This window comes from Pedobacter sp. UYEF25 (genome assembly GCF_054061655.1).
In genome coordinates this window covers 57,672-115,342 of sequence record NZ_JBSSEL010000004.1, presented here as the reverse complement: position 1 = coordinate 115,342, position 57,671 = coordinate 57,672, and the positions used below count along the sequence as shown (strand labels likewise).

42 protein-coding genes (2 of these 42 cut by a window edge) are annotated in these 57,671 nt (G+C 37.8%); 7 read left to right on the top strand and 35 right to left on the bottom strand.

Going from position 1 to position 57,671, the window contains the following annotated elements; all coding sequences use genetic code 11:
- Together ACVWYG_RS05995 and ACVWYG_RS05990 are read right to left on the bottom strand one after the other, a co-directional pair.
- On the bottom strand, nt 1-590 hold the 5' portion of the coding sequence (locus tag ACVWYG_RS05995) for a M16 family metallopeptidase (RefSeq protein ID WP_457269258.1). It extends 682 nt beyond the left edge of the window; the window shows 590 of its 1,272 coding nt (coding positions 1-590); it begins with the start codon at nt 588-590; its stop codon lies off the left edge, out of view.
- An 11-nt stretch (nt 591-601) separates the two neighbouring features.
- Entirely contained in the window at nt 602-1,861 is a 1,260-nt protein-coding gene (locus ACVWYG_RS05990) for a M16 family metallopeptidase (RefSeq protein ID WP_457269257.1), read from the bottom strand.
- A gap of 353 nt (nt 1,862-2,214) precedes the next feature.
- Between ACVWYG_RS05990 and ACVWYG_RS05985 the strand changes: the two genes are divergently transcribed.
- Both ACVWYG_RS05985 and ACVWYG_RS05980 read left to right on the top strand, forming a co-directional pair.
- A complete protein-coding gene (locus ACVWYG_RS05985) occupies nt 2,215-3,303 on the top strand; it encodes an acyltransferase family protein (protein ID WP_457269256.1) in 1,089 nt (362 codons plus the stop codon).
- A gap of 75 nt (nt 3,304-3,378) precedes the next feature.
- The gene (locus ACVWYG_RS05980) at nt 3,379-4,503 is read left to right on the top strand and encodes a CofH family radical SAM protein (RefSeq protein WP_457269255.1); all 1,125 of its coding nucleotides are present in this window, start codon (nt 3,379-3,381) and stop codon (nt 4,501-4,503) included.
- A gap of 364 nt (nt 4,504-4,867) precedes the next feature.
- Here ACVWYG_RS05980 and ACVWYG_RS05975 read toward each other — a convergent pair whose 3' ends face one another.
- A complete protein-coding gene (locus tag ACVWYG_RS05975; RefSeq protein ID WP_457269254.1) occupies nt 4,868-7,420 on the bottom strand; it encodes an adenosylcobalamin-dependent ribonucleoside-diphosphate reductase in 2,553 nt (850 codons plus the stop codon).
- Nucleotides 7,421-8,377: 957 nt separating this feature from the next.
- Here ACVWYG_RS05975 and ACVWYG_RS05970 point away from each other — a divergent pair.
- Nucleotides 8,378-10,819 carry a glutaminyl-peptide cyclotransferase gene (locus ACVWYG_RS05970; protein WP_457269253.1) on the top strand — a complete coding sequence of 814 codons (2,442 nt, stop codon included), beginning with the start codon at nt 8,378-8,380 and terminating at the stop codon, nt 10,817-10,819.
- A gap of 55 nt (nt 10,820-10,874) precedes the next feature.
- Here the strand turns inward: ACVWYG_RS05970 and pstB are convergent, their stop codons facing one another.
- The 4 genes from pstB to pstS are packed head-to-tail and all read right to left on the bottom strand — an operon-like array spanning nt 10,875 to nt 14,521.
- The gene (gene pstB, locus ACVWYG_RS05965) at nt 10,875-11,633 is read right to left on the bottom strand and encodes a phosphate ABC transporter ATP-binding protein PstB (RefSeq protein WP_457269252.1); all 759 of its coding nucleotides are present in this window, start codon (nt 11,631-11,633) and stop codon (nt 10,875-10,877) included.
- Nucleotides 11,615-12,460, bottom strand: coding sequence for a phosphate ABC transporter permease PstA (gene pstA / locus ACVWYG_RS05960; RefSeq protein ID WP_457269251.1), 846 nt, complete (start codon nt 12,458-12,460; stop codon nt 11,615-11,617). The genes pstB and pstA overlap by 19 nt, the downstream gene beginning before the upstream one ends.
- Complete coding sequence (gene pstC / locus ACVWYG_RS05955) at nt 12,457-13,443, bottom strand: phosphate ABC transporter permease subunit PstC (protein WP_457269250.1); 987 nt, start codon at nt 13,441-13,443, stop codon at nt 12,457-12,459. The genes pstA and pstC overlap by 4 nt, the downstream gene beginning before the upstream one ends.
- Before the next feature lies 1 nt (nt 13,444).
- The gene (pstS, locus tag ACVWYG_RS05950; RefSeq protein ID WP_457269249.1) at nt 13,445-14,521 is read right to left on the bottom strand and encodes a phosphate ABC transporter substrate-binding protein PstS; all 1,077 of its coding nucleotides are present in this window, start codon (nt 14,519-14,521) and stop codon (nt 13,445-13,447) included.
- A 433-nt stretch (nt 14,522-14,954) separates the two neighbouring features.
- Between pstS and ACVWYG_RS05945 the strand changes: the two genes are divergently transcribed.
- Nucleotides 14,955-17,675 carry an alkaline phosphatase family protein gene (locus tag ACVWYG_RS05945; RefSeq protein WP_457269248.1) on the top strand — a complete coding sequence of 907 codons (2,721 nt, stop codon included), beginning with the start codon at nt 14,955-14,957 and terminating at the stop codon, nt 17,673-17,675.
- A gap of 389 nt (nt 17,676-18,064) precedes the next feature.
- Here ACVWYG_RS05945 and ACVWYG_RS05940 read toward each other — a convergent pair whose 3' ends face one another.
- From ACVWYG_RS05940 to ACVWYG_RS05905, 8 genes are all read right to left on the bottom strand, one after another.
- Nucleotides 18,065-18,808 (bottom strand): SDR family oxidoreductase, encoded by a 744-nt coding sequence (locus ACVWYG_RS05940; protein ID WP_457269247.1) that lies wholly within the window; start codon nt 18,806-18,808, stop codon nt 18,065-18,067.
- Nucleotides 18,809-18,888: 80 nt separating this feature from the next.
- Nucleotides 18,889-19,341 (bottom strand): MarR family winged helix-turn-helix transcriptional regulator, encoded by a 453-nt coding sequence (locus ACVWYG_RS05935; protein ID WP_457269246.1) that lies wholly within the window; start codon nt 19,339-19,341, stop codon nt 18,889-18,891.
- Nucleotides 19,342-19,788: 447 nt separating this feature from the next.
- Nucleotides 19,789-20,844, bottom strand: coding sequence for a phosphatidylinositol-specific phospholipase C1-like protein (locus ACVWYG_RS05930; protein WP_457269245.1), 1,056 nt, complete (start codon nt 20,842-20,844; stop codon nt 19,789-19,791).
- A gap of 45 nt (nt 20,845-20,889) precedes the next feature.
- Complete coding sequence (locus ACVWYG_RS05925; RefSeq protein WP_457269244.1) at nt 20,890-22,479, bottom strand: RagB/SusD family nutrient uptake outer membrane protein; 1,590 nt, start codon at nt 22,477-22,479, stop codon at nt 20,890-20,892.
- Between the two features lie 19 nt (nt 22,480-22,498).
- Nucleotides 22,499-25,498 (bottom strand): SusC/RagA family TonB-linked outer membrane protein, encoded by a 3,000-nt coding sequence (locus tag ACVWYG_RS05920; protein WP_457269243.1) that lies wholly within the window; start codon nt 25,496-25,498, stop codon nt 22,499-22,501.
- A gap of 669 nt (nt 25,499-26,167) precedes the next feature.
- On the bottom strand, nt 26,168-26,761 hold the full coding sequence (locus ACVWYG_RS05915; protein WP_457269242.1) for an acetate uptake transporter: 594 nt from the start codon (nt 26,759-26,761) through the stop codon (nt 26,168-26,170).
- A gap of 249 nt (nt 26,762-27,010) precedes the next feature.
- Nucleotides 27,011-29,404 carry a right-handed parallel beta-helix repeat-containing protein gene (locus ACVWYG_RS05910; protein ID WP_457269241.1) on the bottom strand — a complete coding sequence of 798 codons (2,394 nt, stop codon included), beginning with the start codon at nt 29,402-29,404 and terminating at the stop codon, nt 27,011-27,013.
- Nucleotides 29,405-29,642: 238 nt separating this feature from the next.
- Nucleotides 29,643-29,903: a hypothetical protein gene (locus ACVWYG_RS05905; protein ID WP_457269240.1), complete on the bottom strand. Its 261-nt coding sequence runs from the start codon at nt 29,901-29,903 to the stop codon at nt 29,643-29,645.
- 439 nt (nt 29,904-30,342) lie between these two features.
- Between ACVWYG_RS05905 and ACVWYG_RS05900 the strand changes: the two genes are divergently transcribed.
- On the top strand, nt 30,343-30,651 hold the full coding sequence (locus ACVWYG_RS05900) for a hypothetical protein (protein ID WP_457269239.1): 309 nt from the start codon (nt 30,343-30,345) through the stop codon (nt 30,649-30,651).
- A 125-nt stretch (nt 30,652-30,776) separates the two neighbouring features.
- On the opposite strand, the gene ACVWYG_RS05895 is transcribed toward ACVWYG_RS05900, so the two are convergent.
- Nucleotides 30,777-31,370 (bottom strand): methyltransferase domain-containing protein, encoded by a 594-nt coding sequence (locus tag ACVWYG_RS05895; RefSeq protein ID WP_457269238.1) that lies wholly within the window; start codon nt 31,368-31,370, stop codon nt 30,777-30,779.
- Nucleotides 31,371-31,431: 61 nt separating this feature from the next.
- Nucleotides 31,432-32,097: a methyltransferase domain-containing protein gene (locus ACVWYG_RS05890; RefSeq protein WP_457269237.1), complete on the bottom strand. Its 666-nt coding sequence runs from the start codon at nt 32,095-32,097 to the stop codon at nt 31,432-31,434.
- Between the two features lie 98 nt (nt 32,098-32,195).
- On the opposite strand from ACVWYG_RS05890, the gene ACVWYG_RS05885 reads away from it, so the two are divergent.
- Entirely contained in the window at nt 32,196-32,903 is a 708-nt protein-coding gene (locus ACVWYG_RS05885; protein WP_457269236.1) for a Crp/Fnr family transcriptional regulator, read from the top strand.
- 149 nt (nt 32,904-33,052) lie between these two features.
- Entirely contained in the window at nt 33,053-33,538 is a 486-nt protein-coding gene (locus tag ACVWYG_RS05880) for a helix-turn-helix domain-containing protein (RefSeq protein WP_457269235.1), read from the top strand.
- Nucleotides 33,539-33,689: 151 nt separating this feature from the next.
- On the opposite strand, the gene ACVWYG_RS05875 is transcribed toward ACVWYG_RS05880, so the two are convergent.
- The 18 genes from ACVWYG_RS05875 to ACVWYG_RS05790 all read right to left on the bottom strand — a co-directional run.
- A complete protein-coding gene (locus tag ACVWYG_RS05875) occupies nt 33,690-34,370 on the bottom strand; it encodes a haloacid dehalogenase type II (RefSeq protein ID WP_457269234.1) in 681 nt (226 codons plus the stop codon).
- Between the two features lie 141 nt (nt 34,371-34,511).
- Nucleotides 34,512-35,030 carry a DinB family protein gene (locus ACVWYG_RS05870; RefSeq protein WP_457269233.1) on the bottom strand — a complete coding sequence of 173 codons (519 nt, stop codon included), beginning with the start codon at nt 35,028-35,030 and terminating at the stop codon, nt 34,512-34,514.
- A gap of 30 nt (nt 35,031-35,060) precedes the next feature.
- Complete coding sequence (locus ACVWYG_RS05865) at nt 35,061-35,327, bottom strand: hypothetical protein (protein WP_457269232.1); 267 nt, start codon at nt 35,325-35,327, stop codon at nt 35,061-35,063.
- A 19-nt stretch (nt 35,328-35,346) separates the two neighbouring features.
- Nucleotides 35,347-36,138, bottom strand: a complete 792-nt coding sequence (locus tag ACVWYG_RS05860) for a sterol desaturase family protein (RefSeq protein WP_457269231.1) — start codon at nt 36,136-36,138, stop codon at nt 35,347-35,349.
- A gap of 318 nt (nt 36,139-36,456) precedes the next feature.
- Nucleotides 36,457-37,893 (bottom strand): dihydrolipoyl dehydrogenase family protein, encoded by a 1,437-nt coding sequence (locus ACVWYG_RS05855; protein ID WP_457269230.1) that lies wholly within the window; start codon nt 37,891-37,893, stop codon nt 36,457-36,459.
- A 31-nt stretch (nt 37,894-37,924) separates the two neighbouring features.
- Nucleotides 37,925-38,617: a TIGR04283 family arsenosugar biosynthesis glycosyltransferase gene (locus tag ACVWYG_RS05850; RefSeq protein ID WP_457269229.1), complete on the bottom strand. Its 693-nt coding sequence runs from the start codon at nt 38,615-38,617 to the stop codon at nt 37,925-37,927.
- 362 nt (nt 38,618-38,979) lie between these two features.
- On the bottom strand, nt 38,980-39,558 hold the full coding sequence (locus ACVWYG_RS05845) for a sigma-70 family RNA polymerase sigma factor (RefSeq protein WP_457269228.1): 579 nt from the start codon (nt 39,556-39,558) through the stop codon (nt 38,980-38,982).
- Between the two features lie 421 nt (nt 39,559-39,979).
- Nucleotides 39,980-41,449 carry an alpha-L-fucosidase gene (locus tag ACVWYG_RS05840; protein WP_457269227.1) on the bottom strand — a complete coding sequence of 490 codons (1,470 nt, stop codon included), beginning with the start codon at nt 41,447-41,449 and terminating at the stop codon, nt 39,980-39,982.
- Between the two features lie 121 nt (nt 41,450-41,570).
- Entirely contained in the window at nt 41,571-41,861 is a 291-nt protein-coding gene (locus ACVWYG_RS05835) for a twin-arginine translocation signal domain-containing protein (protein ID WP_457269226.1), read from the bottom strand.
- A 91-nt stretch (nt 41,862-41,952) separates the two neighbouring features.
- Nucleotides 41,953-44,373 carry a hypothetical protein gene (locus ACVWYG_RS05830; protein ID WP_457269225.1) on the bottom strand — a complete coding sequence of 807 codons (2,421 nt, stop codon included), beginning with the start codon at nt 44,371-44,373 and terminating at the stop codon, nt 41,953-41,955.
- Between the two features lie 205 nt (nt 44,374-44,578).
- The gene (locus ACVWYG_RS05825) at nt 44,579-45,850 is read right to left on the bottom strand and encodes a hypothetical protein (protein WP_457269224.1); all 1,272 of its coding nucleotides are present in this window, start codon (nt 45,848-45,850) and stop codon (nt 44,579-44,581) included.
- Nucleotides 45,851-46,289: 439 nt separating this feature from the next.
- Nucleotides 46,290-47,996 (bottom strand): alkaline phosphatase family protein, encoded by a 1,707-nt coding sequence (locus ACVWYG_RS05820; protein WP_457269223.1) that lies wholly within the window; start codon nt 47,994-47,996, stop codon nt 46,290-46,292.
- A 17-nt stretch (nt 47,997-48,013) separates the two neighbouring features.
- Nucleotides 48,014-49,981, bottom strand: a complete 1,968-nt coding sequence (locus tag ACVWYG_RS05815; protein ID WP_457269222.1) for a M60 family metallopeptidase — start codon at nt 49,979-49,981, stop codon at nt 48,014-48,016.
- Nucleotides 49,982-49,994: 13 nt separating this feature from the next.
- Nucleotides 49,995-51,743 (bottom strand): hypothetical protein, encoded by a 1,749-nt coding sequence (locus ACVWYG_RS05810; RefSeq protein ID WP_457269221.1) that lies wholly within the window; start codon nt 51,741-51,743, stop codon nt 49,995-49,997.
- Nucleotides 51,744-51,751: 8 nt separating this feature from the next.
- On the bottom strand, nt 51,752-53,443 hold the full coding sequence (locus tag ACVWYG_RS05805; protein ID WP_457269220.1) for a DUF5008 domain-containing protein: 1,692 nt from the start codon (nt 53,441-53,443) through the stop codon (nt 51,752-51,754).
- 25 nt (nt 53,444-53,468) lie between these two features.
- Nucleotides 53,469-54,215, bottom strand: coding sequence for a fasciclin domain-containing protein (locus tag ACVWYG_RS05800; protein WP_457269219.1), 747 nt, complete (start codon nt 54,213-54,215; stop codon nt 53,469-53,471).
- Between the two features lie 14 nt (nt 54,216-54,229).
- Nucleotides 54,230-55,747, bottom strand: coding sequence for a RagB/SusD family nutrient uptake outer membrane protein (locus tag ACVWYG_RS05795; protein ID WP_457269218.1), 1,518 nt, complete (start codon nt 55,745-55,747; stop codon nt 54,230-54,232).
- An 18-nt stretch (nt 55,748-55,765) separates the two neighbouring features.
- Nucleotides 55,766-57,671, bottom strand: the 3' portion of a protein-coding gene (locus tag ACVWYG_RS05790; RefSeq protein ID WP_457269217.1) for a SusC/RagA family TonB-linked outer membrane protein. Its footprint extends 1,322 nt past the window's final position; only the last 1,906 of its 3,228 coding nucleotides appear in the window; the start codon falls outside the window, past its right edge; it ends in the stop codon at nt 55,766-55,768.

Sequence of the window (57,671 nt, the reverse complement as noted above, 5' to 3'; positions counted from 1 at the left end):
TTTGGAGCGTATGCCGCTTTATGATAGGCTACTAAATCGGGCCGATTTAAACTTTTGTAGTGCTCTAATCTAATGTCAACGCCATAAGCTGTATCCCCAAACATGGCGTGTGCAAATTCTTTTCTAGCCAAAAAACTGTTTTTTTCTAGATTTACGAGCAACGTTTGTTTCTGGTTTCTCACATACGTATCTAGCTCGTTTTGAGGAAATTGTGCGTTTACTAATGTATCTTGCACAATTGGAAGCACAAGCGCCAAATATTTACGCAACGTGTATAAGGTTACTGAAGCCTGATCTTGGGTATAAGCAGTCTGTAAAAACGCCCCGTAAAAATCTGTACGTTCTGCTATTTGTCTTGCAGAAAACTGATGCGTTCCACTAGTAAGCAATGCGTTTACGCCAATGGCCTGTAAGGGTTTAGAAAAATCCCAGTTTACATTGTCAAAAATAAATTCTATCCTTACAAGATCTTGCTCTCCAGAAAATACAGTGTAGATGGGCACGCCATTGTCTAATGTTTTTAATGTTGGATGGATAAAGTTTATGTCTGCAACCTGTTTAAATTCCGGAGCTATTGTTCTGTTCAGCATTTTTTTGGGTATTAAACTGTTTGAGCAGCTTGTTTTTCTTCTTTAAAATAATGGAGCATTGATGACTTATCTTTGTCAAATATCTGATTTGCAACCCGCTTAATGTCTGCGGCGGTAATTTTCTGAATTTCCTCGCCTTCATTATTTAGTAAATTCGCATCGCCTAACAATTCATAGTAGGCTAAATTTGTAGCTTTATCAAGTAAACTCATTTCAGAGAAGACCAGCACAGATTCTGCGCGATTCTTAACTTTATTAAGCTCAATATCTGGTACTTCTACATCTTTCATTTTCTCCAACTCCTCCCAAATTGCCTTTTCAGCGTATTCCATGGGAATGCCGTCAGTAAGTTTACCTTCTACGATGAACAAACCAGGGTCGATACTTCCGGTATGGTACGCATTGATCTCGCTAAATAATTCTTGTTCCTTTAATAGGCTTAGATAAAGTCGAGCAGATTTTCCGCTAGACAAAATATCTGATAAAAGATCGTAGGCATGATAGTCTTTATCCATTCTGCCCGGAACTTTAAAAGCAATATAAATGGCATTTAGAGGGACTTCGGCAGTAACTGTTAGTTCTCTTGCTGCTGTTTGAACGGCTTCTTGCACCAAGTTTCGATTGTATTTTTCTCCTCTAGGAATCTGCCCGAACCATTTTTCTGCCAATCTCTTAACTTCATCAGCGGTTACATCCCCACCTACTACCAAAATGGCATTTTGTGGATTGTAATGCTTGCGAAAAAACGCCTTAACATCATCCATTTTCGCATCTGCGATGTGAGAAAGTTCTTTGCCGATCGTTGCCCAACTGTAAGCGTGAGTTTTATAGGCCAGAGGCCGCAGTTTTAGCCAAACATCGCCATAAGGCTGATTAAGGTAATTTTGCTTAAACTCCTCGCTCACTACGCTGATCTGCGTTTCAAGACTTTTTTCAGAAAACGCTAAACTAAGCATTCTATCGCTTTCCAGCCAAAAACCAGTTTCAATATTTATAGCAGGAAGGGTTAGGTAATAATTGGTGACGTCGTTGCTGGTATAGGCATTGTTTTCACCGCCAACACGCTGTAATGGCTCATCGTAACTTGGAATGTTACCAGATCCTCCAAACATCAGGTGCTCAAATAAATGCGCAAAACCTGTTTTATTTAGGTCTTCATCTCTTGCGCCAACGTCATAAATCACATTTAAAACTGCCATCGGCGTAGTGTGATCTTCGTGCACAAGCACCTTTAACCCATTGTCTAATGTAAAACGAATAAAATCTACCATAATTGGCAAATATAGTTTAATTGTGCCACTGCTTAATTATGTAATTGTTTGATTTATGTAAATGAAGCTTTAGATAAGAAACGATGACCGACTCATTTCCGAAAAGACGCTCGTACAGGAAAACTAGTGAGATTTAACTCTTTTTTAAAACGGATAAATCCCGCTTCAAAACTTAAAGCATTTCTTTAATTTTTAAACTATCTCGTCACAGCGGCAAATCTTAAAAATTTCGAAAGTGAGACTTTTTGCACCAGCACTTTATTTCAATAATCAAAAATCTTTACCAGGCTGTTTAACAATTTTGCTTTTAAAATCCATAACATTGCATCCCAAACCAGATAAACAGTATAGATATGCCCTCAGCTGCCGGGAATGCTACTTTATTCAAATCAAGACAACATTTTGAAATATTAGATGGATTAAGAGGCGTAGCAGCCTTGGCTATTGTCATCTTTCATTTCATGGAGGAGGTAATCATCGATTACAGCAAAAACTTTATCGGTCATGGATATCTGGCGGTAGATTTTTTCTTCTGTTTATCGGGATTTGTAGTGGCCTATGCTTACGAGCACAGAATTGAAGAGATCGGATTTTGGAACTTTTTAAAGCTAAGGTTGATTAGGTTGCACCCGCTTATAATTTTGGGTGCGGTATTGGGACTCCTGACATTTCTATTTGACCCTTTTGCCGACTATCAAAATTTGTATAGTGTGAAACAGATTGGTTTATATTTTTTGGCGTCGATTTTTCTAATACCTTTAAAAATAATTCCAGAACGGTTTTACAAATTATTTCCGCTAAACGCGCCCTCATGGTCACTGTTCTGGGAGTATCTGGCAAATATTGCCTTTGCTGTCTTTCTATATAGATGCAGTAAAAAAGTACTCCTTATGGCAACCATTATTGGCGCAATATTTCTGTGTTACGTTGCCTTTAAGGCCAAAACTTTGGGCGGTGGTTGGGGCGCTCTAAACTTCTGGGACGGCGGTGCTAGAATTTTATTTTCCTTCTCTATGGGGATGTTAATTTTCAAATCAAATTTGATTATTAAGAACAAAATTGGGTTTATTGTTCTTGCCATTTTGCTGTTTCTTACTTTCATATCGCCCTATAATGAGGCTTGGAATTACATCACCGAACCGCTCATTGTAATGGTTGTTTACCCACTATTGGTTGCCTTAGGAGCTGGCTGCGCCGTAAAAAACGGCCTAAAAAAATTGTGCAATTTTTCTGGAAATATCTCCTATCCGCTCTATACCACCCATTTCTCCATCATCTGGATTTTTGCTAACTTTTACAACTCGCACAAGCCAAATTTCCTGTACATTTCGTGGGTGATGGTTATCGGAACAATATTATGTGTGGTTTTTGCTTACTTAATCTTAAAAGTGTACGATATCCCGGTTAGAAAGTATTTAAAAGCTCTCATTAGAAAAAATTAACAGCAAGGCGAAAATTATTGCCCGCAATTTACAGACCCCAGACTTTTAACTTTATAGTTTTATTTATCTTTGTATATGCATACGGGAGATCTATTAAAAAGAGCGTCTAATTTCGAGTTTTTAAATCAGGAAGAAGGAGTTTACCTATACCATAACGCTTCTACCGCTTCGCTGATGGCTGTAGCAAATGAATTGCGAAAAATACAGGTACCGAGCGGAAAAGTAACCTGGCAGATAGACAGAAATGTAAATACCACAAATGTGTGTATCGCAAACTGTAAATTTTGCAACTTTTTTAGGCGCCCTGGGCATGAGGACAGCTACATTACAAATTTAGAGACTTATAAAGTCAAAATCCAAGAAACCTTTAGGTTGGGAGGAGACCAGCTGCTTTTACAAGGCGGGCATCATCCAGATTTGGGACTAGCGTTTTATTCAACGCTCTTTAAACAATTAAAAGAACTTTATCCTACTTTAAAGCTACATGCCCTCGGTCCGCCGGAGATTGCACATGTAGCCAAGCTAGAGGGAATAAGCCATACTGAAGTGTTAAGCGCCCTAAAAAACGCGGGTATGGATTCGTTGCCCGGTGCCGGTGCCGAAATCTTAAACGATAGAGTAAGAAGATTGATATCTAAAGGAAAATGTGGAGGAAGAGAGTGGCTAGATGTGATGCGTGCAGCGCATCAATTAGACATTACCACTTCTGCAACAATGATGTTTGGCCACGTAGAAACAATTGAGGAACGTTTTGAACATTTGGTATGGATTAGGGAAGTACAAAGCGAAAAACCAGCAGGTGCCAATGGTTTTTTAGCCTTTATTCCTTGGCCATTCCAAGATGATGGCACGCTTTTAAAAAGATTGAGAGGCATTAAAAATACGATAACCGCCGACGAATATGTGAGGATGATTGCGTTAAGTCGTATTATGCTGCCTAATGTAAAAAATATACAAGCAAGTTGGCTTACAGTTGGAAAGGCGACGGCACAGCTTTGTCTACATGCCGGCGCAAATGATTTCGGCTCCATAATGATTGAGGAAAATGTAGTTTCTGCCGCAGGTGCGCCACATCGCTTTACAGCAAATGGCATTCAAGATTCTATCAGAAATGCAGGTTTCGAACCCCAACTTCGCGGTCAGAAATACAATTATAGGGAGATGCCGGAGCATTTTGAAGAACAGGTAATTGACTACTAGTTTGACAAAAACTGCTCAAATTTGAACAAAAATGGGCGGGAAAGATCCTCTGAGATGGTAATCGCAACAGATAACCGGCTAAATATTTTAAAGCTCGCAGACTACAATGAGGCCATAGGAAGGGAAATTTACTCCTTCAGCCTAATCGAAGTCGCCTAACGCCGGATCCGAAAAATAAAAAATGAAAGGTGCATGACCCTCAGGAAAGTCGATGCCAAAACTGCAGTAGCTGATTGTTAAAAATATTAAAAATCTAAAGCCATCTCCGTTACGGGAGATGGCTTTATCTATTTCAAAGCTAGTGGGAAAGCCTTTATGTTAATCTTTAGTCTTTTAACCCTTAACTTTTAACCTTCAACTCTCTTTATCCACACTTCGAGCTGCCGCAGTCTTTACAAGTTAGGCAACCTTCTTGGTAAATGAGTGAGGTACTGTTGCAGTTTTCACAGCGTTGTTTCCCTGTCTCGGTTCCATCGGCAACATAACGTTTTAAAGCACGCGCTACACCGTTTTTCCATGTGTTGATGCTTTCTGTATCCAATTGCATGCTGCTAATTAAATCTACCGCTTTATCGATCGGCATACCGTGCCGTAGCGTACTAGAAATTAATTTTGCATAGTTCCAAAACTCTGGATTAAACTTGTGAGAAAGCCCTTCTATGGTTGTTTTATAACCCCGTTGATTTTTATATTGAAAATCATAGCGGGAAGTTCCGTCTTCGTTTCTGGCTTTGATAATAAACCCTTCATTTACCCAACGTGGAATCAATATTCCATCTTCATCGTCTGAGAAACCTGTGAAAATCTCATAAGGTTTTCCATCAATCAATCCAATAAAAGCAATCCACTTGTCTTTGCTGTTTTGAAAACGTACTACATCAGCCTCCAATAATTCAGGCCGCTTGGTTGGAAACGTGGTTAGCGTTGCTTTCCCGTCGTCTTTCTTTTCTTCGTTAGAGATTAACACACCCGAGCGAGACCCATCTCTGTAAACGGTTACCCCTTTACAACCAGCTTCCCAAGCTTCTAAGTAAATTTTCCCAACCAATTCTTCAGTTACTTCGTTGGGTAAATTAATAGTTACCGAGATGGAATGGTCGACCCATTTTTGTACCGCGCCCTGCATTCTTACCTTGCTTAACCAATCTACATCGTTAGAAGTAGCTTTGTAATAAGGTGATTTCTTCACAATTTTATTGAGCTCTTCTTGGTTGTAATTTCTATCTGTGGCTATGCCATTCGCTTCCATCCACTGCTTAAAACGGTGGTGAAACACAACATATTCTTCCCAACTATCCCCTACTTCATCTACAAAATCTACCCGTACGTTCTTGTCGTTCGGATTAACTTTTCTTCGACGCTTGTAAACTGGGAGAAAAACTGGTTCGATGCCAGAAGTGGTCTGCGTCATCAAACTTGTTGTTCCGGTTGGCGCAATGGTAAGCAGAGCGATATTTCTTCTACCGTACTCCAACATATCGTAATACAATTTTTCATCCGCTCCTTTTAAACGAAGGATAAACGGATTGTTCTTTTCGCGTTCGGCGTCGAATATTTCAAACGCGCCACGTTCTTTGGCTGCAATAACCGATGCACGATAAGCTTCTATCGCGATTGTTTTATGTATTTCAACAGCGAAATCTACCCCTTCTTTACTGCCATATCTTAAACCTAAAGCGGCGAGCATATCTCCCTCGGCAGTGATGCCAATTCCGGTTCTTCTACCTTCCTTCGCTTTCTTCTTAATGTTGATCCAAAGATTTTTCTCTACTGCTTTTACTTCCTCAGACTGAGGATCCGCATCAATTTTAGCAATGATGGCATCCACCTTTTCAAGTTCGAGATCGATGATATCGTCCATTATTTTTTGTGCGATACCGATGTGCTTTTTAAAAAGTTCAAAATTAAATTTGGCTTTCTCGGTAAACGGATTTTCTACGTAAGAGAATAAATTAATTGCCAATAAACGACACGAATCATACGGACAAAGTGGAATTTCTCCACAAGGATTTGTAGAAACGGTTTTATAACCCAAATCTGCATAGCAATCTGGCACAGATTCTTTAATTATCGTATCCCAAAAAAGAATACCCGGTTCGGCAGATTTCCAGGCATTATGGACTATTTTCTTCCAAAGTTTTGAGGCTTCAATTTCTTGACTCTTTTGTGGGTTGTCGCTAAAAATCGGATATTTCTGAGTGTAATTTTTTCCGTCTTTTACAGCTTGCATAAATGCATCATCCATCCGCACCGAAACATTGGCACCGGTAACTTTTCCCTGTTCTAATTTGGCATCGATAAAATCTTCTGCATCTGGGTGATTTATGGAAACTGAAAGCATTAAGGCACCTCTTCTTCCATCCTGGGCAACCTCTCTAGTTGAATTAGAGTAACGCTCCATAAAAGGAACAATACCTGTAGAGGTTAAGGCAGAATTTTTTACCGGGGAACCCTTTGGTCTAATGTGCGAAAGATCATGACCCACACCACCCCTACGTTTCATTAACTGAACCTGTTCCTGGTCGATTTTCATAATACCTCCATATGAATCCGAATCACCGTCATTACCAATTACAAAGCAATTAGATAAGGAAGCAATTTGGTACGGATTACCAATCCCGGCCATCGGGCTGCCTTGAGGAACAATGTATTTAAAATCTTTAATGGCGTCGAAAACTTCTTTTTCGCTGAGTGGATTAGGATATTTTTCTTCTATGCGAGCAATTTCACTTGCAATGCGACGATGCATGTCATCGGGCGTACTTTCGTAGATATTTCCGTCCGAATCTTTTAAAGCATACTTATTTACCCAGACTCGCGCTGCCAATTCATCGCCTTTAAAGTACAGAACAGAAGCATCATAGGCTTCTTCTTGGGTATAAATTTTTTTGGTTTTAGATAGATTCTCTACTCGCATAACTGGGATTATTTTTTACCATGACAATAGTCAAAGAATTATAAATGTACAAAAACTGAGTATAAAATTTACTTTACGAAAAAATATGTCTCAAAATAAAAAGTATAATATTCTCATTTAAAGCATAATATGTTTTTAAAAAATTTAAAATGTTTACAAAAAATATACATGACAGAATTTTATGTTTAAAAGTTATTTTGTAAAAATAAAATAGAGTATACCATTTATTGATAAACATTTAGATCAAAACCACATTCGAATTTTCTAAAAATCATAGCCATTCACTACAATCAAAATATTGCTTCTAAGAGTTTAAAATATTCTCATCGACATGAACCATTTTAAAGGCGGGCAGGTTCAACGATAAGTTTTGCTAGTTTTGCTGATGAAGCCACTTACCACATATATGCCATAGCGCAACTCGTGAATACGGAACGAGTGAAATTTTTTAGTCTAAAATGGAGGCACTTCACTTAATTACTTGATGAGTTGAGGAAACAGTCGTGAGAATGCTGGTTCCACATGTATTAGCAGACTTATCATAGATAATCCCAGGAAAATATCCTGTTAAAAAAATCGTGTTAATTCAATAATTTATTAATTCTATTCCGAAAAAATAGCTTTTGTTTTTTCTATTATTTTATGCAAATCACTTATAGGTAAAGTGAGATCTGCAACAATTACAACTAAATTTATTCAGATGCTTATGGGTCAACATCGACTAATAAGATTACTTTAACTTAATATTATTGGTATCCGGTTAAAGCGAAATTTCATATTTTTGCAATTGCTATTAAATTTTAAACAAATGCCACCTTTTTTTTCCTAAAAGCAAAAAAATTATGCCTTATTAAAAGTAGCTGTTTTTTAACAATAATTAGAAGTTAAGAAATTCGAAATCGCAGTTTGTTAAGAAATAATTTGTCTTAATTTGATTAATCATTCAACTAAGAAAAGATGAACCAACATCACTTCAATAAATTACTAATTATTGCCTTCTTTCTCTTTTCACAATACTGGGCGAATGCACAAACACCTACAAATAATCCGTACGCAAAGCGTATTTTATTGCCGAATGGTTGGTCTCTAAGCCCGGCAGGAACTTCTTTACCCTTAGGCGATTTGCCATTAAACATTCAGCTGTCGCACAATCATCAACTTTTAGCTGTGACAAACAATGGCCAAAGCACTCAAAGCATCCAGTTGATTGACGCAAAATCTGATAAAATTTTGGACGAGCATCCCATTAAGAAAGCTTGGTATGGATTGCAGTTTAGCGCAGACGATAAAAAGTTGTATGTAAGCGGGGCAAATGACAATATTATTCTAGTTTATCCTATTGCTAAGCAAAAAATTGGTACCGCCGATACCATTACCCTCGGGAAAAAGTGGCCGAATAAAATTAGTCCGACAGGTATTGCGGTAAATAATAGCCAAACGATATTGTATACGGTAACTAAAGAAGACAATAGTTTGTATGTGGTAGATTTAACAACTAAAAAGGTTAAGAATCGCATTCCGTTGGGTGCAGAAGCCTATTCCTGTGTGCTTTCTCCAGATCAAAAAAGACTCTATATTTCTCTGTGGGGAGCTGAAAAAGTTGCTATTTACGATGTTAAACAGCAAAAAATAACAGATGGTATCGCTGTAGAAAATAATCCAAATGAAATAATTTTAAATAAGAAAGGCAGCGTCTTATATGTTGCGAATGCCGGGAATAATTCTGTTTCTGTAATTAATACCGATAGTAAAAAAGTGGTGGAAGTTATTTCTGCTTCCCTTTTCCCAACTAAGTTGACCGGCTCAACAACCAACGGATTGGCTTTATCGCAAGATGAAAAAACATTGTACATTGCCAATGCAGATAATAATTGCCTTGCAGTTTTTGATGTAAGCAAACCTGCAAATAGTGTGAGCAAGGGATTCATCCCTACTGGATGGTATCCTACTTCTGTTAAAAGTTATGGAGATAAAATTTGGGTTGCCAACGGCAAAGGCTTCACAAGTTTGCCGAATCCATACGGCCCGCAGCCTATTAGCAAGAATGATGACAGCGATTACCAAAAGAGCCCGACGGTTAAAAAGGAAGTGCAGTATATTGGCGGTTTGTTTAAGGGTACGCTTTCCATCATAAAACAACCAAACCCCGATCAATTGAACATCTACAGTGAGCAGGTACGGAGAAATTCACCTTTTCAATCAGAAAACGTAAACTTATCTGTTAAAAATTCCATTCCATTTAAATTAGGAGAAAGTTGCCCGATCAAACATGTGTTTTACATCATTAAAGAGAATAGAACTTACGACCAGATTTTGGGCGATGTAAAGACCGGAAATGGAGACAGTAGTCTTTGCCTTTTTCCAAAAAGTGTAACACCTAATATACATGCCTTGGCCAATGAATTTGTATTGTTGGATAATTTTTATGTGGATGCCGAGGTAAGTGCCGATGGGCACAATTGGAGCATGGCAGCTTATGCGAACGATTATGTAGAGAAAAGCTGGCCAATAAGTTACGGTGGCAGAGGCGGTACATATGATTTTGAAGGTACAAGGAAAATTGCTTTTCCGAAAGACGGATTTATTTGGGATTATTGCGAGAGGGCCGGAGTTAGCTACCGAACTTATGGAGAATTTACGGATGGAAAAACGGCAAATATCAAATCGCTCGAAAATCATTTTTGCCCAGGATATGCCGGTTTTGATATGAACATAAAAGACACCACCCGCTTTAAATCGTGGCGAGAAGACTTTGACTTGTTATTGGCTCAAAATAAAGTTCCGCAATTTAATACTCTACGTTTTTCTAGTGACCATACAAGCGGTCAAAAAATCGGCGCATTTACGCCCACCGCAGCTGTTGGAGATAATGATTTGGCTGTTGGATTGTTTGTTGATTATCTTTCGCACAGTAGCATCTGGAAAGAATCAGTGGTTTTTGTATTGGAAGATGATGCCCAAAATGGTCCTGATCATGTAGATGCACATCGTTCGCCGATTTTAGTGATTAGCCCATATGCAAAGAGAAAAGAAGTTAATCATACCATGTACTCTACAAGTGGCGCATTAAGAACAATGGAACTTATTCTCGGTTTGCCCCCGATGAGTCAATACGATGCCGCTGCCAAACCCTTATTTGAGTGTTTTACTTCCAATCCAGACTTTACTCCTTATAAGCACCTTAAATCGGGTAATGATTTGGAGGCGAGAAATATTGCTGTTAACGGGAGTTCTAAAAAATCTGCGCTATTTAATCTCAAAAAAGAAGATTCGATACCAGATTTAGAGTTAAATTCGGTTATTTGGAAATCGGTAAATGGAGAACATTCTGTTATGCCTGCGCCCCGAAGAAGTGCCTTTGTAATTGCCGAAAACAAGACAAAACACGATGACGATTAATTTCGATCTAGGTTATTTATTTACCTAAAGCCTAATTCCCAACACCTATTCCCTATCAACTAAAAACGCCATCAATGTAGTTTTTGGTGCGCTCATCTTTTGGATTTTGAAAAACTTCATTGCTCGGACCATATTCTACCAATTCTCCCAAAAAGAAAAAGGCAGAATAATCGCTGATTCGTCTGGCCTGCTGCATGTTGTGCGTAACCACAATAACAGTGTAATTCTTTTTAAGGCTTTGCATTAAATCTTCAATTTGCGCGGTAGACTTTGGGTCTAAAGAAGAAGTTGGTTCATCCATTAAAATCACTTCTGGCTTTAGCGCAATCGCCCTTGCAATACAAAGTCTTTGCTGCTGACCTCCAGACAAAAAACTTCCCTTATCATTCAATTTATCCTTCACCTCATCGAATAAGGCAGCCTTTTTTAAAGATTCATGTACAATTTTATCCTTGTCCTCTTTACTTAGTTTTACACCATTTAGCTTGTAACCGGCAATTACATTATCATAAATGCTCATGTTTGGAAATGGGTTAGGCTGCTGAAAAACCATCCCGATTTTTGATCTTACTAAAATGGGTGGAAGCGAATTGATGTCTCGCTCGTGCATTAAAATTTCTCCAGTCGTAGAAGCACTTGGCACAAGTTCATGCATTCTGTTGAGGCAACGCAAAAAAGTAGTTTTACCACATCCAGAAGGTCCCATTATGGCAACAACTTGATTAGGCTTAAAATTAACATTTACATTTTTAACAATTTCCTTATCACCAAAATAGGCACTCAAATTCTTGGTTCTTAATAGGTTATTCTCCATTTTTTAATAATGAGTTTGGTGGTAAAATTCATTAGAAGAATCCACACGATAAGTATAAATGATGCGCCCCAAGCCAAATTATGCCAACCCTCATACGGGCTAGTGGCATAATTAAATATGAGAAGCGGCAAACTCTGCATCGGCTCAGATGGCGAAGTTGATAGGTAGTGATTGCCAAAAGCCGTAAATAATAAAGGTGCTGTCTCTCCTGCCACCCTTGCAATTGCCAATAAAATACCAGAAACAATTCCGCTTAAAGCGGATGGAATAATTAACCCAATAATGGTTTTATGATAGGGAACGCCCAATGCCAAACAAGATTCTTTAAGCTGCTTGGGTAACAATTTTAAAGTTTCCTCCGTAGATTTTACAATAATGGGCAACATCATTATGGCAAGTGCAATACTACCAGAAAACGCAGAAAAACCACCAAAGGTCATCACCACCCAAAAGTAAGCAATGATGCCAATTACGATAGATGGAACTCCCATTAAAATATCGGTAAAAAATCTGCTCCAGGTGGCCAATCTTGTTCCATTACTTTCGTGTAGATAAATGCCACCAAGTACACCAAACGGAACCGCCATTGCGGTTGCCATCCCAACAATAATTAAGCTTCCTACCAGAGCGTTTGCAATTCCTCCGCCTTGCTCGCCTACCGGTTTTGGAATGTTGACGATAAAATCCCAGTTTATGCTGGTTATGCCTTGTTTGGCGATGTAAAAAAGAATTGATACTAATGGAATGATGCACAAACAAGCGAAAAGAATCACCAGACCTTTAACTATCTTATCTTTGTATAACCGTCTATTTATGGCGTGATTCATTTCGAGAAGCTTAATTTACTCATGATGGTTTTACCCAAATAATTAATAAGCGCAGTTAACAGAAAAAGTACCAGACCGATTTCTATCAGTGCAGAAAAATAGGTTTTGTTTGCCGCTTCTGTAAATTCATTTGCGATAAGACTTGCCATGGTATTGCCAGGAGAGAACAAACTTTTTGGTAATTGAGAAGCGTTGCCGATAACCATTGTTACGGCCATAGTTTCTCCCAATGCTCTACCTAAAGAAAGCAAAGACGCTGCAAACAGTCCGGAGCGCGAATAACTCATTACAACCATTTTAATCATTTCATAACGCGTGGCACCCATTGCATAAGCCGCTTCTTTCAAATTTTTAGGCACCATACTGATCACTTCTCTACCCATAGATGCAGAATAAGGAATAATCATGATAGAAAGAACAATAGAGGCGGTTAAAATCCCTACCCCGTAAGAGGGAATACCCAACTGTATTTGTATCGATCTTATAATCGGAATAAGAATAAATAGTGCCCAAAATCCATAAACCACAGATGGGATTCCTGCCATCAAATCAATGGCATTTCTTAAAATGGAGGAAAACCAGCCTTTCGGTTGATATTCGCCGAGATATAGACTCACGCCTAAAGAAAAAGGCAAAGATATGAGTAGTGCAAGGAACGAGGTAATTATAGTGCCCAACAAAAATGGGACTGCTCCGTAAACATTCTTTACCGGATCCCAAACAGTCCCGGTAAAAAAACTAAAGCCTGATGCCTTTATCGAAGGAAAGGAACTAATGAGAAGTGTTAAAAAAATTCCGGCCACCAACAACAGTAAAAAAGAAGAAACGGAAGCCAGCGTAATGTTAAATATTTTCTCCTGGTTTCTTATTTTGGCAAGACTGTGTAATGGAATTAACACTTGAGTTTCGTCATCCCAAACAGTTCCAGAAAGTTCTTTAATAACGGCTTTGGTACTCCTTTTCTTAATTTTTATCTTTTCCATTTTACTGTTGACTTAAAATCGGACTGCCATCGTAAATCGCAGACTTTAAAATATTTTCTGTAACTTTTATAGCAGCAGTAGGTAGCGGAGCATAATGTAGATCGGCATTGTATTTTTGAGCATCGTGTATCACCCACCAAAACAATTGAAGCAATGCTTCGGCTTTCTCCCTGCTCCTATTTTTATAATTCTGTTCTTTATAAATAATCACCCAAGAAAAACTAGAAATTGGATACCCTATGCTTGAATTGGAATTTGTAATTGAAGTTTTCGCATCTGCAGGTAGTTCTACCTCAGCGGAAGCGGAAATCGCAGCGATTGTTGGACTGATAAATTTTCCATCCTGGTTTTCAATTCTTGCAATACTCATTTTATTTTCGACGGCATAAGAGAGTTCTATATAGCCAATATTTCCTGGCGATAGTTTTACAAGACCTGCAACGCCTTCATTTCCCTTTCCACCTAAACCTATAGGCCAATTTACCGAGGTTCCGACACCAACCTTATTTTTCCATTCTGGATTTACTTTGGAGAGAAAATCGGTAAAAATAAAGGAAGTGCCACTCCCGTCAGATCGGTGGACTACGGTAATCATCAGATTTGGAAAGTTGATGTTCGGATTGTCTTTTTTTATTGCCGGATCGTCCCAATTTTTAATTTTTCCTAAAAAAATGGATGACAATACATTCGGAGAGAAATTTAAAGTGTCTTTAACGCCAGGAATATTATAGCTTACCACCGTTGCACCGATACAGACTGGAATGTGCAGTACCTCTGCACCCATCCCTTCGGTTTGCTCGTTATTTAGTGGTGCATCTGATGCACCAAAATCTATCGTTTTATTAGTGAGCTGTAAAACTCCACCACCAGACCCTATAGATTGGTAATTGATCTGAACTTTATTTTTATCGTGATATTTTGAGAAAATGGAAGAGAATAGTGGATAATCAAAACTACTTCCCGCTCCTATCAAACCGGTACTTTTATCTTTTTGATTGCATGAGGAATAAATCACAGCGATTAAGCAGCCAACTAGGATATATACAAAAATCAACTTAAATCTCTTCTTCTCAAGCATTCCTTGTTGATTTTTTCGCCTTATATTAAACCACTTGTGCTTAAGTTCTTCTTAAACAATATATTCTAAACGATATAAGCAATGCCTAATCATTTTTAAAAGGTAGGGTTTTTAACTCTGATAGACCTTAAATCAATGTTATGTTTAGGTTAACTATTTGTTAACCACAACTACTTAATCGCTCTGGTTAATTGCGAATAGAAATAAAAAAATCTTGTGTGGAAAGGGAATATTCTGACTTTTTAGTCGATTAAGCGCTTGTTTCTGGAAAAGAAAAAATATCAAAGTTTGAACTAGTAATTTTTGTCTACATCCACCATTAACAAATCACAACCCTAATTTTATGGTTTGTTGTTCATTAATTAACAAATGAAGTGGTACGTTTGGGATAAATTTTCTAAGAATTTTTAATCTGGAAAATGCAATCCATCAAATGAAAAAGCTTAAACTTATATCCGTCTTTTGTCCAATAATTTTACTTGTTTTTTCTTGCGGAAGGTTTAAAAAAACCAATGCTACCCTTAACAATCAGGAGTTGACCGCTCATCATTCTGCGTACGACGAGGGCATATTAAACAACAATACCTTACCGGTTTTAATGCCTTATAATAGGATTATTAGTCCGGCTGGCGAGACTCTTTCTTACGGAGATCCCGAGTTTGAAAACCACAGTTTGGATCTGGCCATTGTTACCGGAAAGGATGAAATAATTATCGAAGACCGTTACGGCATTTCAATAATGAATCCCGTTACGAAGAAAATTTTAAGCAGATGGTCTTATGACAAGTCTAATTTTAAAGGATACATGAGCACATATTCGGGAATCTCCTTATTGAGCGAAGGTGGGAAGGTGAAAATATTTTGGGGCGCTGCAAGCAGTGGCGCCGGAAAATCGAAGGTTTTTGAAGCTGTTTGGGATGGCGATAAAATTTCAATCGAAGACACATTTGACTTTGCCGCTTCGGGCGATGCTCCGTTGGCACTGCCAAATGAAATTGCCATAACCAAAGAATTGGGAGCAAACTTTCTATATGTGGTATTAAACGGAAACAATGAATTGGTCAAACTAAATCTTGCTAATAAAAAAACAGTTTGGACTAAAAAAACCGGTGCTGCACCTTATGGTCTAGTGATTTTAAAAGACAAAGTTTTTGTGACCAACTGGGGTGGAGAATTGCCGGCAAAAAATTCGAAACGCGAAACCGCAGGAGTTCCCCTTACCTACGGCAACATTTACATCGATCCGAAAACAGGTGCTTCTTCAAATGGCTCTGTAAGTGTTTTTACAACAGATGGAAAACCTGTTAAAAACATTGCCACGGGTCTCCATCCAAATGACATAGTAAGCAGTTTAGATGGCAGCTTTATCTTTGTAGCCAACGGAAATTCTGATAATGTTACCGTTATCAATACAGAAAGTTTGAAAGTAAGCGAGACTATTTCTGTTAAAATAGATGCGCAGAATAATGGTTTTATGGGTGACACGCCCAATGCATTGTCCATAGATTCTAATGGAACCAAGCTTTATGTAGCAAATGGCATGGATAATGCGGTAGCGGTAGTACATTTGGGCCAAAGTGCATCCACGATAGGGAAAGGAAAAAGCAACATAGCGGGGTTTATCCCAACTGAAGCTTATCCAGGTGGATTGGCGCTTTTTAAAAATCAACTACTGGTTACCAATTTAGAAGGCGAAGGAGCTAGGGTAAATAGTAAAGACATAAAGGGTACTTCTGCAGAAACTAACGACATCCCAAGTGGCGCTTATAATTCACATCATCAAAAAGCAACCGTTTCATTTATAGAACTACCTAATGAAGAGACGCTAACTACTTATACACAAAGAGTTAAAGACCTTATGCTGCATTTTAGAACAGCGTTGGCAAAACTAAGTCCGAGGAAAAACCAGCCTGCTAGGCCAATGCCAGAACGCATTGGAGAGCCTTCTGTTTTTAAACACGTTCTATACATTATTAAAGAAAACAGAACTTACGATCAGGTTTTGGGCGACATGCCACAAGGAAATGGTGAAAATAAATTGTGTCTTTATGGAGATAGCGTAACCCCCAACCAACATCAACTTGCTAAACAATTTGTGCTATTGGATAATTATTATGCTTCTGGAAAATGTTCTGCTGAAGGCCACCAATGGACAGATGCCGGAATGGTTACAGATTATGTAGAGAAAAATGTTCGGGCTTGGTTTAGAAGTTACCCACATGTGCAGACTGATGCCATGGTTTACCACCAAAAAGGCTTTATTTGGAACAATGTGGCCGACCATGGCAAAACCGTAAGGATTTATGGTGAAGCGGCAATCCCGGAAATGGATAATGCCTTATCTTGGACAGACATTTATAAAAAATATCAAGCTGGCGAAAAGCTCAGTTTTAAGAACGTAACGACCATATCAAGAGTTCGTCCATGGCTTTCTCCCAGTTACCCTGGATCTGATGAATTAAAAATCACTGATCAGTATCGTGCCGATGCCTTTATAAATGAACTTTTAGGATACGAAAAACAAGATGGAGACCAGCTTCCAAATTTGATGGTCATGGCCCTTTCAACCGATCACACTTCAGGAACGCGGCCCGGAATGCCTACTCCCCGCGCAATGATTGCTGATAATGATCTGGCTTTAGGTAGAATTATTGAGGCAGTTAGCAAAAGTAAATTTTGGAAAAACACAGTAATATTTGTAACTGAAGACGACTCTCAAGCAGGGTGGGATCATGTATCTGCCTACAGAACAACCGGTTTCATCGTTAGTCCATATAGCCAAACTGGCAAAACCGTTTCTGTAAACTATAACCAAACAAGTATGGTTCGATCAATTGAGCAGATTTTGGGTGTACCGCCTATGAATCTTTTAGACGCAACCGCCTTACCGATGTTTTCTTGTTTCGACAATAAACCCTTTGAGCAAAAATACATCGCTAAGAAAAACATCATCCCGCTTAATGAAATGAACAGATCGCTGTCTTCCCTAAAAGGAAAAGCGTTGTATTATGCAAAGCAGTCGCAAAAGAAAGAATATAATCATATTGATGGTGGAAATGATGGGATGATGAACCATATTTTATGGTTTAACGAAAAAAAGCAGATGGCATATCCTAAATTTATTGCAGGAAAAGATGATGACGATGAAGACTAATTTGATTCAGCTGTTTTGGGGTTTGAATAAATTTAGCATCGAAAAAAATTAAGAAAGGAAGCCGCAAATGTTTCTGGCATTTATTATCTCAAATACTCTTTGTTCTGCTTTGCTTATTTGGTTATGGTTGAATGTGATATTCCCGTCAGGGAATGTTTAAGCGATATGAGAAAATCAAAGGAATGTGATCTCATTGTAGTTATACTTTGAAGTAGGTATTAAACGGTTTTTATGTATAGATTGATTACTACAAAGATAAATTAGGAAATAATATCCGACGCATATCAACAAGGATAAATTGAAAATAAAAAGAAATGGAGCAATCCTATCTAGTTGATGCCTTGCTCCATTTCTATTAAAAATTTTTAACCCGACTATTATCGAGACTATTAAAAGTCTTGAACTGTTGGCCTGATTACAATTTCATTAATATCTACATCGGCAGGTTGCTCAATGGCATAAGCTATTGCTCTGGCTACGGCATCAGCCGGAATAGCAAGTTTGTAAAATTCGTTTACCCCAACCGAACTTTCTTTATGGTTGGTGCTGTGCTTTAATTCTGAATCTACAGCGCCTGGCTCTATCGTTGTCGTGCGTATATTACGCCCAACTTCGTGTCTTAATCCATCACTTATTGCGCGTACGGCAAATTTAGTTCCACTATAAACTGAGCCACCAGGACTGAAAACCTTAATTCCGGCCACAGACCCTAAGTTGATAAAGTGACCTGATTCTTGTTTTTGGAAAATTGGAAGCGCAGCGGCGATTCCATAAAGAACACCTTTGATGTTAACATCAATCATGCTATCCCATTCATCAGTCCTAACTTCAGCCATCGGCGCAATTGGCATGATACCAGCATTATTTATAAGTACATCGATTTTTCCGTATGTAGTTACCGCTATATCAACCAATGCTTTTACCTCTTCTTTTTTGGTTACATCGGTCACTTGATAAATTGCAGTGCCTCCCTTTGACGTGATATCTTTTGTAATTTGTATCAACTTATCTTCGCGTCTTGCGCCCAAAACAACTATCGCTCCCTTTTCTGCAAGATGCTTAGCTGTTGCCTCTCCTAATCCACTGCTTGCACCAGTAATCACGACTACTTTTTTTTCAATGTTGTTTTCCATTTTTTTTCTTTTTATAATCTATGTTTACACAGTTCTAACCTGTGCAATGTCTTTCGTATAAACAGAAGTGCTATCAATTATTAATCAACGCTTTTCTTCAAAAGCGTATTGATAAAATTATTCAGTTTATCTTTTATTTCCATTAACTCTTCTACATCAACATCATTCGATGCCAAACTTGCTTTCAACATGTTTGGAATTAAAACAGCATCCTTTTGTAAATCCTTTCCTTTTTCTGTTAGTTCTACAAATACTTTCCTTTCGTCTTCAGTTGACCGTTTACGTTTAATCAGCTCCATCTTTTCCATCCGCTGCAATAAAGGCGTAACGGTATTTGTATTTAACACTAAAGCCTGAGTGATTTCATTTATCGGAACGCAATCACCTTCCCATAAAATCATCAAAACCAAATACTGAGGATAGGTTAAACCAAGCTCTGCCAGTAAGGGCATATATGCTCTCGTAATTAACCTTGACGCAGTATATAGCGGAAAGCACACTTGATTTTTTAACTTTATATCATCTGATTTCATATTGTAATCATCAATTACCTCTACTTATGTCAACAAACTTAAATCGTTCAAGATACTATCGCTTGCGATACAAATGTACGGTTTATTTTTTAAATGGTTGAGAAGTTTAAAAAAGCAGGCCTTTTATGGACGTTGGCGCATCCTATTTTCTAAATGTAAAATATGGGAATAGAATTCACCACCAATGCTCCAACATCAAACAAATGAGAAGATTAACCTTGATGCCGATAATCAAAACTCGGAAAAAAAGCATTTGTATGGCTTTCTATACTTCATACCGGGAAAACCTATTCCTACAAACTGAAAGGCTTGACTAAGAATAAACATAAACTATTAAAATAGGTTGCTAAATGCCTGATGATTGAAAGTAGCTTTCTGCCAACTGATTTCTGAGGGAAAAAATCTCTTCAGCATACACACTGTGATGTTAATATCAAAGAGCGTTTACTAAAATAACGGATTTTTCCGAACGTAAGTTTCATCATCAAAACTCACTTTATAATCAGATTTAAAGTGTGTACTTTTTTGGTAGTAATCTGTAGTGATGATCTGTGCGCCCGAAGCTTTTGCTGCATCAAAATCCGAATAATCGTTTGTTCTAGCTTGTTGCGTATCCGCGTCAGCTCTGGTTCTAATGATGTAACCTTTTTTTACCAATTCTGGAATTTGGGGGTCTTTAGGATTGTTACGAATCATCATAGCTGCTTCCGGCGTTCCAGCGTCAGCGTTTGCAAACAAAACCCGCCCAATTAACGAAGGATGGTCTTTTATGTAAGTTTCCATCTTTTGCCCTCTTGCATCCAAAATAAAAGCAAACTTTCCATTTGCCGCTTTTAACGTTGGCCAGTTTTGCTTTAATACCGCAGCTTCCAAGGTTTTATATTTTCCTCTAACCTGATCAGGAGTGAGCAAATGCTTTCTACCAAGGTTTGCGATGATTGCTTTGTCGAGCTCATCAAAAGTTCTCTGACTAAACTTTTCGGGAACAGTCATTCCCGGCAAACTTAACGGCTCATCTTTCGCCTCCAAAGTGATAAAAACAGGACTGTGATCCGGATGTGCTTCCGACCATTTCTGTAACTGCTGCAATACGTCTTTAAATGTGAGGGCAGAACTTCTAAAATCTAGTTCTTGAATGTGCAAAATCTTAAAACCTGGTTTTGCCATTTCATGGTTTACGTCATATGGAGCTTGGTTTTTTACCCATTCCAGTCCTTTGGGGTGCGCATATTTTCCGCCGATAGAATCGGAATATACATCGATCTCTAAATTTCTCAAACCTAAATCTAACTGAGCTGCGAAAGGAATATGGTCATAGTCGATTTTACTGGCCGATGCAGAATCACGCTGTTGAAAAAACTTAAACAACGCAGGATCAATAGCTTGTTTGTAACTGTTGTGAGAACCGATTATTTGGATTTTATTTATAGGAGTATTGCCAGGTATTTCCTGCAGAAAAAACGGCATTGCAACAATGAGTGCTGCAAAAATGGTTGCTTTCATATGTTTGTAAAATTCGTCAAATCACTATTAAAAGATAGTTATTATTTAGTATCCAGGGTTTTGTAATAGGTTAGCATTTAACTTAAGTTCATTGGCGGGAATTGGATACAATCTTCTAGTAATATCTTTATTCATGTTGAGCACATCATTGGGTAAAGGATAGTCAATCTCGAATTTGCCATATCTAATCAAGTCGTTTCTTCTCCAAGCTTCCCAACTAAATTCTCTCGCTCTATCATCTAATAAAGTCTCCAAAGTTACGTTTTTAGCCAATTCAGCTCCTGCCCTAGTCCTAATTTTATTTACAAGAATTAAGGGTGTTTGTAATTCTCCGTTTACAGTTGTCGCGTTCGCACCTCGTAAAATTGCTTCTGCTTTCATCAACATTACGTCGGCCAACCTAAGTAAAGGCATGTCGTTTCCATTTAAGCGCGTTGCTTGTATGGCATTAACATCGGGAAAATATTTAATGGAACGGATTCCTTTTGCTTGGTCGGCAAGTGTATTGCCAAGATCCATTGGTTTTCCAGGTTTTAGCACTAAATCCGGGAAAATCTCTATCTGGTTCGTTGTATTTGCATAAAAAATTGGTTTTGTTAAATCTTGACTTCTATCTGAAACGTTTGGCAAAAACTGTTTCCCGATGAGCCAAGAATTTTTTCTTACATCGCCGGCCAAATTAAACCGGTTGTAAAATTCTGGTGTGGTACTCATTGCAATACTAAACCCAACATTTATCCCGTAAGATGGCGCTAAGTAAGAATAGAATCCAAATCTTGTCATCTGATTGCCAGGGATTTGCTGGTCGTATGGTATCGCAAATATAGTACCTTGAACCTGAGGGCCGTTATTTACATCGAATAAGCTGAAGAAATTATCGTCTAACTTGTAGTTGTTTTTTGTAAAAACGCTATCGGCCATTGCCACTGCTTCGTTATATCGAGGTTTTCCGGTATAAACCTCGGCATTAAGATACATTTTCTCCAATAACGCAAATGCCATAGCTTTGGTCGGTCTACCGTACAACAGAACATTGTTGTTAGCTGTTTTTATTGGTAGGTTCGGTATGATCGCTTTCAGCTCTGCCTCGATAAAATTAAAAACTTTTTCTCGGCTTACATTTGTGGGTTGCTCCAATACTGGAAACGTATTTATTATGGGCACATTTCCAAACAAATCCATCATAAAAAAATAATACAACGCTCGCATGCCTTTTACTTCAGCAATTTTTGATGCCTTATCAGCATCTGATGCACCTGACGCATTTGTCAAGTTTATAAGTCGGTTGCAATTATTAATCCCCCCAAAACCCCATTGCCAAATGTCGCGCACGTTTGGATGATCTATTGTCCAGGTGTGGTAGTGCAATTGTCTATATTGACCTCCGTCATCAAAGTTCCCGTCTCGTGCAGGCAAAATAGCTTCGTCTGTAGAAAGCTCTTGCATTCTCCAATAAGGTACGCCAAACTGAGAACTTAAGTTTGAGTACATAGTACCGAACAGTGCCGCATAATCACCTTCAGTAGAAGGAAAGTTTCCTGTTACATATTGTGATTCAACTTTAACATCTAACTTTCGGCAAGACAAAGAAATTGTTAAAATGATTAGTATGATTATGGATAGTATATTTTTCATCAGTTGAATATATTAAAATTTAAAAGTTTGCACTAACACCAAAACTAAATGTTCTTGTTTTTGGATAAAAGTTATAGTTGTCAATTCCGGGAGTTAAACCTCCAATATTAATTTCCGGATCTATGCCCGAGTAGTGAGTTATTACGAATAGATTATTGGCCGTAACATACAATCTTATGTTCTTTACAGTTGGTGTTTTTGGATTTAAGGTATAGCCAACTGTTGCATTATCCAACCTCAGGTAAGAACCATTTTCTAAAAACCTATCCGAAATCAAATATCCATTAATGTCGTTGGCAGACTCGCCGGCAGTAAATTTCGGAATGTTTTGAAGATTTGCATCTGATGGATTATTTAAAGATGCCTTCGTTGCATTTAAAATTTTATTACCCAAAGTCCCCCTAACCAGAAAATTCAAATCCCACTTTTTGTATCTAAAACTATTGTTCCATCCGTAAATTAAAGAAGGCTGGGCATTTCCCGCAACCTTTTGGTCTGTAGTAAGTGGCTGCGTAGCAATCGTTTCGCCTTTAGCGTTTACATAAGTACTAACTCCATTTTCGTTTTTACCTGTGTAATGCCACAAATTAAAAGTACCCAAAGGCATACCAGGCTGCACAATTTGGCTATAGTTACCGGACTGCCCTTTGCCGCCCAATTGAGCAGTATTGATCAAAGAGATTTTATAAAAATCATCTGATAGTGTTTCGACCACATTTTTATTATGTGCAATATTTGGCGCAGTTGTCCAGCTAAAATCTCTTGACTTAACCACCAAGGCATTTAAACTAACTTCAACTCCTGTATTTTTTATTTTTCCAACGTTTGCCGTGATGGTAGGTAAAAAATATTGGGTTGTAGAGACCTCATACTGGTCGTAAATTAAATCTGATGTCTTCTTGATGTAGTAGTCTATCGAACCTGTAATTCTATTTTTTAACAAACCAAAATCCAGACCAATATTGGTCGTTGCTGTACTTTCCCACTTTAAATTAGGATTGGGATTTCTTACCGGACCAATTGCGTTACTAATGTTTCCATTATTTAAAAATTTGCTGTTGCCCGCAGGCGTTCCATAAACCAATAAGGCAGAAAAAGCATTAAATCCCAAACTATTTCCAGAAACTCCATATCCAACTCTTAATTTCAAATCGCTAAAAACTAGCGCGTTTCGCATAAAATCTTCACCTATAATGCGCCAACCGGCAGAGATCGCCGGAAAGTATCCATATTGATTGTTTACCCCAAAGGCTGAGGAACCATCATTTCTTAAAGAAGCCTGAAAGAGATATTTTTGGTTGTAGTTGTATTGAATCCTACCATAAAAGGAGATCAACCTCAGTGTCGAAATTGGATTACTGTCAAAAGCGATTTGAGAAAGCAAATTGGGATTTGATAAGAATAAATTATTTGACGACAAATTATCGTTTGAAAAATTTTGTGTCGTGATCCCAAACCCATCGTTATCCCTATTTTCTTGCCAAGAGTAACCGGCCAATAATTTCAAATCATGTTTGCCTGCAAAAATCCTATCGTAATTAAAATACCCTTCAAAAATATCAACCTTATTTAAATATTCTGTTTTTTTAGCTTGACCATTCACCCCTCTTGCCAAACCCGATTGGCTGTTTAGATAAGTATCATACGTATTTTGTGATTTTTGCATAGATCCGCTAGCGGTAAATTTTAGCCCTTTAAAAATATCAACCGCTGCTATGCCATTTAATAAAGTTGTATTATTTTTCGTGTTTATTGAATTATTGTCGACGATAGAGAGTGGATTTCTTGTTCCACTGCCTGTTCTATTATAATTTTCTTTGTAACTACCATCTTCATTAAAAGGGCTCACTGTGGGCAAAAAGAAAAGCATGTTCGACAGTACATATTGTTGATAAACATCTGATGAGGTAGAATTGCTATTGGTGATGGTTAAGTTAAGCTTAAGCCTATCGTTAAAAAACCGTTGAATTAAATAACCCCTGGCAATGGTTCTCTTTAATGCGGTATTCTTAAGAATTCCTTGGTTGTCTAAATAATTGATGCTTGCGCCAAACTCTGCCGTTTTTTCCGCTCCCCCGTAAGAAATATTATGGTTTTGTGAAAAGCCAGTCCGTTCGACTAAGTTTTGCCAATTGGTATTAGATCCATCGTCATCTACTGGATTGAGGACTTTCTTATTGTCTAAAAGATACTGCCTTAACTCCGGTGCTGAAAGCATCTCGTATTGCTTTGATACACTTTCCGTGGCAGCATAACCGTTGTAAGAAAGTCTCGATTGGCCTGCTTTAGATTTTTTAGTGGTTACAATTATTACTCCATTTGCAGCTCTAGAGCCATATATCGCGGTTGAAGAAGCGTCTTTTAAAACATCGATGCTTTGAATATCGGCGGGCGCCAATAAATCTATTGATGCACCTGGAACGCCATCAATTACATAAAAAGGCTCTTGGGCTGCCCCTTCTCTTAAAGTAGATGGGCCTCTTAAAATAGTTGCGGGTTGTTTGTTTGGATCTCCGCTTTTGGTCACATTTAGCCCGGCAACCTTACCTTGTAAAAGCTCTGCAGGATTCACCAAAACGCCATTGTTAAACTCCTCAGAATTTAGGGAGGTAACGGCACCAGTAAGATCTTTTCTATTTGCAGTTCCGTATCCAATAACCACTACATCTTTTAATAACTTCGAGTCTGGCTGAAGTTTAACATCTATTCTGGTTTGGTTTACAATCTGGATTACTTTAGTAATCATTCCAATCGAAGAGAAAACCAAAATATGCTGATCACCCGAAACCTGTATACTATATTTTCCATTTTCATCAGTTGAGGTTGATGTTTGGAATCCTTTTAGTTTCACAGAAACTCCAGGCAGTGAACTATTGTCTTCATCAGTTACGCTGCCTCTTATGGTTCTGGTTGTTTGTGCAAAAACCATTGGCGCAAAATTTAACGCTAAAAAGAAAAACAGGAGAAAACTGAAAAACTGTGGTTGAAGGTAACTTGATAAAGTATTGCTTCTTTTCATAAATTTGAATTACTTGTTAATAAAAATGCTTTTAGAATTGGCACAAAGAAAAGAAAGAGGTATTACCAAATTGATAAGCAAAAATTATTAAATCTCTATAATTCTAGTTTTCTAATAAAACTATATTCGACTTAAATATCTGAAAATTAGATATCTATCAATAATAAGAAGTAAAGTGCAACTATGGAAGTTTAACTAATCGTTAAGTGAAAATCAAGTTATTCATGATGTGCAAAAATAATTTTTCGAGTTTTTATGGCGCGATTTCTTGAACTATTTAATATTTATTAAGGCTTTAGCTTTCATTCAAAGATGTATTCATATTGTAAGCGGCTTTGGCTTAATATAATAGACAGTGTTTTCGTGAAAAATTGCCATTAATGCATAAGAATCTTATTTAATGCGTACACAATTAAGTTTTTGGTAATTCTCAAGCGCATAAAAAACTATTGAAGTTGACCAGACAGACTGCCAACACGAAAACAGTTTAATAAATTAAGACTTAGGTAGTTTATCAATAAAAAATGCGCTTTCCAGACTAGTGGCTAAAATCAAATTTTAACCATAGATCATAGATGAGCACAACAAAGTAGAAAGCAGTACCAAATTTTGTTTTAGTAATTGTGATGGATAGATGGTTTTACTTTCAGCCATCCATCACAATAATTTCTAGTCGCGCAAATTTGCCTCACCAATAGGCAAGAGTTTTTCCCCATAAACTTCGTTCAGCAACCCTGCAGCGGCCAAATATATTGCAGAAAGGCCACAGAAAATACCTTCATACCCGGCAACTATTTTAATAGCTCCACTGCCAGTCCACTCTGCGGTAGCAAGTAGGAAAAATAGAATAGTTAATGTTACAAATACAACAGATAAAGCGGTGTTTATTCTCAAGCTACCAACAAAAAGAATAAGCGTGAAAATGCCCCACATAGCTAAATAAAATCCCATAGCAGAGGAAGATGATGGCAGCGCAATACCAGATTTTGTCATCAAAATTATTGCGACTAATGATAGCCAGAAACAACCATATGATACAAAAGCTGTCAAACCAAAAGTGTTATTCTTTTTTGATTCGAGGATACCTGCGATTAATTGAGCTGTTCCACCTACAAATAGACCCATTGCCAAAATCATGGCATTCAGTTCATAGAATCCGGCATTGTGTAAATTAAGGAGCACGGTTGTCATACCAAATCCAAATAGCCCTAAAGGCCCAGGATTTGCCGAAACGTCGCCAAGAAATACTAAGTCGTTTTTCATAATGTTTACAAAGGTTTTAAAAAATTTAGTTTGGATAGATTTGGTTGCTACTAAGATAACTTTTTTTCTGAATAAAGACTTTTTATTGAATTCTATTCGCATGAATTCTTGAAGAAGTGTATTTCATCCCTTAACAAAAAACATAGTGAAGCAGCAGTTAATTCCAAATTAAAACCGATACAATTCTTAGGGTTTATTCCTCCGTTCAGACTGTGATTAGCACGAGTAGAAAAAACTGATGTGCTCAGCTTATTTTAAATACAGTGCTATTTTCATTTTGACCTGATTTCTATAGATTACTACCGATACCGATGGCATCCATTTTACGTTTTGATAGGCGCTTGAAAGATTATCTATTGTTTTAATTTCATGCTGATCAACAGCAATAATCACATCACCTACTAATAGTTTGCTTTTTTCTGCCAGTGAATTTGGCTTAATGGCAATAATAAGCGCTCCACTATAATCAGGTATTCCTGCAGCAGAACGCTCGCCAAGCGAATTTATATTTTTTATTTCTGCCCCTAAAATGTGGATGTTAGGGGCCGTTTCAGCCGATTCCCTAACAAGTAGTGGATTTATCGCCGGATGGCGCACAAGCGCTTTAAGTTTTGGAGAGACAACTCCGAAATCCATCAGAAAAGATTTAAAATCAAATCCCTGTATTCTAACGTCGGCTCTGATTGAATAATCTCCCTGAGCCTGGTTTACAAACACATTCACAATTTCTATACTATTTTGGTCGATGCCCAATTTTTGCGCAGAAGTTAGCGCATCTTTTGTTAGAAAATAATTTCGATCGACTTTTGCTCCCCAATTTAACATTTGAATGGGCGCATAAGATATTGTAACAATGTTTCCGGTAAATACATCCCTACTATTCTTTAACCATACATGCGGATGAAAAGTATTGTTAATAATGATGTTATTGAAGACTTTGCGCTCAAAACCTTCCCGAAGTTTCAATCCGCCGCTGAGACAAACGTTGTTGTATATTTGATAATTGCTACTTCCATCATCCAGATCGATGTCCCAACCATGATCACATTGGAAACGGTTATTTCTTATTACAATCGGCGAAATTACATCGAGCAACTCAATTCCCGGTCGCGCAGCTGCAATACTGTCTATAATATTTCTATTCGGGCTCCAAAAACGATCTCTTCCCCAGGAATTAAATGCGCCATGATCTCCGGTTTCTAGCACGGTATTAAAGACATCGTTATTCTCAATAATATGGCCACCCCAAGTTCCTTCGCTAATGTTGATTCCGGCGCGTGGTACGTCATAAATAGAATTATGGCTTACCGTTATGGCAAACGACATTGATATCTGCACTCCTGCGCTTTGCTTTTCAATTCGGCCCGTACGATGAATCAAATTGTTGTAGGCAATACAGTATTGGGGATAATTGTTTGTTTTAGATCCTTTTTCAAAATCCATTTTCGCCCACGGCACAAAATTTTCATATCGAAACGAGGGGGAACGGACCGCATTTGGATCTCCCACAAACGCTATTCCATTTCCACCGACGTTGAAAATCTGGTTTCCACTAATGCTGTCGCGCTTGTTATAATGACTTAGGAAAATGGCATTTCCACCTAATTCGAAAAACTTACAATTGCTAATTTTTACGTTTTCCGTACCATCTAGTAGAATACTACCTCCTCGATAAATCATCCAATCGCTCCTTAATAACGGCTCCTTAACTTGCATAAATGTCCTTGCCGTTTGTGTGAAAGATATTCCTGAGATGGAGATATTCTTAATGGGGTTTGATGAATTTCCTTTAATATGAATTAAATCGGTTAACCGACTTGCGCTGAATATACTATTTGTAAGAACCTGTCCCTTTTCAGGATACAAATAAATCTTTTTAGTCTTTCTATCGTAAAACCATTCCCCTGGCGCATTAAGTTCCTCGAAAATATTTTCGACAAATCGGTATTCCTTGTGCATTGCTGATGGACGATTATTTTGCCAACCGCCTTGGTAAAAAAGCTTTCCTTTGGAATCTTTTCCAGTGATTAAATAATGAAAATCGCCCCACTCTCCCTCGTGCAGCGCATGGATGTAGCCGCCACTCGGATTATTCCACGTTGCAACTCTAAAATCATCAATGGCATCTACTGCGGTACCGTTGTACACTCGTGCATTTAGATCATAATTAGGGTATCGAGCCATTGGCATAGTGTGCCCGTTTGAAAACAATTGATCTGGTATGGTATCTAACTTAACTGAAGATTGCATTATAGCACCCTTGTATTTTGTCCAGATTAACTTTAACCGCTGTGATCCGCTAATGGTAACGACTTCTGAATTAAATGGCTTTATGCTTAAAGATCGAACAAGGTAATTGGCAGAATTAATAAGAATTGTCCTACGAAGTTCGTAAGTTCCTTTACGGATAAAAATGTGTACGTCTCGGCCATCAAGGCTTAATGCTTTTATTACAGCATTTTCTAAAGTTAGAAAAGGTTTATGTATAGATCCATCAAATGCATCATTCCCAGTTGTAGACACATAAATAGTCGTTTGTGCTTTGACAACGATCACACAAAGCAATAGAACAGACGCAACGGATAGCCTCTTTAATAAAGCAATAATAATTGAATTAATAGGTGTAGGTAAGTTCGCAATCATTTTACAATACTAGTGAAATAGAGGAGATTATCTCTATTATTTGGTTTGTTAAATAATCAGTTTTTCAATTATCCAAAAACCAAATTTTGTCGTCGCACCAACGGATATTTGAGCAAATATCTACTCTTATGTATGTATTTCGGCAGTTACGAAAATTCTTTTTAAAGCCTATGCATTTCAATTTAGGAAAAAATCATTAAAACGAGATAGTTCGAAAATTAACTTGGGAAAGAAATAATTAATGCACGGCAAAAGCTTTGCTGTAATATCCTTCTATAGCTGCACCAACTTGCGCTACTTCCGTTTCTAAAAATTGCCCAGATTTTTGTTCCCAAACTTCATTCTTTCCAATTGATAATACAGAGATTGATTGTCCCTCTAGTGAGATTTCAAAAACAGCCTTTAAATCCTCGTTAGAATTATGGACTAAATAACTGACAATTATGCCAGAACAGATGTTAATTTTTATCGAAAATAACTCCTCAGGTGACTGCATCATAATGATTTTAACTTAATTGGAGTACGTGTTTTTCCAATTTATACAAGTATTAATACTCAGCAAATTTCAAGCCAAGACCTTTTTAAATTCCTGATTCGAATAACTACACACTCAATGGCATTAAATAAATCAGAATATACTGTAAATCATAGTAAAATATGACAAGTTACCTGTGTCGGTAAATTGTTTTAAATTCGTTTGGATCTCAACTTTAGTTTTTGGACCTTTTTAGCTACATTTTACCTCATCGTTGTCATGTTTTTACTTAAGTAAAAAGCTTGCACGTTAAAACTACAAGATAGTTATGATTTAAATCAGCAATGTGACTGATGTTTTAGCAAGTTTTGCGGCATCAATCAACGTACATTTGTATACAGAAGCTGTGTGTATTGGCATGGTCTTTTAATTGCAAACTTTAGTAAAAATATAGACTAACAACATGAAAGATACATTTCATATGGGGTACGATTTAGGGGAGGCAGGATTTAACTTTATGCCACTAGAAAAGCAAAATAACTTTAATACAGAACTGTTAAATGGTATTGCTGAAGACTTTATAAATGTTTCAAAACAAAAATCTGGAAAGATTTGCAATAAAGGCGAAATATTGAATAGATTTTATGACGCTGCCATCAGACCAACTACGGAAGAACCAATTTTAATTATCTACCTAAACAGCGCTCATGGCATTATGTTGAAATTTATCAACAGGTCAAATCCTTTGTTTAATCGCTTATTTACAGACTAACTATGGTATTTAAAGGGGATTTACATGGTAATTTTTCGCCAACTTTAATCTAGTTTTTTGGGAATTTTTTTAAAAAAAAAACACCACGCAAAAAGTCTCTTTTTATAAAATTGCCGTGAAACAGGCTATTCTTTAATCCACATTTTTAATACGTTGCTGTAGGCATTATCCACCAATTTATAATTGCTTGGTATTTGTTTATTTGGCGCATGATAAGTTGCAAGTCTGGTGCCTGAAGAACGGCCGTTTAAGATGTTATAAATAAATTCAGTGTATTGATTGTATAGCTCAAATGATGTCTTTACAGAATAATCTATTCGATTGTCCGATTCAATATTTTCGTAAAAAGAATTGTAAAAATAAAAACTATCGTAATTTTCATAATTTAATGTGGTCAAATTTCCAAAAGAAAAATGGGCATTTTCAACCCCAACCTGTTTTTTCGCTGTCTTTGCATAATTAAATAAGTCTTTACGTTGTTCTATGCCAAAAAACTGAGCATTTGGATGGTGTGCGGCAGCGATGATGCAAAATTTTCCCACACCACTGCCAATATCCAGTATGCGCGCGCCCGAAGTAGCCAAAAAATCGCTTGCTTTCAGCGCAACATCTATTGCGGTCCAATGTATTGAAGAAAGATCACGAATGTGCTGCGGATACAAGGCATCGAAAGCCGAATCTTTACGGCAATAGGGAATCGTTGAAGTATAAGTATTCATTTTAGTTTTTGTTAAAGATACTATGCATCCATAATGAACTGCATTTTTTAGCAAGAGGGGGTTATTCCTTTATCCATAATTTTAATAGGTTAAAAAAAGACTGTTCAATCAATTTATAACCTGGCGGCACGACTTCACCAAGGCTCTGATAAGTGACCAATCTAGTTCCCGAAGGTTTTTTGTTGAGCGTAGCACATAAATAATTGGTATAATATTCATAAAGTCCGAAGGAAGTTTCTATGTTGTTATCGATTGCGTTTAAACGGTCGATGTTTTCATAGAAAGAGTTAAAAAAGTAGAAATGGTCAAACTGATCAAAATCAATCTGCGTAATGTTTGCATGAATGAACCGAAGATTTTTTAGCGCTAGATATTCTGTAGTGATTTTAGCGTGCGCTATCAATTCAAGACGCTGCTCAACACCGAAATAGTTGCTAGCTGGATAAAGGTGCGCTGCAGTCAGACAAAACTTTCCGATACCGCTACCAATATCAAGTACATTGGCACCCTTCGCTGCGAGATAACCAGCTGCACGCTTTGCAACAGCTATTGGCGTCCATTGCCGCCGCGAAATAAGTTGAAATTTCTCTGGATAAAGCCAGTCAAATTGCGCGTCGGTTTGGAAAAAACTGTCTGCTTTAATTATCTTTTCAAAAGCCAATGGCTTGGATTTTTTATTCGACTCTGCCGCGGGTGGAAATGGAGAAAACGGAAACACATCAATCACATGCAAATATATTGATGGCGCGCGAACATTAAATTGGCAACATATCAAGACAGAATCTGATTTTTATCAGTTTTTTAATATTATCTTAACTTTGCAAAATGAGTATATCCGGAATCTTTCCGATCGATCGTTGGAATTTTACGACCCAATCACTTCTAAGTGTGCTTTCTGAGGAAGATTATAAGATTCTAATTAGCCACCAAAGTGACAATCATTATCAAAAAGGAGATGTTATTTTTAGAGAAGGTGCTGTTCCCTCAGGTATTTTTCTGATAAGAAGTGGGAAGATTAAAAAATATAAAGTAGACCAAATTGGCAAAGAACAGATTATATATGTTGCAAATAAAGGAGAATTTGTAGGCTATCACGCAGTATTGTCCGAAGAACGCCACCCGGATTCGGCAGCTGCAATGGAGCAAAGTATCGTATCGTTCATTCCGAAGGAGGACTTTATGGAAATCTTAGTACGTTCCCCGCTTTTTTCGCAAAAACTCCTAAAGGCGCTAAGTCATGAATATACCGTTTTAGCGAATAGCATATCTGTATTTGCCCAAAGAACAGGGCCAGAGCGGTTGGCCATAGCTCTTATTGTAATGCGCGAAAAACTTAAAACTTCTCAACCTGCGGATCAAGAAATTATTTTAAATATTTCTCGTTCAGACCTCGCTAATATCGCAGGGATTGCTCAGGAAAATGTAATTCGGATAATTAAAGAGTTTAAAACCGAAGGGATCTTAGACACTGAAGGACGAAAAATTTTTATAAAGGATATTAAATTACTTGTAAAAAGAGCAAATTATAAATAAAACTGCGACGCTTGTTTGTCTAATTCTATGGGTGAAATAACATGATGTAACCGCATATTGGCGCTTAAAACTGAGCCTTTATCTGTTTGTAACCTAGATTTTTTTTAATTAGCTTTAATGGAGGTGTGGTTGCCGATGCTGCCACATTAATGGCAAAAGCACACGGTGAGAAAAATGGAGTAAAACGTATCGCAATTATTTTACAGATTTTATATAAGCTAGCACAATCTAAAGAGTTTATAATTTTAGAAACTCAAAACATATACGAGAATATTATCCCAATTGAAAGAGATAAGATTAACAAATTGAGGAGTTATATAGTTGAAAATTTTACGGATACAATTTCTGTAGAAATCGCGGCAAACCTGATAGGTATGACAACATTTGCGTTTTGTAAGTATTTTAAAAAACTGACACGTAAAACATTTGTGGAAACCGTGATCGATTATTGCATAAACCATGCAATAAATCAGCTATTAAATAGTGATAAATCGATTTCTGAAATTGCCTACGGATCTGGTTTCAACGACCTATCTAATTTCCATAAAACATTTAAAAGAAAGAAAAAATGCAGTCCATTAACTTATAAAAAAACATTATTTAACAAAGAAGAGTTCAGTTATCTAGGCGACTAAATGGCTAGAACCGACTTGCTAAAAAAGGCAATTGAACCCATGAATTTCTGGTTTTTTAAAAGTTTCTTATTTGCTTCTAACCACCGCCAATCCTACAACTAATATTTTGGAAACAAATTAATTTTTTCGCTAAATTATTATAGCGCAATGATCAACTTATCTTCAATATTTTACCTACAATTTTTAGTAAATCGTCTTCAATTGCATCGGGACTAATCGCCAATGGAAAAAGCTGCTGGCCGGGTCTAGCAACAAATGCAGTTTGCCAACCCGCCCACTTTGCGCCACCAACATCCCAGCCGTGTGCCGCAATCATCATGCAATCAGCATTCTTTACATTCATTTTCCTAGCTGCCCAATGATATGCTTCCGCAGCAGGCTTATATTTCCCGCAATATTCAACGCTCAAAATCTCATCAAAAAAAGGAGATAATCCTGCAACATCCAATTGCGTGTGGACTGCTTTATTGGATGAATTGCTAAATGAAACTAATTTATAGCCTGCTTCTTTAATCAGGGATAAGCCTTCTTTCACCTCCGGATGTGCTTTTAATGAAAGCATAGGCATTAACGCTTCTTTAACTTCGTCCGCACTAAGTTTTAAGTTATTATTTTTTGCAAGCATCATTAAAGCAGCAGCACCAATGCTTCCAAAATCAAAATATTGACCGCTCACGGTAACCACAAGTGAATATTGAAGCATCGTGGTGAACCAAAGCGTTCCAAGCGCCTTATTTCCACCAAGTTTTTCAACTACTGACTTCTTCAACGGTTCCAGATCTAGTAGCGTTTCATTGACATCGAAGAAGATAACTTTCGGTTTATTTGACATAATTAATGTTGTTTATTAAGAGGCTTTAATGCTATGCAGATCCCTTCAGAATCAATCAAACTGATCATCCAATTTGCTTTCATTCTTTGTAATAAGCTTCTTCTATCATATCTTTTCTAAAATGCTTGATATTATTGAATGTTACCAGCCAATATAATCAGGCGGTTTAATCCCCTTTAATCTCAGATAAACAATAAGTTGACCTAGATGGTGGGTTTGATGATCGTGCATCAAGATTAAAATTTGCCTGCGGGTCATCGGTCCAGCGAAGAACTTTACCTGCTCATTTAGCTGCACCTCGTTCATTTTCATATGCCCACTTAACCCATGGTCATAGGCATCACTCACCACTTTCAATATTTCATCTTTCGATAATTTTGTCTTTGCATCTCGCTTTTTATTCGCATCTACAAAAAGATAAGACGAAGAAAGCCAATTCATATTGTCAGCGATATGGAGCAACTGCTCGCCAAAAGACATTTCTTCGGGCGATGGCTTGAAACCATAGTCCTCTTCGGGCATTAAAGCAGCAAGTTTCAAAGCATAAGTTTTGCTGTTCATCCATTTTCGGGCGAGTTGAACCTGTAAACTATCGGTCGACTGTGCATTGGCAACAAAACAAGTTGTAAAAAATATAAGGGTAGTAAGAATTCGTTTCATATTATAAAGTATATAGGTGTAAAATTATGTTTATCTTAAGTCCGCCACGTAGCGCTTTACGCTACTTTCAATAAGCGATGAAGGCACCAGCAAAGGTTTATCGGTAATTTCAACCAAAATTATTTCGTCTTTAACACTAATATTCCCCTTGAATCTCATTCCTAAAATTTCAATTTTAAATTCTCCTCCCTTAGCGTCGCCCTTATATTTTGCACCCAAGCGTTTAATTTCCCGGAGGGCAATTTGGTAGGTTGTTTCAATATCGTGTTTTGGTTTAATTCGGAATTTAAAAGACATGTTGTCGTTTTGGTTTTAATTAATGTTGTTTTTTGAAAGGCATTGCCAATAAATATCCGGCAGTCATTTCTTGAGCATCTCGATATTCGGGCACACCAATAACGATTTCTTCTTGTACCGGTGTAGATTTAAAAGTTCGATGGAAGCGATCCCAAAATGAAAAAATTACTGCGTAATTGCTGTCTGTTTCCTCCTTATTAATAGAATGGTGTATGCCATGCATTCTTGGCGTGACGATTATTTTGTTCAGCTGAGTTTCGATTTCAACAGGGATTTTCATATTGCTGTGGTGAAATTGAGTTGCGCTTTCAAAAAGAAACTCATAAAGTAGCACCTCTCTTGCCGTTGCTCCCGACAACAACACGAACAGCCCTCTAAAAAAAACAGAACCAATCATTTCGCCGAAATGGAAACGAAAAGCGGTCGAAGTATCAAGATCGAGGTCAGTATGATGAACCAAATGAAACCGCCAAAGCAATGGGCTTTTATGATTGAGTACATGCCAGAGATAATTTCCATAATCTAGGATTAAAAATATAGAAATGATCCGAAGCAATGGCGATCTACTTAATGAATAACCAAGACCAAATCTTTTGTTTTTTTGCGCCAGTTTTACCATCGCCGGAAGAAAAGCAAAACGTAATAAACCGAATGCAGGAAAAGCCACGATCGAATTGGTAACCAGTCGCTTAATTATAGGCTGAGTAGGCTTTCTGAGTTTTCTTTTCCGCTCCGCTACGAAGACAATAATAAATATTGCAGCCAGCAACGGCGCTGCTTTTTTATCAAATAATTTACTAATTAAACCCATCAGTTTTTTGTTTTTAATTTATCTTTAATCTTACCAATTGTGGAACAAATTCCATACGAAATCATTACATCGATAGATAAATATACCCATAAGGGAAGGTGCTGAGCAATGATAATGAGGTTGAAATAAAAAAGAAACCAATCAACAATGTAGGAATAATAATGGATTTTTTCTTCGTCATATTCTTGAAAAGCCAATACAATGAAGCAAAGAAAAACAGAATGGCAGCTTGATTTACTGCAACAAAAATGATCGGGTCAACATGGTGTTGTCCACTGAACACTAAAAACCAATCTTGACCTAATTGCAACCGCTCCATCAGTTAAAAATTTGATAGGCTTTTTTCAAAATTATTTTAATCATTGGCGTAAGTCCTTCAGCCATCAAATCAGTAATTACACTTTGATTTATTCGCGAAGCGACCGGATAAGGATAAATTTTATTGAAGATTGCCGTTACCGAAAGATTAGCCGAATTTGCCAGAATTAGCTCTTGAATAAGCTCGCCAGCGTTTGGCGCAACCATAGTTCCGCCCAATAATTTTTGTTTTTTCAATAGTCCGGCTTTGCTTACAAATAATATAAGCTTTCCATATCGGTAGTCATCCACAACAGCCCGATCATCCTCCTCAAAATCTTTTTCCAATCTGCGATAGTTGATGCCTTGCTCCTGCAACTGCTTTTCACTTAAACCAAATGTTGCCAACTCCGGATCTGTAAAAGTAACCCAAGACATATATTGATTATTGAGTTTCTTTTTGAATGGAGAAAAAAGATTATTTATAAGTATTCGGGCATGAAATTCAGCGGCATGAGAAAACTGTAGGTCGCCGGCAACGTCGCCACAAACCAGCACATTTTTATTACTTGTTCTCAAATAAGAATTTATTTTAATTTTATTTTTTTCTACAGCGATATCCGCCCGGTATAAGTTTAAAGAATCTAATTCCAATTCGCGACCAATGGCTACGAAAATGGCATCGAAATGAATGCTTCTTTCTTCCCTATTTTTTAATTTTAAAATCGCCGCATTGGCGGAAGTAAACCTTTCAACTTTTGTGTCCAAAAAGAACTCCATGCCTTCTTTTTCCAATTGCGTCAGTAAAATAGAAGCGACTGCTCGATCATCATGTGAAAGGATCGCATGATGATGATGAACTACCGTCACTTTACTTCCAAGTCGAGCGAGTGCCTGAGCCATTTCAATTCCAATCGGGCCGCCGCCAATACATAATATTCTTTCGGGTAAGCTTTCGAGATTAAAGATACTTTCATTATCAAAATAGATCACCTTTTCTACACCCGGAACATTCAGTTTACTTGGTTTTGAACCTGTAGCAATAACTATTTTCTTTGCGGAATATTTTTTCCCATCCACCTCGATCTGTTGTTTTCCTGTGAAGGAAGCATTGCCCAACACGACATTTATTCCTTGGTTACGCAACCATTGCGCATTTTCGTATACCCTGATCAGCGATTGTTTTGAGCGTATGTAATCGGTTACTTTTTTGATATCGACTTTTCCAGCCATTTCCAAGCCAAACATTGAAGCTTCTTTGGCATGGTGAATCAACTTAGATACATGTATAATGGCTTTGCTCGGCACGCAACCATCGTTCAGGCAGTCGCCACCGATATCAAGGTCTGATTTAGAAACCATAAGCACCTTAAATCCAGCCTGATTCATAAATAAACCGACACTTAAACCGCCAGAACCAGCGCCGATTATGATAATATCAAATTCGTGTTTTGCCATTTCATTGAGTTGAAGCAAATCAACTTTTTTTTTAAAGTTTATGTTTACGAATTAAATTTCGATATACGTTCAATAAATGTTCTTGCGAACAACCCAAATAGTAAAGCGCCCAAATCCGAAAAAAAATCCCTTGCATTTTATAAATTCCATTGTCAAGATACTTTCTAGCAGAAGTGGATATTTCACCCTTCATCACTATGAATTTCCCATATTTCTTGAGGCGATAGATAATTTCCTGATCTTCCATAATCAATAGATTAGCATCAAATCCGCCACTTTTATAAAACACTTCTTTAGTAACAAATAGACTTTGATCACCAAACCGAATGGCATTCACATCGAAGCGTGTAAACCAGCTGTTTGCTTTTAAAAACCAATGATCGTAATCAAATGCAAGCCTAAAACATCCACTTCTTGCGCCAGTTTGATAAGCATTCAGAATAGACCTGTCAAATTGACACGGAGGTTTACTGTCTGCGTGTAAAAAATATAGTATTTCTCCATTGGCAATGGATACACCAAAATTCATCTGCCTTGCCCTGCCTTTTTTGCTTTTTACAACAATTACACCTGCTTTTTCCGCAACCGACACGGTTTCATCACTACTTCCACCATCAACTAAAATAATTTCGATTTGATCAGTAACGCATGCGCTTTTAACATGCTCAATAGTTGTCGAAATCTCATTTGCTTCGTTAAAAACGGGAATAATAATGCTGATCATTTGGCGATTATAAAGACTTTTACGGTTAGTCGAAAAAACATTAAGCGAAGCTAACAATGAATAATATTCTTGGTCTATAACCCAATCTACTTTTCATTTAGTTTGGAAATGATGCGACTTTCTAGTTCATCATTTCGGATATCGGGCGCATCAACTGAATACAAGCGATTAGTTCGTTGCTGGAGCAATTTATCAATTAGTAAACTTTGTTTTTGATAAATAGCACATCCATCGCAGATAGACGTGTGCAACCTAATACTTATTTTTTCTTTAGTTGACAAACCAACAAAGGATTTTTTTTCCATTAGTTCGGTTGCGCGCTTACAAGACAGCATCAGCCAATTCAATAAATTGTTCATCATTTAAGCTTTAAACCAATTCAACTCTAAACACTTTCTTAACTGCAATTTTGCTCTATGCAGGATCTGCCAAAAGTTAGTGGGCGAAATATCTAATTCCTGACAAATTATTTTACCTTTTTTTTGCTCGATGTATTTAAAATTGACTGCCAGTTGCCAATGATCCGGTAATTTTTCAAAACATGACATGAGGGTTCGATTAAATTCAGGATCGTCCAATAATTGTTTTTCATCGCTATTCCAAGTCATTGGTTTTTCCTGATGTTTCCAATGACCGTGTTCATCAAATAAACTAACGAAGATATGCTCTTCCTCTGTTTTTATAGAAATTCCTTTATATTTCTTTCTATAGTAACTGCTAATTTTATGATTTAATATCGAAAAAAGCCATGTTTTAGCGCTGCTTTTTCCTTTAAATTCGCGGTGTTGCTGATGAGCTGATAGGAAAGTATCCTGCACCAGATCTTCGGCGCTTTCTTTATCCGAAGTTTTCAATAAAGCCCATTTATACAGGCTAGTTGTATACAATTTTACCCACAATTCTATTTCATCTTTGTTTTCAGAATTTGTGCTATCGTTCATAAAAAAGAGTGCATAAATCAATGCTTCGCATTTATTTAACTCAAAAATATCCTTTTTTAGAAGGTTCACACAATGGTAGCATATTTAGGGATACAATATCTTCTAAATAGCTACACCATTTACGAATATAACCCTCATGAAAATCTGAACTTAGAAAACCAATATTGTATTGCTCAGGTTCTTTGCAAGAGATGAAGAAAGCAAACCCGCAGCTTCATTATTTCATTTTACATCTCGCAAAACTAGTCTGTCTTTAAATCTTATTTCCGCGGGCGCGGCTACAATATAAAATTAATACAAACAATAAAGGTTGAGCATAGTCAATTTTAAACCTACGCCATTAGGTGTTAGTTTTTCAAGCCATGTTCAGCGAATATTACTAAGGGGTTTATCAAATTTGCTATACTCATGTCTTCTTTAATCACTCCAACCGTATCTTTATCGCTACTGCTTTTACAGATTCAGATTGAAAATTTTTACTCAATATTTTTATCTGCGGGTGTCCGTTTACCCATCTCCAATTTATTTTTAAATGCGGGGTTAGCGCATATATAGATTTTATATTGTATTGATTTTTTATAATGGATTTTAGAACAATGGTTTGAGTGTCATTATCGGAACAGTTTAAGACAATAACGTAAATGCTTTTGTTGTCTTTGCTTCTGGTATAACGCACGCTACCTGCCGCATTTTCTGCACCTTCTCCAAAAGTTATAAATGGTCTTGTACTGTAAATTGCTTCGCCATTTGCTTTTAACCATTTGCCAACAGTTTTTAATGTAGAAACAGTACGTGGATTAAAGGATCCATCAGCCATAGGATCTACGTTAAGCAATAAATTTCCATTCTTTGAGACGATATCTGTTAAAAACGAAACCAAGTCATTTGGCGATTTCCAAGAAGTGTCAGACTTCTGATAAAACCATGAGTCGCCTTTCATAGAATCGTCTGTAAGCCATGGATAGGATGTAATTTTATCTTCTTTTCCCCTTTCGAAATCTAGCACACCTGTATGTTTATGCACATCTTCTCCCTTTTGCGTAACTACGCCCTTAACGTTATTTTTATTGGCCCAATTGTAATAAAACGCAAACATTTTCTGCCGGTCGATATCTAGTAGATTATCGTTAAAATCCATATCAAACCATATTAAAGACGGCTTATATCTATTTACAACTTCCTTTATTTTATCCAACCATAATTTTTTGAAAGCTTCACTTTCGGGCGCTTTCGGTTTGTGTGGCGTGGTATAAAGTCCAGAAAAAGCCGGGTCTTTTGCATCATATTCAAATGCATCATCGTAATAAAACCATGCATAAGCGTGATGAAAGGATGTCATAAAATACATGTTGCGGGCTTTAATCTCTTTCTCCAATTCGCCCACAATATCTTTATGTGGTCCCATTTGCACACTGTTCCATTTGGTTAGTTTAGAATCCCACATGGCAAAATTATCGTGATGAATAGCCACAGGCCCTGCGAATTTTGCACCTGCATCCTCAAAAAGTTGTGCCCATACTTTCGCATCAAATTTTTCTCCTTTAAACATGGGAATAAAATCTTTGTACCCAAACTTATTCTGATCTCCAAATGTTTTTCTAGAATATTCAAAAACGGGGTTAGACTTTACATACATTCTCATGCCAAACCATTGCGCCCAATCGTTAGGTGCATTTTCATCGGCAACGGTGTTGGGGCCCCAATGGGTATAAATGCCAAACTTCGCATCTCTAAACCACTCTGGCGTTTGATGTTTGGACAGGGATTTCCAATTGGGCTGATATGCTTCGGTTGAAGTTTTAGTTTGCTTGATTTTTTGAGAAAAACTGGGCGTAATGGTAGCAGCGACCAATACGAAAACTGTAGAAAAACTTAATAATAATGCTCTCATAATTTATTTAAAATAGATATTCCCTGATTAATTAACGTCACGATTGAACTCTTAAGAAAGCGTCAATTCTAACACCTTCAATTCACTTGGATCTAGCATAATTTCCCATACTTCGCCAATGTTAAATTATACTTCTAGCGATATGTTCGTTTTGCAACAGATAATTCGCTTCTTCAAAGACTTCTGCATGTTGCGTAAAATCTTCGTAGCGCTGTGAGTACGGATTACTGGTTTTACCAGCGAAAAAATCTTCAACAGTTTGATCAATTGGCTCTAGCTTTTCCCCGAGCAAAGTATCTTCTCCATCAATGATAGAACTTGCATGAGCACCATTTACTTTTGGTAGGATCGTTAAACCGGCAATTCCTAATCCTGCATTTCGCAAAAACTTACGTCGAGAGTTTGTTATCATTTCACTGGTTTATTTCTGTCTGCTAGTCGTTTTATTCCAAATTAAAACACCTCGGTCTGCGATCACTCCTCTAAGAGAGAGGAATTAAAAACTAATTAAACGTAACCGTCCAATTTACCGCAGTATTTTTTTCGCAGTTTATTTTAAGGACAAGCAAACCATCGCTTCCTTTTTCGATGGTAGCTTTACCCTGATCGGTTTTAACCTTTAAAGGTTTTTTTCCATTTGGTGCAATTACAATTTCCATAGTTTCGCCAACAACAACTTTGGATGTCCCTGCGTATTGTTTGCTTTTACTGTTCCACTTTACATGCTCTAAATCCATCAACCCTTGCATGATGTGTCTGTTTGTGGATATGAATTGAGGATGGTTTGCAACTTCATGAACGGCATAAACAAGTGCTTGCTCTTCCTCCAACGGAATGCTCAACTTCTCTTTTCCACTTAAAATACCGACCAAACGATTGTTCCAAAAATCATACACGTAATATTTTTTATCAGGCTTTAAGCCTAAAGAACCTGTTTCATATTGAATACCAGATAAAGGCGCAGAAACATTTTTCTTCACTTTGGAGTTATTGCACAATATCACTTGCGACCATTCTGGGCTAATATCATACACATAAACTTCTGGATTCTTCTTGTCCATCAGCATATCTACTGGTCGAAAAGATTTAGGTTCTTGCAAAACTGGATATAGTCTTGTGATATCATACCTCATCTCTTCGGTAATGTCTTCGAAAGCCGTAGCGAGTTCTAGCCGGCCAGATAATAAGCCGATTTGAGTTAGCATGGTTCGTCTAGCATCGGTAGATAAAGGCTTTTTAGTTTCGGGATCTAGCAAAGATTTTCCATCTGGATAATAGTTAAAAACCACCCTATTTTTGTACCAGCGCAAACCCATACGAGAAGCCATCTCTGGCTCAAAATCGCTCGTATCCCACCAAACACGCTGTAAATCTACAATTCCAGCGGTTACGTCTAGCCGTGGCGTATCATATTCGCCAAGGTTTCGTTCGTGAAGGAAAGCATCGGAACCTAAACCATCTCTAGCTAATTGGAAAAATTGGCGATAAGCAGAAGTGGTGGTATAGCTTTTATCCTCAAAACCACCATCTTTTGCCCAAGCAGATTCTGGATAATCGAATTTAATTCCGCGCATACCTTCAGCTCCAAGTCCCTTCCACATGTTTAAAGTGTACGCCTTGAAACCGGGGTCGGTATAGTCGTATTTTACATTTGGCATGTGGTGATAATGTTCGGCGTGTAGCAGAGAAATATCATTGTTTAACATCCAATCGGGATGCTTTAGTGCAAAATCGTTACTTGGTAACGAACCTTGGAAGTAAGTAAAAGGGATACCACCCGCAGCTTTAACCGCAGCGTCGAATTTACCAAAAGTATTGTAGGGCTTCATTAGAGCAGGTACGGCTATGATGCTGTCAGACCAATGCTTATTATCCCACCATCCTTGCTGCGTATTCCCAAAATTAGAATAGCAGTAACCGTCTGGTTCCAATCGAATAGCAACAGGAGTGTAGTTCATAAAACCATCCTTCTTTGCTATTCGCAATTGCTCCACCAATGCCGGAGAATTATTTCTGGGTTTACCATCACCATATTCTGCTTGCGAAACAAGCCAACCGCACAAGGTTGGAAAATCATACAAATTGGGTTTTGCATCATTTGCTTTTCGCATGGCCAACCCATAATTCTCTAACGATTTAAAAGGATCTACCGTAACGAAATCCAATAAAATATTGTCTTCTGAATGGTAAGTTTGGTTGGGAAGAATATTTTTGCCTTGCGGATCATCTACAGAAACGGTTAAACTTTGATCTTTGGATGAAAGCGTAATCTGTCTCAAAAACTCCTTGTACTTCAATCCTCCCGCAACAATAGTATGTCGTTGTTTATCAACGTTTCCTGTCAACATTACCGAATTGAAAGCTTTCATATTTAGCGTGCTTTCAACAAATTGTGGCTCGGCACCTGCACCGCCTCTAAGCAGTTGCGGCTTTTCAATCTGCTGTTTAGAAAACAAAATCCCCTTATCTAAAAGGGTTGCCTGCCTGATACGCACCGTATAGCTATTCGGATTGGTAACGCTAAAACCCAAAACTGCATAAGGTAAGTTTTCGTATACTGTTATTTCTAAACTTCGCGGAAGATGATATCCTTCTTGAGGCAAGTGTTCGATCACTAACTTGACGCCATTCCCAAATGCATCAGAAACAGTTTTTTCTGTCCATTTGTATTTATATTTGGGCATCTTCCAATCCCATTTTCCTGCATCCAAATTAAAGCGGGCATCTATAAAAACGGTTTTATTCGCTTGTTTATCTACACCGTTGTAGATGCCGGTTTGTGTATTAAAATCTAGCCTAAATTTTGCGTTTGAAATGGAAACCGTTTCGCCACTTTTTTCAACAACCACTTTTTGCCCGAAGACATTGCCTGAAAATAAACATAGAAAACCGAGCATACAAGCTGTACATAAATTTAAGTTCATATCAAATCTCGAGTTATTTATAGTCTTAAGTCGTGCAATCATGTTCTTTACTTTATCGTCGTTTGTAATAAACTTTGTTATCCTCTATGCTTTTTTTAACGTAAAAAATAAATGCTCGTCTGATTAGACTCTTCTCAGAACAAGAGTCAAAAATTAAATTTAACATACAGCGGAGGAGGCGACTCCGATAAAATTTATCTAATAATTATGGACAAGTTCCGTTACAAAACGAAATTTTGTTGTTTGGTAGAAACTTAATACTGTTAATATTGATGTTAGATGAAGTTCCATCCCACCATTTTGAGCTAGGGTTAGAACTGTCTGAAAAACCTTTACCCTCAACGAAATAATCGCCACCATCTGTTTTATTTTTGCCATGCTCCAGATCAAACTGTCCGTCAGCCTGGACAATTGCGTGTGCATAGTGAGCAAGCGCTGTCATGCTTTCATTATCGTTGGTGGTTTTTACATTTTCATCTACATGCCAAATTAGTAATCCTCTATCTGTCGGGATCATCTCGTTACCTAGGGTAGATTTATTTCTTGCTTCGATAAGAAAATATTCTTTGGGGTTTGATGGGTTTGTAAATCTTGCTATCACATCTCCATCTTCTGTCAAGGTGTAACTTTGGTTGCCTTTGATATCTATTGCTTTCACCCAGCCCATCTTTATCAAAAACGGTGCGCCAAAAGCTTCCACCTGTCCATTGCTTCTATTGCCGCTCATTACAGAATAAGCGCCCGTTCCTGCAGAACTTCCATCGTGATCGTACGTATCTGGAACACCCCATGCACTGTGTCCTAACTCATGGTTAAACCAAAATAGATTAATGTTTTTATCAGAGGGTGCGATGAAATTTTGGGCAGTAATTTGTCCCAATTTCCCGCCATTTGGTGCTGTCCAATCATTAATTCTATGCGTTCCGCCCGAACCTGCAATCCAATCTGTGGTAAAGAAATTCATCGAAAGAAACGTTCCCTCTTCTCCGGCATCACTAGAGACAGACAATGAATTCCAATCATATTTTGGGTTTTCCTTCTTAAACCATTCCAAGGCTTGTTTAGAAAGATCTAAAAAGACCGTCCAATTTTGCTTTTTATACCAAGCCGCCGTTTGTGGAGCCCTAAAATAACCAAAAATATCGTGCTGTAAATCAACTTTACCTCTACTCTGATTTAACCAATATTTTCTTACCGATGCGGTAACGGTTGGTTCTGTATAGTTTAATCCGTTAATAAGGCTGTCTGCCCGAGTCAATAAAACATTAGCTGGAGCATCAGAAAAATCGATTAGAATTACCAATCCTTTTAATTTCTTTGGGATCACTTTATCATTTACAGTCTCTTTATGTAGATCTAAAATGCCTTTTTTTCGACCTGCAAATTTCGTCGATGCTTTTGTGCCCAAAAAAGTACTAAAAGCTAAAAAAAATAGACAACAAAATTTAGAAGTGAATGATGAGTTTGTCCAAAGCATAGATTTTCATTTAATTCAAAACTAAACTATTGCCCAAACAAATTACACCGCGATAGTTACAAATCGTTGTGGTATTTTGCTTAAAGAAACCTATTGTCGAGTTTAAATAACAAAAGCATTTTTAAGATATTCATGGACGAAAACCTTTGGTTGAGTTATACTTTATAATTAAAAAGTGTAAACGTGCCGCACAGGGGCTATGATCATTGTAACTTTTTCATTTCCTTATTGCTTTGTTCGCAATTCTAATATTTTAACGCTTCGATTTGTAAGGGTATAGGTTTTCGTGAATGAAAAGCAAAAAAAAGAGGCGTCCGAAAAAATTAAATTTCTCGGTACGCCTCTTATAAACCTTTTTTGATAACGCTTTTGAGTTTTGATAATGATTTTCAATCCGTTAGTCAATAAGAATACTGTGTCACTGCAAGGAATTGAATAACTATTTCACAAATTCGATTTCAAACTTATTTAAAAACGGATTGCCATCGATACCATAATCTGGCTTAATTTCGATATTCATCCAATACATCATCAAAGCAGTAACATCAGATGGTGTTGATATTACTGAAATACCACCTGTAGTTGGCTCTGCCTTTGTTGCAGGAGGAAATAAATCTTTTAGGTTAGCCCATGTGTAACCTCCGGAGAGAGAAAGATCTACACCACCGGTAACCTTATTAGACATTACTGATTCTGCTCCCTCGCTCATTGGCCAATAGCCAATAAGACTTGCAAAATTTGGATCTTTTGTAATGTCTTTTAAATTCGCATTGGCTTTTATAGTTGCATCATCCAATGCGATATCAAAATATTGCAAATTCGCACCATAAAACGGCGAAACTGCTCCTGCAATATCGCCAACCCTATTCCCTAACCTAAAAACTTCGGCATTTGCCAAACTTTTCCTAGATAATATGTCAGCCGTCTTTTCTAAATTTCCATCCATATACATCTTTAACGTTCTTGCGGTAGGCACGTTAGAGGCATTTACTGTAGTTTTTATCGTCATTGTTAAGGTATGCCAATCCGTTCCAGGAGGCGTTGGTGCGCTGATCTGCATCTTACCAGATCCTCCATTTGCCGAACCACCAACGGTTACAGACCATTCATCACCATAGTGCCCCCATACCCAACCCGTAATTGTACCACCACTTAAACCAGCACTTTTACTTAAAAAAAGTGGATAATAGTCACCTGTTCTCGAAAATTTAGTATCCATTTGTACCGTAATATCGCCCGTTAAACCAGGATCAAAAAGAGCGGAATTGCCATTTGAAATTGTGGCTCTAGAAGTGAGTGTTCCAAATAATGGCGCGCTGTAACCATCTTTCTTTAATTCCCGACCTAATAGTTTTCCGTTACTTGCTATTATAAAGCCTCCCTGTGGAGCAGCATTACTTCCTCCGTGGTTACTCGTTACAATTACAAGCCAGTCTTCGTTAGCATAGGTCTTCCTAGCTTTCAATGCCGTCATAATCTCGCCAACGTAGCCATCTGTTTTTAAAATAGCATTTTTATAAGTTGCATTAGTGGCCAAATAACCACTGTTGCTACCTGCCGTTTCAACTTCCCTAAAGTTAACAATGATAGCGCCTAATTGTGGTTTCGAATTTAACAAACTAATTGTAGAGTCCTTTACCGCCAAATCGGTACTAACCGAAGGTGCAAAATCTGCAATTTTTAAATAACTGCGTAAATTTGACCAAGGCGTTACCACAGAAGTTTTAAACGCTTTAAACTGCAGAACGTAATCTAATACGTTTCTAAACGCAGCAGGAGATTGATGCTCATCAGTTGTGGTAGGTTTAGCTAAAAAATCATCAGAATTGATTAGATGTTTGTTAAAACCAACACCCGTAACCATAGAAGCCCAAGATGCCACATCAGTTGCAACAGTTCCTTTTAGTACGTCATAATTATACTTCCCTGTCTTCTTCAGTTCTTCCATAGCAGGTGGTGCTATGGCTTTTAGCTCACTTCCGGTTAGGCCGTCTATGCTGATCACTAGTACCTTTCTTTGCACTGTATTCAAGGGTTGCAATTCCTCAAAAACAGGAGGTGGATTATCAAATTTTTTACAACCTATATTTCCAATTGCAAGCAAAGCACCTGCGACGATCAAAATATTAAAAATTCTATTTTTCATTTGATTTTCTATATTAGTTATGGCTTAATTATATTACATTCTGATAAGTTCGCATAGTCTGCATTTTTTCCACTTTTAATAACGACTTTCACGAATTTTGCAATGACATTTCCACCCGGAAAATTATAGTTATAAACGTCGATATTTTGTGGCAATGTAGTACTCGCTACCGGAGTGGTGCCGAACCCAGCAGCATCGTTTGAGGTTGCACTTACAAAAATATCAACATCCTGTACATAACCCGCTGAATTATTTTGTCGTTGTGCAAAAGTCATCCCCTTAATTGGTATTGCAACAGGTGTTCCGGTAGATAGAACAATATTGATTGGATATCCATTTGTATTGCTTGCGCTAGCCGTTCCGTAGTTCGAATGCCAGTAAGAAGATCCAGATATTATCCCGTCAGCTAACGCGCTTGGAGTTCCATCTCCATCTGCATTAGAACTTACTGACACAACGGATGTTGTATAAGTAACTGCCCCAGTTCCCCCTGTTTTTGTCAGCGGGTTATAGGTCCAAATAGCCTTGTTTAAAAGCGGGTAACCTGCTGATGAAATCTTGCTCTGAGAAATTCCACTAATGGTAATGCCCCATGCCTGAAAAAACGCAATGAGATTTAAGTTTGTGTACGCACTCAATTTCTCATACACAAAGTCTCTTTTATCTTGATCATTGTTTGATAATCTTTTAGCATGACGGGCTTCGGTGTATAGGTATGTCATCGCATTATAACCGTACAGTTCAAAAATTTGCACAAATGGTGTCATTCTTTTGAAAGGATCGTTAATGGCTACATCATTGTCAAAATCTTTCGATCCCGTCTTAGAGGCGTAAGCTATGGCTTCTGGAAAACCACTAGATACTGCAGGATGAAGGATATTGTAATCTGCTCCAATTCTATTTGCAACCTTAAAACTGAAAAGATTGTTAGTGGTTTCTCCCAATGTACTCCAACTCCAAACCGTTGGTTGCTGGCAATTGTGGCCAAATTCATGATAAGCTCCCCACGTTAGGTTACTCGTTGTTAAACGTTGTGCACTAGTAAAGGCACCAAACCATTCGCTATCATTCGTACCCACAAATGGAAAACCACTGTGCCCATAACCCGCTGAAAGCTGAATGTCTAATACGCCTCGCCAAGCACCCTGCGGACTCCGGTCTAAAATATCCGGCGCATTGTCAGATAATCCCATCCAACCGTTATAATCTAAATCGAATACGTTATTCCATAAAGTTAATGGTACAGCCATATCGTTTAACGGTTCAGAAACACTAGTAAATTGAGCTACAATCTTGTCTCTTGGAACTAGGAAAATTACATGCTTCGATCTTAATTCTAACCAAGGGACTTTAGAAGCCAAAACTCTAGCTTTCCATTCTGCATGGTTGCTTACATTCAAAACAAAATCTGGCGATGCACATGCGCCGCTTATGGTAAAATCTACCGGTTGAGAAATGGCAAAAGAGGCATTGATATAGATAGAACCTCCATAAAGATTTCGCATATAATTAACACCCGGAAACAATGGCGTTACTGCATAACTGATGGGATCGCGCAGCAGCACTGCTTTTCCCGTTAAATTATCTGTCTGGCCACCAATTTGCATGCTCAACCCATTTACGCCAGGTGGAACAATAATTTTGATCAATTCGCCTGGTGCCGCATAATAACCGGTACTAAATTGTGGTTTAGGCGCAACATTGATTCTTAAATTAGCGGCAGTTTGATTTGCAAAATTTAAATCTAATGTAAATTTAGCATTCACTACTCTAGGCTCGCTCGCATCTACCAAACCAGGAAATATCCTAGCCTTGGTATATGCAGATCGGTCAATTACTGCCATATTGGTATCTACAGTTATGCTTATCTGGTTCCCAGAGGCATCGTCCACGCCATCCTTAAAATTGTATCCATATTTTTTACATCCCGAGAAAAGAACCGCAGTTAGTAAAATGGATAGTGCCAATAATTTATAAAACCTCATCTTTAAAATTTAGTTAGTTAGTAGAAAGACTTAAGTAATTAGGAGAAAAAGACCTGCCTGATAAACCCCAGCTTGTTGGAGGCAATACGCTAAACCAATTGTATATTGTAAAAGGCAAATCTACGCCATTTGGTACCGTACGATAAGCAACTCCGCTAATTGAAGGATTGATGTTTGGCGAAAGATCGTTAAACGATGCCCATGTGGCATTGGCAGTAAGCGTAAAATCATTGCCTTTACCAGAACGATCTTTCAACACAAAACCAGTTCCCTCGTTACAGGGCCACCATCCCAATAAATTATCAAAATATGGATTGCTTTTATTGATTTCGCGTTTCATGTAAGTAACCACATCGGTTTCTGGAATAGCAACGTTAAAAATGGCTAAATCTGTAAGCAAGAAATTTGCTTGATCGCTTCCTCCACCAGCATCAGCTCCGATTCTAAGAGGAATCGCGTTGTCTGGATTTCTCGAAATAGAGTTTGAAACCCTTTTTACAGCATCTACATATAAAGTGAGCGTCCTTTGTCCTCCTATCACGCTGATCGTAAATGCCGCCGTATGCCACTGTGCATCCCTTATGTCTATTCCAAAACCTTGTCTGGGGGTTCCGCTCCAATCTAACTGTGAAGAATTTCCGCCATTTAAAAACCCCCACCCTGTCGATGAAACAGAATTGAAAGCATCTCTTTTTGCAAAAAACATCGGGTAATAACTTGCCTGGTCGTAGTCGTTTCTAAACTTAAACATCAACGTATAATCACCACTTGCACCAAAGTTACCCACGTCAGTGTTAGATAATGCGCCTTGAACACTGGCGCTACCGGTCGACTGAAATCTAGGAGATTTACCTGTGTAAGCAATTTCGGTAGTATTAGGTTTGCCATAGGCTTTTGTATCGAAAGCAGGATTATAGAGCGCTACATAGGTGTTTTTGCTAGGGTCTCCAAATAAGGTGGCATCCCCTGTAGGTGCGGTTGGATCTACCCCGCCTTTATTAGAGGCGATAACTACGAGCCAACTTTCATCGGCATAACTAGGACGCATTTTAATTGCAGCGATCGCCTCACCAAGGTAACCATCCAAAACAGTTATTGCAGCAGTGTAGGAGGTATTGGCAACATTGTACCCGCCATTGTTGCCGGCAACATCAGCACTATTAAATTCCGCTACAATTAAATCTGCATCGTTACTTCCAATTTTACCTTTTAAAGCGGTTTGCACTTCTGCATCAGCGCTAAATACCGTATGTTCCGACGCGTCAATCGCCAGCTTGGAGTCAAAACTAGCACTTGCTGCAAATGAAACTGTCTTCAAATATGGACTCACTTGCTTTAGCCGTGTGAAAATTGATGGAAACTCTGCAATTTTATTACCGGCAAAATCGTTTGATAAAACTTTGTGAGCAGTAACAGGAACACCTGTTATCATATCTGTCCAACTGCCAGCGTTGGTTGGCGTAATGGAAGTACTATCATTTAAAGCATTAAACGAATAGGTTGCGTTCTTATTGATTTTAACAATATTATCTGGCTTCATGGTTGACAAAACCGATCCACGAACACCATCTAAAATAATGTACAATACCTTCTTTTTGCCGGCACTAACGGCTAAGCTATCGTTGTTATAGTCTTTGTGCAATACGCCTTCAAAATCTTTGTTACAAGATGGAAGAGCCATTGCCACAGCACAACATAAAACAACTAGTAAAGCGCTTTTTAATATGCTAGTGCCATTAATACTTTTATTATCTCTATACATAATTCTCATTATTTTTGAAATTCAACCTTTAAAATATTATTCGTAGCGTTGTTGTTGAAACGAATAATATCCCCTACCAAAATTGCGGCGGGATTACCCTCGTCAGACGTTACTTCTAGCATGTCATATATCTGACCTATAAATACCCCCGTGTTGTTATAGCCCTCTGCCAATTCTCCATCTGGGTTTATGACCATAAATCCCTGTCTGAGCACCCCATTGTAGCGATTAAATGCGCCGGCAACTATAATTTTACCACTGTTTAATTGATGAGCAAAAGTTGGAAATCCTCCACTCAGCGCAGAAAATGTAAAGCCAGCGCTTAATGAGCCATCAACATTTAATAGCGCAACACCTGCTAAAGGCAACCCATTGAAGGAACTGAAAGACCCAGATATTATTATTTTATTAGTGGTTGTATTATATCCAATTGAAGTGATGACATTATTAGCCCCTGCTCCCGCAGCAAATGTTTGATCTATTTTTCCATCTGGATCTAAACGTACGATTCTATTTTTTGAAACCCCATCAAAACTAGTAAAGCTGCCTACCAACACTAAACTTCCATCAGAAAGTTGAATTGCGTCATTAATTGCTCCATTACCTGATGCTGGAGATGTTTTGGTGGCAAGATTAAACCTGTAGGTCGAATCCATAGCCCCATCAGCATCCATCCGAACAACCTGTTTCATTTGCGTATTGTCGTACACCTTAATATCAGTGGTTGAACGTTCGTAAAAAGCTCTTAAATAGCTATCGAAATTTCCAACTACATATACCTGATCTCCAAGGCTAAATACACGTTTTATCAATAAACCTGTAGAACTACCAGAAAAATTACTTACGCCACCGTTAAAGGTTGGTATGGTATCTTTATTCTTGGTAGGATCGTTTTGTGTTAGGTTAATTACATCTACAAAACTTGTGTCTAAGGTGCCGTCGACGTTTAATCGGGTTATGTTATTTATATTCTGTCTATTATTACGCCTTGAATTGAAGCTACTAAAAACTCCTCCAATTAAAAATTTGCCTGTTTGACTGCCTGAATTAATGCGAGTCATCGAGGTGATTAATCCATTTACTCCAAAACCGAAATTTAATGACTTATCAATCGTACCAAGCGTATTTACCTGTACAATTCTACCTAGAGGTAATGCGGGCGTACTTGTTTTTTCATAATCATTAAATGCACCACCTAGCAAGAAATTCCCAGAAGGTAACCTAAAACTATCAAATATAGGTGCATTAGATCCGTTTACTACTGCAAAGGTTTTATCTACATTAACTTTCCCACCAATTTGTAAACCGGGCCCGAAATAAGTTTGATTATCTAAGGATGGGGTACCGTCATTCAACGTAATCCATAAACCGCCTGTACTTGCATTCTTTGGCACACGAAAGCTGATCATTTCGTTTGTTAGCGCAACCACTTCTGCCTCTAGCTCATTTACGTAAAACTTAAATTTACCTTGGTATTTTTTTAAGCCATTAACCTTCAATTCTACCACATCGCCAGGGCTGGCAATAGATGGTATAGGAGCTTTAGAAATAAATTCAACTCCTAATGGAGCTTTACCGCCATCGTAAGGGTTTTTAAAATTTACCTCGTTTTTTTGGCATGCACCGAATGTCACTGTAATTACCAAAGCAATTAAGCATTGAAGGTGCCATCTATTTGACTTTAAAGAAGATATCATCATTTAAATTTAATTTTTTGAACTTAAACTATGGTGCCGGATCTATTCCGGCTGCCAATACTTCTCTGACGAACAATGGTTTTGAAAACCCAAAATCGTGTTTATTTATAACCAAACTTCCGAGAGGGTCGCCACTAAGCTGTGCCTGCCGAAGCACATGTATTATCCCATTGGTAGGCTGGATGTCTGAAGTTGCCACAGGTACATTTATCAAACTTTGATTTGGCTGCGTACGATCTTGAATGTATGATAAATACAATTGGCGATAGCCCGTGTACTTTACGCCACCGGCATCATTGTAGATCACACCGATATTCATAATTTGTCCATCAAACGAAGTGTACGCCTGCCCAGGATAGGCAGTATAGGCCAAAGTATCTAGCTGCGGGTAATCTTTTAACTTGTTTGTGCCCTTAAAAATGTATTGAGCCAAAATTTTTCTCCAAACTGCTCGCTTTATCTGGCGATAATCCTTTACAGTATCTTGGCCATTCGCACTTAAAAACTCATTTAAATACAACACAGATTTCGCGATAGACGAACTTGTAGGCGCAAAGAAGGTTACATTTTCCTTGTCTAAGATTTCGGTCATCCCAGCCAAATCTATTACCTGTACTGTGGTATCGAACATTACTTTATTACTTTTTAAATATTGTAAGATGCTGCCGTCGTATTTAGCAACGTGTACACCTGTATCGAAAAAGTATTTCTTTTTACAAGAGAAGAAGCTTGCGGTCATCAATACCACTAAAAACACTATAGTTATTTTTTGCATTACAAATATTTTAGTTATCTCCAATAATTATTCAATGTCATAAAGGGATTGTTCGCTAGCGCGGAGGCATCTATCGACCAAGTCCAAGCGCCATTGTTAAAGTCACTAGGTGAAATGGTACTCCCAGGAGCGATTTGACTGCTGGAGCCTTCTCCCGGCAAAATCCGTCTTGTCCTTACCAAGTCGTAATAATATTGACCTTCGCAAAAAAGCTCTCGTGTACGCTCTAAATAAATATCGTAGGCTAAAGTTTCGCCAGTAGACCCTAGCGGCGATTTGCCAGCTCTATCACGTACTTGGTTTACATAACTAATTGCAGTGGCATCATTACCTAAATCGTTTGCGGCCTCGGCTGCTAACAATAACATGTCTGCTAACCTAAATACCACCACATTATCATCATTAAAGACACCGAAATCTGTACCACTGATGTAAGTATTAGTGTATTTTTTTAGTTGGAAGGCATACGTACCTAGATCATAGGTTTCTAACCAAACGTCTCTCCTTAAATCAGGTTCGCTTAGCGGAAACAATTTTTTCATAAAATCTGCAGCATAGTAACCATTACTTTCTGTTTTGGTTGGACTACCCTTGTAAGGATAGTGAGAAAAGAAATCGGACGAATACGTTAAAGAGTTTGACCCCTCTCCATAGTTTACGTTAGATATAAACTCAAATAAAACTTCGTTTGTTCCACCTTTAAAAAGCTTCTTATTATTCTGTACGTTAAGCGGACGCACTAGACTGTATTGTGAATAGGTAGCGAGTTCGTTGCCTAATGAAACGGTAGCTTCATAATAAGGTCTTTCGTTTCCTTTGTCGAACGAGGCTGCCCACTGATTCATATGCATCAACAATCCAATGGCTCCTCCCCTCATTGCCCTATTGCCATTCTTACCTTGATCATCATATCTTACTGGTAAATCTTCTCTAACTGCCATCATATCAGCGATGCAACTTTTCATTACCAGGACTTGATCCATTCTGGGTAATGCTTTTTCGTGATACGCTTCAGTATAATAGGGCACATCACCATACAGTCTCACCATGAAGAAATAGCATAAGTTGCGTAAGAAAACCGCCTCTGCCTGATACGTTTTTCTTTTTGCATCGCTAATTACTGCAGGATCCATATCGCCAACTTCCTTATACATGATGTTAGCACCTTGAATGACATCGTACCAAACTTGCCATTTATTAATGTTTCCAAAAATATATGGTAGATAAAAAGAGTCGTTATTTGCAGCCGTGACGTCATTTCGAATAAAGGCAGTCATTCCGGTTACTCCGCCTTGTACCGTGGCCGGGGAACACCTCAAATCTGCAGCATTAAACGAAAAGTTCCCAGTGCCTGTAAATTTTGTACGTAACCTAGCGTACAATCCGTTGGCATAGCCTTCTACATCATCTGTAGACTTCCAATAGTTATTGCCAGATAAATTATCGATAGGCGTAACATTTAGGAATTTTTTACAACCGGATAAACTTGTAAAAACCATGCCTACTAAAAGTATAAATGTAATTTTTTTCATATCTCTTTATATTTCCTGTTAGAACTCGATATTTAAACCTAAAGCGAATTGCTTACTAATTGGATAACCTCCAGAACTATCTCTTCCCAAAGCTGTTACGGCCTCTGGATTTGGCCCTGAGTAATTTGTAAGAAATCCTAAATTTTGAACAGTAATGTATGAACTGACCCGATTGATCCCTATTTTTTGTGTGAAACTTTGATTAAAGTTATAATAAAGCTTCACAGAGTTGATTTTAAAATAAGTCCCATCTTCTTGAAAAAGTGTTTGTGCATAGCGATATGGGTCGACAATTGAAGCACGTGTATAGTCAAATGGATTAGCGTAAGTTGCGCCCGCATAACCGGCGTTACGCCAGTAGTTATATTCGGAAAGTGGCACCATGTTGCTTAATGAGTAAGGGTTATTGAAATTCTGGAACTGGGCTGCTAATGCATTATTTAAGATATCTCTTACTAAAGTAAATGATGTATTTACTTCGAAACTGAAGTTTTTGTAAGAAATGAGCGCTCCCAAACCTCCTGTTATTTGAGGCTGTGAGTTTCCTGCAACTACCCTATCGTAGGTATCCAATAAAAAATCTCCGTTCAAATCTGTAAAGACCGGATCTCCTGCTCTAAAATAATTATTGACTCCTGTGCCACCTGTACGATACCTCAAGCCCGTTGCAGGATCTACGGGCACATCATTGTTAGTTGCATAAACACCTTTGTTATTATACAAATAGTTAGACAAAGAATTTATACCCAACCTCCTGTAGATGTCTTGCCCAGTTTGGCTATCGGCGTCAATTAATTGTCTGACACCGTCCGGCAGAGCAGCCAAAATCTCCTTGTTGATTGCGATCGAGCCATAAACGTTTAATTTGAATGGGCTAGTTTGACTCAATGGCCTAGAGTTTAATTGGAATTCCCATCCGTAGTTAACATTAGCAGTTTCTACCGAGGTTACTGACCCAAATGAGTTAATGTTCGCAATGTTTTTCTGTCTAAAAATCTGTGTTACCTGCTTATAATAGGTATCCACATTTACCCCAAATTTCCCACCCAATAAACTTAAATCTACACCACCATTTAAGGTCGTATTCTTGGTAGGCTGTAAACTTAGATTTGGTAACCGATCTGTTTGGAGAACAATACCTGGATGGTTATTATACTGGTATGCAATGCCTCCGGTATATTTACCGTAAACATCATAAATAGTCCCATTCGGAGCAATATTGCTACCATAGCTACCACGAAGACTTGCATAATCTAACCAGCTTTTATACTTATCTGCAAATTCTTCTCTATCAATGTTCCATTTTATAGAGAGTGATGGATTCTTTGTATAACCTGCCAAAGGCCCATTCACTGAACTTCCATCTGTACGATAGTTAAAATCTAAAACATATCTTTGTTTAAAGTTGTAAGAAAATTGACCGGCAAAAGCAACCGATCGAAAATCAGTAAAATTATCTAATGTACCACCTAAGCTGAGATCGAAGCTGGGAACAGCAGTTACAGGTCCTAGAATGAAGTCGTTAGCGACGCGCGAGTTATTAATTACATCTGCTTTAAAGTTAGAGCTATTAATTTCTGTGAATGCGAATATGTTAAAGTTATGTGCCGCTTCGCCTTCATTATCATCGATTGAATAATTATAGTTTAAGCTAGTTCTATTATACAACTTAGTAGAACGATCATTATATGCATAATAATTACCAAAATCGTTGCTCTTTACTGCAGGAGCAGCACTAGAGTTGCCGTTAATTGCAGCAGGCGTGTATGTATCCTTTGTACCGGTTATATTGGTATAGTTTAAGACAGTACTGGCTTTTAAATTGGGAATTATCTCGTAATCCAACTGTAGAACGGCAAAGGTATTTAAGGTCTTATTGCTGTTTTTTGTCTCCAAAGCGCCTAACACTTCATTTGAGGCAGAA

Coding starts and splice junctions, on each gene's coding strand:
- ACVWYG_RS05895 (WP_457269238.1), bottom strand. CDS start 31,370: ATGAATACTTATACTTCAACGATTCCCTATTGCCGTAAAGATTCGGCT.
- ACVWYG_RS05840 (WP_457269227.1), bottom strand. CDS start 41,449: ATGAGAGCATTATTATTAAGTTTTTCTACAGTTTTCGTATTGGTCGCT.
- ACVWYG_RS05800 (WP_457269219.1), bottom strand. CDS start 54,215: ATGCAAAAAATAACTATAGTGTTTTTAGTGGTATTGATGACCGCAAGC.
- pstB (WP_457269252.1), bottom strand. CDS start 11,633: ATGGAGAATAACCTATTAAGAACCAAGAATTTGAGTGCCTATTTTGGT.
- ACVWYG_RS05915 (WP_457269242.1), bottom strand. CDS start 26,761: ATGAAAAACGACTTAGTATTTCTTGGCGACGTTTCGGCAAATCCTGGG.
- ACVWYG_RS05835 (WP_457269226.1), bottom strand. CDS start 41,861: ATGATAACAAACTCTCGACGTAAGTTTTTGCGAAATGCAGGATTAGGA.
- ACVWYG_RS05870 (WP_457269233.1), bottom strand. CDS start 35,030: ATGAAACGAATTCTTACTACCCTTATATTTTTTACAACTTGTTTTGTT.
- ACVWYG_RS05980 (WP_457269255.1), top strand. CDS start 3,379: ATGCATACGGGAGATCTATTAAAAAGAGCGTCTAATTTCGAGTTTTTA.
- ACVWYG_RS05820 (WP_457269223.1), bottom strand. CDS start 47,996: ATGAAAAATAGAATTTTTAATATTTTGATCGTCGCAGGTGCTTTGCTT.
- ACVWYG_RS05825 (WP_457269224.1), bottom strand. CDS start 45,850: ATGCTTTGGACAAACTCATCATTCACTTCTAAATTTTGTTGTCTATTT.
- ACVWYG_RS05945 (WP_457269248.1), top strand. CDS start 14,955: ATGAAAAAGCTTAAACTTATATCCGTCTTTTGTCCAATAATTTTACTT.
- ACVWYG_RS05815 (WP_457269222.1), bottom strand. CDS start 49,981: ATGAGGTTTTATAAATTATTGGCACTATCCATTTTACTAACTGCGGTT.
- ACVWYG_RS05905 (WP_457269240.1), bottom strand. CDS start 29,903: ATGATGCAGTCACCTGAGGAGTTATTTTCGATAAAAATTAACATCTGT.
- ACVWYG_RS05985 (WP_457269256.1), top strand. CDS start 2,215: ATGCCCTCAGCTGCCGGGAATGCTACTTTATTCAAATCAAGACAACAT.
- pstA (WP_457269251.1), bottom strand. CDS start 12,460: ATGAATCACGCCATAAATAGACGGTTATACAAAGATAAGATAGTTAAA.
- ACVWYG_RS05830 (WP_457269225.1), bottom strand. CDS start 44,373: ATGAACTTAAATTTATGTACAGCTTGTATGCTCGGTTTTCTATGTTTA.
- ACVWYG_RS05850 (WP_457269229.1), bottom strand. CDS start 38,617: ATGATCAGCATTATTATTCCCGTTTTTAACGAAGCAAATGAGATTTCG.
- ACVWYG_RS05880 (WP_457269235.1), top strand. CDS start 33,053: ATGGCAAAAGCACACGGTGAGAAAAATGGAGTAAAACGTATCGCAATT.
- ACVWYG_RS05970 (WP_457269253.1), top strand. CDS start 8,378: ATGAACCAACATCACTTCAATAAATTACTAATTATTGCCTTCTTTCTC.
- ACVWYG_RS05795 (WP_457269218.1), bottom strand. CDS start 55,747: ATGAAAAAAATTACATTTATACTTTTAGTAGGCATGGTTTTTACAAGT.
- ACVWYG_RS05855 (WP_457269230.1), bottom strand. CDS start 37,893: ATGGCAAAACACGAATTTGATATTATCATAATCGGCGCTGGTTCTGGC.
- ACVWYG_RS05925 (WP_457269244.1), bottom strand. CDS start 22,479: ATGAAAAATATACTATCCATAATCATACTAATCATTTTAACAATTTCT.
- ACVWYG_RS05810 (WP_457269221.1), bottom strand. CDS start 51,743: ATGTATAGAGATAATAAAAGTATTAATGGCACTAGCATATTAAAAAGC.
- ACVWYG_RS05935 (WP_457269246.1), bottom strand. CDS start 19,341: ATGAAATCAGATGATATAAAGTTAAAAAATCAAGTGTGCTTTCCGCTA.
- pstS (WP_457269249.1), bottom strand. CDS start 14,521: ATGCTTGAGAAGAAGAGATTTAAGTTGATTTTTGTATATATCCTAGTT.
- ACVWYG_RS05875 (WP_457269234.1), bottom strand. CDS start 34,370: ATGTCAAATAAACCGAAAGTTATCTTCTTCGATGTCAATGAAACGCTA.
- pstC (WP_457269250.1), bottom strand. CDS start 13,443: ATGGAAAAGATAAAAATTAAGAAAAGGAGTACCAAAGCCGTTATTAAA.
- ACVWYG_RS05885 (WP_457269236.1), top strand. CDS start 32,196: ATGAGTATATCCGGAATCTTTCCGATCGATCGTTGGAATTTTACGACC.
- ACVWYG_RS05920 (WP_457269243.1), bottom strand. CDS start 25,498: ATGAAAAGAAGCAATACTTTATCAAGTTACCTTCAACCACAGTTTTTC.
- ACVWYG_RS05975 (WP_457269254.1), bottom strand. CDS start 7,420: ATGCGAGTAGAGAATCTATCTAAAACCAAAAAAATTTATACCCAAGAA.
- ACVWYG_RS05845 (WP_457269228.1), bottom strand. CDS start 39,558: ATGAACGATAGCACAAATTCTGAAAACAAAGATGAAATAGAATTGTGG.
- ACVWYG_RS05805 (WP_457269220.1), bottom strand. CDS start 53,443: ATGATGATATCTTCTTTAAAGTCAAATAGATGGCACCTTCAATGCTTA.
- ACVWYG_RS05990 (WP_457269257.1), bottom strand. CDS start 1,861: ATGGTAGATTTTATTCGTTTTACATTAGACAATGGGTTAAAGGTGCTT.
- ACVWYG_RS05860 (WP_457269231.1), bottom strand. CDS start 36,138: ATGGGTTTAATTAGTAAATTATTTGATAAAAAAGCAGCGCCGTTGCTG.
- ACVWYG_RS05900 (WP_457269239.1), top strand. CDS start 30,343: ATGAAAGATACATTTCATATGGGGTACGATTTAGGGGAGGCAGGATTT.
- ACVWYG_RS05910 (WP_457269241.1), bottom strand. CDS start 29,404: ATGATTGCGAACTTACCTACACCTATTAATTCAATTATTATTGCTTTA.
- ACVWYG_RS05930 (WP_457269245.1), bottom strand. CDS start 20,844: ATGAAAGCAACCATTTTTGCAGCACTCATTGTTGCAATGCCGTTTTTT.
- ACVWYG_RS05940 (WP_457269247.1), bottom strand. CDS start 18,808: ATGGAAAACAACATTGAAAAAAAAGTAGTCGTGATTACTGGTGCAAGC.
- ACVWYG_RS05865 (WP_457269232.1), bottom strand. CDS start 35,327: ATGTCTTTTAAATTCCGAATTAAACCAAAACACGATATTGAAACAACC.